Raw genomic sequence first — 57390 nt, 5'->3', positions numbered from 1 at the left:
CCGGCGCCGATCGGCGTGCTCCCCTCCACCGGCGTGTCCACGGAGCCGACCAGTCGCAGGCCGCCGGGAGCGGGCCCCCGGTCGACGGGCGCGGAGAGCGGGAGGGACGTCGTGACGTGGTCGGCGCTGACCGTGCGTGGTCGCCGCGACACGGCGCTACAGGAAGGGAGGACGAGCGCGGCCGCCGTGACGACGGCGATGGCGGCGATGCTGCGCCGACGCGGCATGGCGGCCTCCCGATCCGTGAGGAACGCGCGGGGGTGAGCCTGATGCGTCTGCTTGAGACTAACCGTTTCCTGCCGGACCGGAACGGAAAGCCCCGCCCCGCCCGTCCAACCCCGCGACCCAGCCCCACCCCCCGGAGCGCGCCCATGGTGAACACGGCATCCGCCAAGCGGAAGGGGACGTGGGCGGCCGCGGCCCTGACCGCGGTCCTGGCCCCTCTGCTCTTCCTCGCCCTCCCCGACGAGCGGGCCTGCGGCTGCCAGTTGCCGCCGCCCCTGCCGCCCGGAGTGCCGCCGTGCTCGCTCGTCCCCGCCGACCTGGCCGAACGCCTCGTCCCCGGCGCCCGCCCCCGCGACCGGTCGGCGCACGGCGAGGGCTGCCTCTGGCAGCGCGGCAGGCGCCTCGCGGTCGAGGTCGCCCCGCAGCCCGTCGGGTACCAGCACCGCGTCTACCCCCAGCGGTACGCCGAGGACGGCCGCGCCCACGCCGTCCGCGCCGTTCCCGGCCTCGACGCCCACACCTGGACGGAGAAGGGGACGGCCCACGGGGCGGGCATGGCCCGCGACTACCTCGTCACGGTCGAGCTGACCGGCCGGGCCGCCGAACGCGACGTCGCCCGCGTCCTGCGCGCCGCCCTGACGGGCCTCGGGGAGTGAACGGGAGGACCCGCACGTTCGTTCAAGTATCCGACGGAGGGAGGCGACGGGTGGAGCCTGGCGAAGGGCCGTTGCGGGTGACGGATCCGAGACTGCTGGGGCCGTTCCAGGTCAGGGCGCGGCTGGCCGAACGCGAGGCCGGGGTGGTGTTCCTCGGCGCGGACGGGACCGGCGCGCCGGTCGCGATCGCCGTGCTGGGCGCCGCCGCCGCGAACGACCCGGCCGTCCGCGAACGCTTCGCCGCCGAGTCCGCGAGGCTGGACCTCCTCGACTCCGCCCCGAACGCCCCGCTCGGCTGGGCCGCCGTGCGCCACGACCCCGGCGCGTCCGTCGGACCGCTGCTGGACCTGCTCGCCGCCGCGGCCCTGACCTCGCCGGACGCGCCCGGGGCGGGCCCGGCGTTCGCGCCGCACTGGTCGGGCGGCCCCGACCGGGGGCTCGTGCCGCCGCCGTTCCACCCCCCGCCCGAAGCGCCGCGGGGCATGCCCGTGCCCGCCATCGTCGGCGTGACCGTGGTGGGGGTCGTGGCCCTGTTCCTGCTGGGCGTGTTCGCGGCGCGGAGCATCGTGTCCGGCGGGGGACCGGTCGCGCTGCCGACCGCGCCGTCGTCCCCGCCGTCCCCCTCGCCCACCCCGGCGAAGGACGGCCCGCCCGGCCCCGTCGCCGGCCCCACCTACGGGGAGGGCGAGAAGAAGTACCGCATGAAGCTGGGCGGGTTCCCGTTCGCGTTCGACGCGCCCGGGACCTGGGGGTGCATGCGCAGCGACCGGAAACCGTACGACTCCCGCTGGATCTGCCGCGACGAGGGCGGCACGTTCCCGCCGACCGGCCGGGGCGCCGGGGGCATGGTCGCCGTCCGCAGGTGCCCCGGCCCCTGCGACGAGAAGCAGCGCAGGACCCTGCGCAAGGACATCGCGGTCGACGACGAGGACTGGAAGCGGATCGACGACACCACGATGTACGCCGAGGTCGAGGGCGAACTCGACGGCGAGCAGGCGATCCGCGTCGCGATGAGCCACGTCTTCCCCTCGAAGAGGGGCGGAAAGCCCGACACGGCCGTGGACGTCCAGCTCACGGGCCCGCCCGACGAGAGGAAGACGATGCAGAAACTCGTCAACGAGATCCGCGCCCGCGCCTCCTGAGAGGCGCCTCCCTACAGGTAGTGGCCCGGGGAGCGGGTGGCCTTGTCGAGGGTGCGGGGGAGGTCCTCGGCGGTCAGGGTCATGACCTCGTCCGGGGTCGGGTTCGTGTCGGGGCGGGTCAGGCGCTGGGCCTGGGTCGCGATGGTGGTGTCCAGGAGGTTGCGCATCAGGCGGCCGTTGCCGAACGTCGGGCCGCGGCTCGTGGTGCGCAGCAGGGCGCGCAGGGCCGGGGGCAGGTCGGGGGCGAGGGTGAAGCCCTCGGAGGTCGCCAGATGGCTGAAGATCTCGACGAGTTCGGCGTCGGAGTAGTCGGGGAAGCGCAGGCGCTTGGGGAAGCGGGACTCCAGGCCCGGGTTGGCCGACAGGAACGCCGCCATCTCGCGTTCGTAGCCCGCCGCGATCACCAGCAGGTCGCCCCGGTACTCCTCCATCAGCTTCACCAGGGTCGCGACGGCCTCCTGGCCGTAGGCGTCGCCCATCAGGGAGTAGGCCTCGTCGATGAACAGCACGCCGCCGATCGCCTGCTCGACGACCGCCTGGACCTTGGGGGCCGTCTGGCCGAGGTAGGGGCCCACCAGATCGGCGCGGCCCACCTCGACCAGGTGGCCGGAGGACAGCAGGCCGAGGTCGGCGTAGACGGCGGCGATGAGGCGGGCGACCGTGGTCTTGGCCGTGCCGGGGGCGCCGGTGAACACCATGTGGCGGGTCGGGGAGACGGCGGGCTGGCCCGCCGTGCGGCGCAGTTCGGCGGTGCGGGCCTCGGCGACCAGGCGGTGGACCTCCGCCTTGATCTCGCGCAGGCCGACCAGCGCGTCCAGCGTCGTGATCGGGTCGGTGGGCACCGCCGTGCGGATCGCGCCGGTCAGCGAGTCGGGGATGTCGGGGGCCGCCAGGGTCGTCAGCTCCGCCTCCGACGGCTTCTTGACCGCCGACAGGCGGCGGGCCTGGAGGGCGGTGGCGCGCTCGGCCAGGTTGCGCATCAGGCGGGCGTTGCCGAACGCGCGCCCGCGCGGGGCCCGGCGCAGCAGGTCCGAGAGCTTGGCGCGCGCCGCGTCGTCGGGGGCCAGGCCCGTCTTCGCCGTCATCGACGCGAAGATCTCGATGAGCTCGGCGTCGGTGTAGTCGGGGAAGCGGATCGTGGTCGGGAACCGGGAGGCCAGGCCGGGGTTGGCGGTGATGAAGCGGCGCATCTCCTTGTCGTAGCCGGCGGCGATCACCACGAGGTCGTCGCGGTGGTCCTCCATCAGCTTGACCAGCTCGGCGATGGCCTCGGCGCCGTAGTCCTCGTCCAGGTCGGACTGGGCGAGCGCGTACGCCTCGTCGATGAACAGCACGCCGCCCACGGCGCGGCGGACCACCGCGCGGGTCTTGGCGGCCGTCTCGCCGAGGTACTGGCCGACCAGGTGGCTGCGCGACACCTCCACCAGGTGGCCGGAGGACAGCACGCCGAGGCCCTTGTAGAAGCGCGCGAGCAGGCGCGCGACCTCGGTCTTGCCGGTGCCGGGGTTGCCGGTGAAGATCAGGTGGCGGCTGGGGGAGACCGTGGCCAGCCCGGCGTCGCGGCGCAGCTTCTCGGCGCGGGCGGCGGCGACGACCAGCTCGATCTCCTGCTTGACGGTGTGCAGTCCGGTGAGCGCCGACAGGTCCGCCATCGGGTCGCCGGGCGCGCCGGCCACGTCGAACGTCGCGGGGATGTCGGCGCGCTTGACGACCAGCTCGGAGCCGGGCTCGGTGCGTTCGCGGACCGTCTCCACGACCTGCTCGGCGAGCAGGTGCGCCAGGCGGGCGTTGCGGAGGTTGCGGACGGCGGGCGCGGTGGCCAGCAGCTTCCCGGCGGCCGTGAGGGCGTGCTTGTGGGCGCGCGCGCCGCGGTCGCGCAGCGCGCGGGCGAACAGCTCGGCGTGGCCCTCGGCGGTGAACGGCCGGGTGCGCGCCACCTCCAGCCGCAGCATCAGGGCCGGGTTGACCTCGCGGACCCGCTCGTCGCCGCCCGGCTCGCACAGCGCCACCACGTGCAGGGTGTCCTGGACGTCGAGCGCGCGGTGCAGCTCCTCCAGGACGGCCTCGCCGCCGCGCGGGTCGCGCGCCAGCTCGTCCAGCCCGTCGATGACCAGCAGGCGGCTGCCCGCCGAGTCGCGGGCGTCGTTGTACAGGTGCAGGGTGGCGGCGGCGATGTCCTTGCCCGCGAAGAAGTCGGCCGACAGCCACAGCGGCGGCGAGCTGATCAGGCGCTCCTCCAGCAGCTGGGCGATCTGCTGGGCGGCGTCGCGCTTGCCGGTGCCGTCCGGCCCGACGATCATCAGCCGGACGGGGCGGCCCTGGTCGGCGGCGATCCGCTGGAGCGCGGCGGTCACCTCGGGCTGGCCGACGATGCCCGCGCCCGGCTCGACGGCGCGGGACCTGCGGGTGCGGGGCGCGGCCCTGGCGACGTCGGCGGCGAGCGGGTTGACGATCGCGCGGCGGGGGGTGAACAGCCGCCGCAGGTCCGTCTGGAACGCCGCGACCGGGATCCAGTCCAGCTCGGGCGAGCGGGCGTCGTGCGGCAGCCCCTGCAGCGCCCCGGTGAACCGGGCCGCCATGTCCAGCCAGCCGCGGCAGGCGTCGGCCTCGCCCGCGACCAGGGCGCGCGACAGCCAGCTACGGGTGCGGTTGTACCAGGTGTCGGCGTTGAACGACTGCCGCCCGGCGTCGAACCGCTCCAGCAGGTCGCCGTAGCGGTCCTCGCCGAGCACCACGCCCAGCTCGGCCGGGACGTGCTCCAGCCCCGCCTGCGCGACCAGGTGGACCAGCAGCTCGGGAACGCTCTCGTCGTTGCGGGCGGTCGCGGCCAGGCGCTCGTGGACCGGCAGCAGCCCCCCGACGATCCACTCCAGGTAGCCGATCGGGCCCGCCAGCTCGGGCAGGTCGGCGACGATCCCGTCGGAGGCGTGCGCCAGCCACGTCCGGCGCTGGTCCTCCAGCGGGGCGTCGATGTCCAGGTCCGGCGGCGGGTCGTCGTACAGCCTGATCAGGGCCTGGCGGCGGCGCTCGAACGGCTCCAGTCCCTCCAGCACGTCCAGCGACTCGCGGGCCAGGGCGAGGGCCAGCTCCTTGTCGGGGGCCTCCTCCAGCCACTCCAGCGGCCGGAACGCGCCGGTCGCCACGCCCCAGCTTCCCGCCGGGCGCACCGGGTCCTCCGGTTCGCGCAGGTAGCGGTTGAAGAACTGGTAGTACAGCAGCGAGTGCGACCCCGAGTACAGCGCCGAGCCCCCGTACAGGAAGTCGACGACCAGCGTCAGGTCGCCCAGCACCAGGTTGGCGGGCGAGCTGAGCAGGGGGTGCGCGTCGGTGGTCAGCTCCGAGGCCCGCGGATCGGTGATCAGCTTGTCGATGCGGGCGCGGATCTCGTCGTACAGCCCGTCGGGGATCCGCCAGGGGCCGTGGGCGTAGAGATCGAAGTAGGGCTCGTCGGTGACCAGCAATTCCAGGTGTTCCGGCAGCCGCACCGCGATCCCCTCCAATCCCCCTAGAACCAGGAGCGAACAGCCTATGGCGTCCGGAGAGTCGACAGGCCGTTCACGGCAGACGCCCACGACATCCGGCGCGTCGCCGGAACACGCCTCTCACCCTGGTTTCCATGGCCCCACGCGCCCCTCGGGCGGCGCGACCGCGTTCGCTGAGAGAGATGTCGATCAAGGTCCGGCGGCCGGGGCGCGGACGGCCGGTCCGGCTTTCGCCAGGTGAAATTTTCGGGAGATCCTTCCGTTCTGGTGATCGCGACGGTTTTTCTCCCGTCCGGTGGCCGGGCGCCGCCCGCCCGCCGGGGTAGGTACCGAACGAGGACGACGCCCGCGCGGGAGGTCGGACGCGCTCGACGGCGAGCCCGGGAGGCCGTCCGTGTGCGCGCCCATGACCATCCACCACTCCCGGAGCCGCATCTTGATCACCAAAGTGCTCGTCGCGAACCGCGGGGAGATCGCCGTCCGCGCCTTCCGCGCCGCCTACGAGCTGGGCATCCCCAGCGTCGCCGTCTACGCCCACGAGGACCGCTTCTCGCTGCACCGGCAGAAGGCCGACGAGGCCTACGAGATCGGCGAACACGGCCACCCGGTCCGCGCCTACCTGGACGTGGACGGCATCGTCGCCACCGCGCTGCGGGTCGGCGCGGACGCCGTCTACCCGGGCTACGGGTTCCTGTCGGAGAGCCCGGAGCTGGCCGAGGCGTGCGAACGCGCCGGGCTGACGTTCGTCGGGCCGCCGGCCGCCGTGCTGCGCCTGGCCGGGAACAAGATCGAGGCGGTGGCGGCGGCGCGGCGCGCGGGCCTGCCGGTGCTGGGGTCGGCGACCCTCGACTCCGGGGACGGCGCTCCGGACGACGTCCTGGCCGCCGCCGACGAGGTCGGGTTCCCGCTGTTCGTGAAGGCCGCCGCGGGCGGCGGCGGGCGCGGGCTGCGGCGCGTGGACCGCCGCGAGGACCTGGTCGAGGCGGTCGCGACGGCGCGGCGCGAGGCGGCCAGCGCGTTCGGCGATCCGACGGTGTTCCTGGAGCAGGCGGTGGACCGGCCCCGCCACATCGAGGTGCAGGTCCTGGCCGACGCCGCCGGCCACACCGTCCACCTGCGCGAACGCGACTGCTCGGTGCAGCGCCGCCACCAGAAGGTCGTGGAGGTCGCGCCCGCGCCCCGGCTGGACCCGGCCGTGGTGGAGCGCCTGTGCGCCGACGCCGTCGCGTTCGCCCGCGAGATCGGCTACGTCAACGCCGGGACCGTGGAGTTCCTGGTGGACGACCGGGGACGGCACGTGTTCATCGAGATGAACCCGCGCATCCAGGTCGAGCACACCGTGACCGAGGAGGTCACCGGCGTCGACCTGGTGCAGGCGCAACTGCGGATCGCGGGTGGCGAGACCCTGGCCGACCTGGGCATCGCCCAGGAGAACGTGACCGTCTCGGGGTTCGCGGTGCAGTGCCGGATCACCACCGAGGACCCGGCCAACGACTTCCGGCCCGACACCGGCAAGATCTCCGCCTACCGGTCGCCGGGCGGCGCGGGCGTGCGGCTGGACACCGGGACGGCGCACGCGGGCGCGGTGGTGTCGCCGCACTTCGACTCGCTGCTGGTGAAGCTGTCCTGCCGGGGGCGGACGTTCGAGGAGGCGGTGCGCCGGTCGCGGCGGGCGGTGGCGGAGTTCCGCATCCGGGGCGTGGCGACGAACATCCCGTTCCTCCAGGCCCTGCTGGACGAGCCGGACTTCCGCGCGGGCGGCGTGACCACCTCCTACATCGCCGACCATCCCGAGCTGCTGACGGCGCGCTCCTCGGGGGACCGGGCGACGCGGCTGGTGCGGTACCTGGCCGACGTCACCGTCAACAAACCGCACGGCGAGGCGCCCACCGACCTGGACCCGGCGGTGAAGCTGCCGCCGCCGCCGGACGGGCCGATGCCGCGGGGCTCGCGGGACCTGCTGCTGGAGCTGGGGCCGAGGGCGTTCGCCGAACGGCTGCGCGCGCAGCGGGCCCTGGCGGTCACCGACACCACGTTCCGCGACGCGCACCAGTCGCTGCTGGCCACCCGCGTCCGCACCTACGACCTGGTCAAGGCCGCCCCCCACCTGGCGAGGACGACCCCGGAGCTGCTGTCGCTGGAGGCGTGGGGCGGGGCCACCTACGACGTCGCGCTGCGCTTCCTCGGCGAGTCGCCGTGGGACCGCCTGGCCGCGATCCGCGAGGCCGCGCCCAACATGTGCCTCCAGATGCTGCTGCGCGGCCGCAACACCGTCGGGTACACGCCGTACCCGGACTCGGTGGCGCGCGCGTTCGTCACCGAGGCGGCGCGCACGGGCGTGGACATCTTCCGGGTGTTCGACGCGCTGAACGACGTCGAGCGCATGCGCCCCGCCATCGACGCGGTCCTCCAGACCCACGCGCTGGTGGAGGGCACCCTCTGCTACACCGGCGACCTGTCGGACCCGGCCGAGCGCCTCTACACGCTCGACTACTACCTGCGCCTGGCCGAGGAACTGGTCGAGGCGGGCGTGCACATCCTGTGCGTCAAGGACATGGCGGGCCTGCTGCGCGCCCCGGCCGCCCGCACGCTGGTCACCGCGCTCCGCGAGCGCTTCGACCTGCCCGTCCACCTGCACACCCACGACACCGCGGGCGGCCAGCTCGCCACCTACCTGGCGGCGGTCGAGGCGGGCGTGGACGCGGTGGACGGCGCGGCGGCCCCGCTGTCGGGGACGACCAGCCAGCCCCCGTTGCAGGCGATCGTCGCGCACACCGACCACACCGACCGCGCCACCGGTCTCGACCTGGACGCGCTGACGGCGATGGAGCCGTACTGGGAGGCGGTGCGCAGGCTGTACGCGCCGTTCGAGATGGGCCTGCCGTCGCCGACCGGCCGCGTCCACGAGCACGAGATCCCCGGCGGCCAGCTGTCCAACCTGCGCCAGCAGGCCGTCGCGCTCGGCCTCGGCGACCGGTTCGAGGAGATCGAGCGCCTGTACGCCGCCGCCGACCGGATCCTCGGCCGCCTGGTGAAGGTGACGCCGTCCAGCAAGGTCGTCGGCGACCTGGCGCTGCACCTGGTCGCGGCCGGGGCCGACCCCGAGGCGTTCGCGGCCGAGCCCGAGCGCTACGACATCCCCGACAGCGTGATCGGGTTCCTGGCGGGCGAGCTGGGCGACCCGCCGGGCGGGTGGCCCGAGCCGTTCCGGTCGCGCGCGCTCGGCACCCGGAGCCACACCCCGGCGCGCGCCGAGCTGACCGGCGAGGAGGAGAAGGCGCTGGCGGGCCCGGCCGTCCGCGAGACGCTCGACCGGCTGCTGTTCCCCGGCCCGGCCAAGGAGTACCGCGAGGCCCGCGCCGCCTACGGCGACCTGTCGCTGCTGCCGACCGGCGCGTTCCTGTACGGGCTGCGGAACGGGCGGGAGGTGGCGTTCGACCTGGAGCCGGGCGTGCGCGTGCTGGCCGCCCTGGAGGCGGTCGGCGACGTCGACGAGGCGGGCGTCCGCCAGGTCATCTGCACCGTCAACGGCCAGCTGCGCACCCTGTCGGTCCGTGACCGTTCGGTGGTGTCCGACGCGCCGCCGGTCGAGCGCGCCGACCCCGGCGACCCCGGCCACGTCGCCGCGCCGTTCGACGGCTCGGTCACGCTGCGCGTGGCGAAGGGCGACACGGTGGCGGCCGGGGACGTGGTGGCCACGATCGAGGCGATGAAGATGGAGGCCGCGATCACGGCCCCGGCCGCGGGCACGGTGACCCGGCTGGCGGTCCCGCCCGCGAGCCAGGTCCAGGCGGGCGACCTGCTGCTGGTCCTCGGCTGACGCCCGGCCCGCCTGACGGGGCCGCGCCCCGTCAGGCGGGCAGCACCGCCACGGCCTCCACCTCCACGAGCTGGTCGTCGTAGCCCAGCACGGTCACGCCCAGCAGCGTGCTGGGAACGTCGTGCCCGCCCATGTGCTCGCGGTAGACCTTCCACGCCTCCACCAGGTCCGCCTGACGGGACGAGGCGACGTACACGGTGGTCTTGACGACGTCGGTCAGCGCCGCGCCCGCCCCCTCCAGCGCGACCCGGAGGTTCTCCATCACCCGGCGGGCCTGCGCGGCGTAGTCGCCGGGCGCGACCGTCCGGCCGTCGGCGTCCAGCGGGCACGCGCCCGCCACCCAGACCGAGCGGACCGGGGCGTCGGCGGTCGAGGCGTAGGCGTACTCGACGGACGGGGCCAGGTCGGGGTGGCGGATCAGGCGGACACCGGTGCTCATGCGCGCTCCGTTCGGTTCCCGGTTCGATGATCTTCCGGGACAACGAGGCGGCCGGTCCGAGGGTGCCCTCAGCGGATCGCGTAGCCGCCCAGGGACGGTTCCAGCAGCCCGAACGCCTCCTCGGCCGCCGGCGTCAGCGCCGCGGCGATCTCCTCGTGCGTCTGGCCCGCGATCGTGCGGCGCAGGGTCTCCTCGAACAGCACCTGGTGGACGCCGCCCAGCAGGGCCGCCGCCACCTTCGGCCGCGTGTCCTCGGGGCCCGCGCCGGTCTCCTCGGCCAGGGCCTCCGCCAGGACCGCCTCGCGCTCGTCGTGGAACTCGCGCAGCCGCGCCACCAGCGCCGGGCTCTCGGTGATCATCCGGGCGAACGGCTCCCCGGAGAACCCGATCACCGCGTCGTGCGCCGCCACCGCCGCCAGGAACGCCCGCCGCAGCGCCGCCAGCGCCGACTCGCCGGGCCCCCGTTCCCGCACGGTCCGCGCGAGCATGCCCACGAAGACATCGTGCAGGTCGAGGGCCAGGTCCTCCTTGCGCGGGAAGTAGTTCGTCACGGTCATCTTGGCCACCTGCGCGGCCGCCGCGACGTCGGCGATCGTCACGTTGTCGAACCCGCGCTCCAGGAACAGCCGGGTCGCGTTGTGGGAGATGTTCTCCCTGGTCTGGGCCTTCTTCAGCTCCCGCAGCCCCATCTTCGTCTCGGTCATGGGACCAGTGTGCCACAGATTCGACCTAAATTTGTTGTTGACATACTTCTAGGTCCGTCATAAGTTTAGGTCATCACGCCGAACGAAGGAGCTCCTGTGAACCCCCGCCCCTCCTCCCGCGTCCTCCACTCGTCCCCCTCCGAAGGAGCCCCCCTGAACGCCGACCTCCGCGCGATCCTCGACCGTGCCGCCCGCCCCGCCGCCTTCCCGGGCGCCAGGCCGCGCCACGCCGAGCGGGACACGCGGCGCTCGCGCCGGGACGTTCCGCCGCCGCGCACCGTCCGCCCCCGCCGCGTCCCCGGCCGCGGCTGATCCGCCCCCGCCCCCCGTCCCCCCTCCACGAAAGGACCCCACTTGACCAACGTCCTCGCCTCCGCCGACACGATGAAGGACTACCTGGCCCGCATCGGCCGCACCCCGCTGCTGACCGCCGAGCAGGAGGTGGAGCTCGCCAAGCGCATCGAGGCGGGCCTGCTGGCCCGGGAGCGCCTCGACGGCGGAGCCGAGCTCTCCGACGAGGACCGCGCCGACCTGGAGTGGATCGCCGCCGACGGCCACCGCGCCAAGGCGCACATGGTGGAGGCCAACCTCCGCCTGGTCGTCTCGCTCGCCAAGCGGTACGCCGGGCGCGGGCTGCCGCTGACCGACCTGGTGCAGGAGGGCAACCTCGGCCTGATCCGCGCGGTGGAGAAGTTCGAGTACCGGCGCGGCCTGAAGTTCTCCACCTACGCCGTCTGGTGGATCAAGCAGTCCCTCGGCCGCGCCCTGGCCGACCAGAGCCGCGTCGTCCGGCTGCCGTCGCACGTGGTGGAGGTCGTCAACCGCATGAACCGGACGCGGCGGGAGCTGGTGCTGGAGCTGGACCGCGAGCCCACCACCGCCGAGCTGGCCGCCGCGCTCGAACTGCCCACCGCCAAGGTCGAGCGGCTGCGCCGCCAGTCCGCCGAACCGGTGTCGCTGCACGCCCGGATCGGCGACGACGCCGACGGCGGCGAGCTCGGCGACCTCATCGAGGACACCGACGCCCCCGACCCCTCCGACGTCGTCGCGGCGTCCCTGCTGCGCGCCGAGCTCGACCGGGTGATGGACGCCACCCTCACCGAGCGCGAGGCCGACGTGATCGCGCTGCGGTTCGGGCTGGCCGGCGGCGAGCCGAAGACGCTGGACGAGGTCGGCCGCAGGTTCGGCGTCACCCGCGAGCGCATCCGCCAGATCGAGGCCAAGGGCATGGCCAAGCTGCGCCGGCCCGCCGGCCGCCGCGCCCTGGCCGGGCTGCTCGGCTGACCACCCCCCGACACCCCGGATATACGAGGAGGACACAGTCATGTCGATCGTGTGTCGAACACACCCGGCACCGTGGACAATGCTGATCGAGGACGCGCCGTCGATCGGACGGCCGCACGCGGGCGGCCGGTGGGGCGCGGCAGGGGAGCGGTGGAATGCGGATGAGCCGGTTCGGGACGCCGGGACGACTGGCGTTCGCGGCCACTCTCGTGACGGTCCTCGTGACGGCCCCGCTCGGTGGCCCGGCCGCGCGCGCCCACCTGCCCGGCCCGACCCCGGCCGCCGCCCCGGCCGCCGAACGCCCCGCGACCCTCGACCCCGGCCGGCTGCGCGCCACCCTGGAGGCGACGCGGGCGACCGGGATGTACGGCCTGTACTCCACGGTCCGCGCGGGCGGTGAACGCTGGCAGGGCGCGTCCGGCGTCGCCGACGTGCGCACCCGCCGCCCCGTCGAGCCGGGCCTGACCCACCGGGTCGGCGACGTCACCGCCATGTTCACCGCCGTCGCCGTCCTGCGGCAGGCCGAGCGGGGCCGCCTGCGGCTGGACGACCCGGTCGCCGCCCACCTGCCCGACCTGTTCCCCGACGACCGGGGCCAGCGCGTCACCGTCCGCATGCTGCTCGACCACACCAGCGGCGTCGCCGACCACCGGCACGCCACGTTCCCGTCCCTGACCGAACGCTCCCCGGCGAGCCTGGACGCGGGCCGCCGTCGCCGCGCCGACGTCGACCGGCTGATCGACCGCGGGGTGTCCGCGCCCCCGACCGGCGTCCCCGGCGAGCGCTGGTCCTACTCGACCACCAATACCCTCGTCGCGGGCCGCGTCCTGGAGAAGGTCACCGGCGAACGCGCCGAGGACGTCATCACCCGCGACGTGATCCGCCGCGCCGGGCTGCGGCACACCGCGTTCCCCCGGCAGCCGCGGCTGAGGTCGCCGCACGCCCGCGCCTACGAGGGGCTGTACGGCGGTCTCACCCCGCCCCGCGACTACAGCGACTACGACATGTCCTACGCCTGGACGGCCGGGGCGCTCGCCTCCACCATGGACGACCTGACCCGCTTCCAGCGCGCCCTGTTCCAGGGAAGGCTGCTCGACGCGCGGAGCCTGGCGGAGATGCGGCGGACCGTTCCGGCGACCGACGGCACGACCGCGTTCCGGTACGGGCTCGGGCTGGCGGCGTTCGACCTGTCGTGCGGGACGTTCTGGGGCCACGACGGCGCGGTGTTCGGCGCCGGGACCCGCGTCCTGAGCGGCCCCGACGGCGAACGCCAGCTCGCGGTCGGCTGGAACCTCACCGGCTACCAGCGGCTCGACGGCGCGGGCCGCCCCGTCGTCCACCCGATCGACAACGCCCTGCGCGCCCACGTCGAGCAGGCCCTCTGCGGCGGCCCGGACACCCTTCCGGCCGGTCCCGGCAGCCAGCCGATGCCCCTGGTGCATCTGGACCCGGCGCGCTGATCCGGCGCGCTGATCGGGCGCGGCGGGAAACTGTCGGTCCCCGGAACTACCGTCCCGGGCATGTCGAGCGTGACGTACGCCTACGCGGCCCCCTCGTCCCTCACCGACGGCCTTCTCGCCCTGGAGACCTCCGGCGGCCAGTCCACCGCGGGCCCGCTCGCGCACCCGCGTTTCTTCAGCGGCGTCGTGACCGAGCCCGCCGTCGCCGCCACCGGCCTGCTGGCCCTCGCCGACGTCGCCAAGGCGCGCTACCACCGCCCCCGCGAGGGCGGCGGGATGCGCGACCCGGTGGTGACCTGCAACGGCGACCGGCTGCGGCTGGAGTCGTTCTCCTCCTGCGGCGGCGTGTACGCGCGGCTCGACGTCCTCGCGGGGGGCCTGGACGGCGAGGTGCTCGCGCGCGGCACCACCAACGTCGACGTCAACGGCCCGCTCCGCGAGGCGCTGGCCCGCGTCGGCCGCCACGACCCCCTCCACCTGGGCGTCGGCCCCGACGAGCTGACCGTCACGACGCTGGACGGCGCGGTCGTGGAGAAGAAGGTCCCGCTGCCCGAACGCTGGATCCGCGGCTTCGGCGAGGTCCAGGTGATCGCCTCCCGGCTCGACCCGGTGGCGGAGCTGCCGCGCCTGCACGCCGCCCGCCTGCTGCGCTCCCTGCCCCGCGCCGCGAACGCGCGCGCCGAGATCCCCGAGCACGGCGTCGAGCTCCAGGGACCGGGCCGGCTGGCGACGCTGCACCCGCTGCTGCGCTTCGCCCGCTCCCTGCGGGTCTACGCGGGCCGGGACGGCGGCTCGACCGCCTGGGAGCTGGAGCTTCCCGGCATGCGCTACACCCTGGTCGTCTCCCCGCGCCCGGCGCGCGGCTTCTCCGGCGAGGGCGCGACGCTGTCCCGGCTCGCCGAGGCGGACGGCGCGGCCGACGCCGACCTGGTCGGCGCGCTGCTGGAGTTCGACCCGACGATCGAGGTCGGCGACCTGGCGGACCGCTCGGGCCTGCCCACCTCCCGCGTGCGCACGGCCCTGACCTGGCTCGGCACGGCGGGGCGCGTCGGCTACGACCTGGCCGAGGCCAGCCACTTCCACCGCGAGCTGCCCTACGACCCGGTGCCCAGCCCCCGGCTGGCGGCGGCGCGGGCGCTGGTCCGCTCCGGGTCCGTCCGCGTCCATGGCGACGCGGCCGAGGTGACGTCCAACGGCACCACCAAACGCGTGCACGTCCCCACCGGGGAGTGCACCTGCGACTGGTGGTTCGACCACCGCGGCTCGCGCGGCCCCTGCAAGCACGTCCTCGCCGCCCGGATGGCCGCCACGGCCGCCGGGACCCCCGCCGTCCCTGCCCCGCCGCGCCACCTGAGAGGACGGGCACGGTGACCGCCTGGGACGACGTTCGCAAGCGGATCGAGGCCAAGGCGGCCGACGACGTCGCGGCCATCGTCGCCGGGCTGCCGGAGGAGGACCGCCGCGCGGTCGCCACGGAGCTGCCCGGCCACCTGAAGAGGACGCTCGCCCGGGCCCGCTGGTTCGACGAGTACGTTCCGGCGTTCCGGGCGGCCGGGGCGGGCACGATCGGCGGCGCGGCGGGCGTCGCGACCTGGCTGAACCGCCGCCAGTTCACCATGCGCCGGACCGTCCACCAGGACACCGACCGGCTCCTGCGCGTCCTGCGGGCCCGCCCCGCCGACTGGCTCGCCGACCTCGCCGGACGCCTCACCCTGCGGCTCAGCCTCCCCGGGCTGTCCGGCCTCGACCTGGCGCTGGCGCTGCTGCGCGAGACCGGCGTCACGCCCCCCGACCACGACCCCCTGGTCATCGGGTGGGCGCGGGACGGCGGGCCGCGCGCCGACGACCCCCTCCTGCCGCACCTGCTGCCGCGCCTGTTCGAGGTCGACGGCGTGGGACCCGCGCTGGAGGGCCCCTCCTGGGCGCGTTCCGGGCCGCACCGGGCCCGTCAGCTCAAGCGGTTCGCCGACGAGGGCCGCGTCGACCGCCGCACGCTGCTCGACCGCTGCGTCAGCCGTTTCCTGCGCGGCGGGGACGCCCGCGAGCTGCGCTTCTTCACCACCCTGCACGCCGAGCTGGAGGCGGCCGACCCCGCGGCCCGCCGCGCCGAGACCGTCGCCCGCGCCCGCGACTACCTGCGCCTGCTCCCGGCGGCTCCGGTGCCGGTCGCCGAGCTGGCCCTCCGGCTGCTCCGCGAGCTGGACGACCCCGACGTCCCGGACCCGCTCGACCTCACCGAGGCCCTCGACGCCCTGCTGTTCCGCCCCGAGGCGGGGCTGGTCGGCAAGGGGCTGAGCTGGCTGGCCGAGACCGTCGAACGCCACCCGGCGCTGGCCGACGAGTGCGCCCCGGCCCTGGCCCAGACGTTCGCCCACGACTCGCCCGCGGTCCGCAGGCGCGCCGTCTCGCTCGCCCTCAAACTCCCCGTCACCGACCCGACGCCGCTCCGCGAGGCGACGGGGCTGCTCCCGTTCGACCTGGGACAGAAGATCGCGGCCCGCTTCGGCGGCGAGCCGACCCACCCCGACCCGGCCCCGCCGCCCCTCACCCCGGACGCCGCGCCCCGCCTCACCGCGGCGACCTGGGCGCGGCCGGTCGACGTCGCCCGTCCGCTCGGCGCCGACGAGGCGGTCGATCTCATCGAGGAGACGGCCCGGGGGCAGGCGCGGGTCGACCGGCTCCTGGAGGGCCTCCTCCACCTGGCCCGCACCGACCGGGACGGCCTCCGCGCGGCCCTCGCCCGAGGGACGCGTCCCGACGGCCTCGGGCACCTGATCGGCTGTTCGACGTGGCCGCACCCCTACGCCTGGCTCACGGCGATCGCCAACGTCCTGGCCGGGACCCGCGCCGTCCCCTCCGAACCCCTCGCCCGCCTGCCCCGGCCGGACGGGACGTCCCCGCTGCACCTGCTGGTCCTGCACCGCTGCGCGGAACTGCTGCCGCCCCTGGGCAGGGGCGTGCTCCCACCGGTCCTGCTGGCCACGCCCACCGAGCCGACCGGCCACCTCGACCCGCTGACCCTGGTCGAACGCCTGGAACGGTACGAGGCGGCGGCCCTGGAACCGGGCGCGGCCGACCTCCAGCAGGCCCTGCTCCGGCTCCCCGCCGCCGTGCCCGCCGAGGCCGTCCGGCGCGCGGAGGCGCTGACCTCCGCCGCCGCCCGGACCGTCGCCGGGTGGCTGGCGCGGGAGGGGCCGCCGCGCCCCCGGATCGGTATGCGGCGGCTCGGCGACGAGGCGCACGTCAGGCTCCGCGCGCCCGCCACGGGGCTGCCGCTGATCGACGCGATCTTCAACGGTTCGGCGTCCGCCGGCGACGGCCACGAACACGACCCGGGCCTCGCCGCCTGGGACGTGGAGTCCTGGTCCTCCCTGCTGCCCTCGCACCCCGACACCGTCGCCGCCCACCTGCTCCCGCACCTGCGCTCGTTCCGCGCCACGATCGCCGACCTGGCGACGGCGTCGGTCGGCGGACCGTTCGCCAAGGTCCTCGCGTGGGACCTGGTCGCCCTGCTGAACCGGGGCGACCGTTCCGCCCGGGAGACGCTGACCTACCTGGCGGCGCGCGGCGAGCTGCCCACCGCGCTCCTGGGCCGGGCCCTGGCGCGGCGGGCCCGCAACGGCGACGTCCGGATGAGCCGCCTGCTGCGCGTCCTGGAGGACCTGGCCGAGGCGGGCGGCTACCAGGCCGTCTGGGAGACGGTCGCCGCCGCCCTCCCGGACCTGCTCCCGGCCCCGGACGAACGCGCCGCCGCGTCCCACGCCCCGCTGCTCGGGCTGGCCCTGCGCACGGCCCGCTGGTGCGAGGCCCGCGCGGAGATCCCGGAGCTGGCGGCCCTGGCGTCCCGGAAGGGGAACTCCGACGTCCTCCAGGAGGCCCGCGCCCTGAACGAGTACCTGACCGGCCCCCGGCCGACCCCCGCGGATCACGTTCCGTGACCAGGTGTGGTGAGAGGCCGTGAGCGGCCGGATGCGGTCGGTGAAGGAGGTGGCGGTCAGACGTCGTGGGCCTCGGGGTCCTGGGCCAGGATCGAGCGGCCGCCGTCCACCGGGACCGTCGCGCCGTTGATGAAGCTCGCCTCGTCCGACAGCAGGTGGGCGATCGTCGCGGCGACCTCCGTGGCCAGCGCCACGCGTCCCAGCGGGTGGAGCCGGGCCATCTCGCGCTCGATCCGCTCGGCCCCCGCCGGGCCCAGCCGGTCGAGGAGGTCCTCGTAGCGCTCGGTGCGGACCGAGCCGGGGGCCACGGCGTTCACGCGGACGCCCCGCGGGCCGTACTCGACGGCCAGCGCGCGGGTCAGCCCCTCGATCGCCGCCTTCGCCGTCACGTAGGGGGTGCAGCCGGGGACCGCGCGCCGGGCCTGGTGGGAGGTGACGTTCACGATCGCGCCCGGCGTGCCCGCCGCCAGGAACCGGCGCACCGCCGTGGTGCAGCCGGTGAGCGGCGCGGCGAGGTTGACGTTGATCAGGGACAGCACCTCCGACGGCGGGCTGGTGTGCACCGAGACGTCGCGGAAGACCGCCGCGTTGTTCACCCAGCCGCGCAGCGGCCCGCGCTCCTCGGCCAGGTCGGCGGCGCGTTCGGCGGTGTCCTCCGCCGTCGCGTCACCGATGACCGCGACGACGCCGGGGTGCCCGTCCGCCCAGTCCAGCGCCTCGGGGTCGCGTTCGATCGCGACCACCGCGCCGCCCGCCGCCAGGCGCTCGACGACCGCCCGCCCGATTCCCCTGCCGCCACCCGTCACCACGTACGAAACCGTCATGTCACCCAGGCTAGGGCGGCCGGAAAAGCGATGGCGATCTCGGGCGGGCCGGGGAGAGGCTGCCGGACGACGGGGAGGACCGCCATGGAGATCAGCGAGTACGTCCGCCATGACGCCACCGGGCTGCGGGAGCTGCTGGCCAAGGGGGAGGTCACGGCCGCCGAGGTCGAGGACGCCGCCCGCGCCGCGCTGGACCGGGCCGACGCCGCGCTGAACGCCCTCGCGCTGCCCCCGTTCGAGCCCGCGCTCGCCCACGACGCCGCCGGGCCGTTCGCCGGGGTGCCGTTCCTCATCAAGGACATCGGGCCCATGGCGGAGGGCGTGCCGTTCTTCGCGGGCAGCCGCGCGCTGGACGGGCTCGGGGTCGTCGCGCCCCACGACCGGGACCTGATGCGCCGGTTCCGGGCGGCCGGGCTGGTCACGCTCGGGCTCACCACCGCCCCGGAACTGGGGCTCAGCCTCGTCGGCGAGTCGCCCAAGTACGGCGTCACCCGCAACCCGTGGGACCTCGACCGCGACCCGGGCGGTTCCAGCTCCGGGGCCGCCGCGCTCGTCGCGGCCCGCGCGGTGCCGGTCGCGCACGGCGGGGACGGCGCGGGCTCGTTGCGGGTCCCGGCCGCCGCGTGCGGGCTGGTCGGGCTGAAGCCGAGCCGCGGCCGGATCCCCTGCGGGCCCGACATGGGCGAGCCGATGTTCGGGATGGTCGGGGAGTTCGCGCTGACCAGGACCGTCCGCGACGCCGCGCGGCTGCTGGACGCGGTGCACGGCGCGGGCGTCGGCGACAAGTGCGCCGCGCCGCCCCCGCGCCGCCCCTACGCCGAGGAGATCGTCACCGGGCCGGGGCGGCTCCGGGTCGCGGTCATGACGCGCGCCTGGTCCGGGACGCCCGTCGCCCCCCGAGGTCGCCGCCGCCGCCGAACACGCCGCCCGGGTCCTGGAGGCCGCGGGCCACCACGTCACCGAGGCCGGTCCCGCCCTCTCCTGGGAAGCGGTCCTGCACGGCATGCTCACCCAGTCGGTCGCGACCGGGGCGCCGTTCCTGCTGGCCCCGCGCGAACCGCACCCCGGCACGGTCGCCGCCACCACCCGCTCCCTGCTCGCGCAGATCAAGCGGACCACGGCCCTGGACCTGCTGCGCGGCTTCCGGTCCCAGAACGAGGTGACCCGCGCCGCCGCCCGCTTCTTCCTCGACCACGACGTCCTGGTCACCCCGACCACGGCCCGCCCGCCCCTCCCGCACGGCACGCTCGACTACGACGCCGAGGGCCAGACCATGCGCGACTGGCTGGTGAAGCTCGACGGGTACTCGCCGTTCACGATGGCGTTCAACGTCTCCGGCCATCCCGCGATCAGCCTTCCCCTGGGGCGGACCGCCGACGGCCTTCCGATCGGCGTGCAGCTCGTGGCCGCCCACGACCGCGAGGACCTCCTCCTCGCGCTCGCCGCGCGCCTGGAGGAGGAGATCCCGTGGCGGGACCGGATCCCGCCCCACGCCGTCGGTTAGGCCGGGGCCTTCGCCGGCTCGGATTCGGGGTCGGGGGCGGCGGCCACGGCCGCGGTGTCGCGCAGCGGCACCTCGCGGACGAACCACGCCGCCAGGAACGCCACCAGGCCCGCGCCCGCCGCCAGCAGGAACGCCTGGTGCGTCCCGGCCGCGACCGCGTGCTCGTAGGCGTCCCGCATGGCCTGCGGCAGCCGGCCGAGCCCGTCCTCGTCGAGCTGCGCCGACCCCTCGGTCAGCTTCCCGAACCCGCGCGCGGCCATGACGTCGCGGACCTGCCCGGCGAAGGCCGTTCCGACGATCGCGACGCCGATCGACCCGCCGATGGTCCGCGACAGCGTCGCCGTGGACGCCCCGACGCCCATGTCCTTCTGCTCGACGCTCTGGAACGTCACCAGCATCGTCGTCTGCATCAGGCAGCCCATGCCGACGCCGAGCACCGCCATGTACACGCCGGTCGTCACCGTCGACGTGCCGACGTCCATCGTGGACAGCAGCGCCAGGCCGAGGCCGACCAGCGCGCCGCCGGCCACGATGACCGCCTTGTAGCGCCCGGTCCGCGTCACCAGCGGGCCCACGACCGCGTTCACCAGGATCATGCCCAGCGACATCGGCAGGCCGAGCAGCCCGGCGTTGGTCGCCGACGCGCCCTGCACGCTCTGCTGGAACAGCGGCAGGAACGTCGTCCCGCCGATCATCGCGAAGCCCAGCACGAAGCCGATCAGCGTGACCAGCGAGAAGTTGGCGGTGCGGAACAGGCCGAGGGGCAGCAGCGGCTCGGCGGCGCGGCGTTCGGCGAGCACGAACAGCGCGCCCGCCGCGACCGCCAGCGTCCCCAGGCCGAGGATCGTCGGGGAGGTCCACCCGTACTCGTTGCCGCCCCACGTCGTCACCAGCACCACCGAGGTGATCGCGGTCGCCAGCGTCACGACGCCCGCGATGTCGATCCGCGCCGTGGAGCGGACCTTCGGCAGCCGCAGCACCAGGCCGATCATCACCAGGGCGAGCACGCCGAGCGGCAGGTTGACGTAGAAGCACCAGCGCCAGCCGAGATGGTCGGTGATCGCGCCGCCGGCCAGCGGGCCGCCGATCATCGTCACGCCCATGACCGCCGACATCATCCCCTGGAACCTCCCCTGCTCGCGCGGGGACACCAGGCTGGACACGATCGCCATCGCGCCGACCATCAGCCCGCCGCCGCCGAGCCCCTGGAGGGCCCGGAACGCGATCAGCTGCGTCATGTCCCGCGACGTCCCGGCCAGCGCCGACCCGATGAGGAACACCACGATCGCCGTCATGAACGTGCCCTTGTGGCCGTACATGTCGCCGACCTTGCCCCACACGGGGGTCGAGACGGCGGTGGCCAGCATGTAGGCGGTGACCACCCACGACAGGTGGTCCAGCCCGCCGAGATCGCTGACGATGCTCGGCATCGCGGTGCTGAGGATCAGGTTGTCCAGCATGGCCAGCACCATCGCGATCAGCACCGCGCCGATCACGACGAACAGGTTGCGCGGCCGTGGGGGCGCGGCGGGTTCGCTCATAGGACGTCCTCGGGGGAGGGGCGGCCGCTCACTTACTTGCCGCCCGGCTAGTTGGAGACGTCTCGGACGCTAGATGGCCAACTAGCCGGGCGTCAAGTAAGTTTTCCGGTGGGAACCCCGAGGAGGACCGTTGACCAGACGCCGCAGCGACACCCGCGAACGCATCCGGCAGACCGCCCTGGAGCTGTTCCTGGAACGCGGCTACGACCAGACCTCCCTGCGGGAGATCGCCGAACGGCTCGGCGTCACCAAGGCCGCCCTCTACTACCACTTCAAGACCAAGGAGGAGCTGGTCGCCAGCCTCGGCGAGGACGTCGACCGCAACCTCGCCGAACTGGTCGGGTGGGGGCGCTCCCAGCCCTCCACGCCCGAGGTCCGGCGCGAGCTGCTGCGCCGTCTCAGCGTCATCGTGTCGGAGTTCGCCCCCGTCGCCCGCTTCTTCCAGGAGAACCAGGCGGCGCTGCGCACGGTCCGGGGCGAGCAGCGCAACCGGGAGCACATGATCGCCCTGACGGAGCTGATCACCGCGCCCGACCCGTCCACCGAGGACCGGATCCGCGCCGTGAGCGCGCTGTTCTCCGTCTTCTTCGGGCCCTTCGCCCTGGAGCACCTGGAGGGCGACCCCGAGGCCAACCGCGCCACGCTGCTGAAAGTGGCCGCCGAGATCCTGCGGCTGCCCGACCCCGAGTGACCTCGGGGAACGCCGCCGCCTCGTGAGGCGGCTGCTGGACGGCGCCCGCCACGGTCGGCGCGGCTCCCCGTGCGACCGCCGTCACCCCGGGCCGGTGCCGGCCCCGGCGCTCATGGCCGAGGCTCAGGCACCGGCCGTGCGGAAGTAGGCCCGCGCCGACGAGCGGCAGACCAGGATCAGGATGGCGACGGGGAAGGCCAGGCCCACCACGCCCATGGCGTCACCGTCGCCGATACGACCGAGCTGCCAGAACAGGTAGAGGACCTCCAGGACGAGGAGCCCGAACCACAGCCCGCGGGTGGGCCACCGTCCGGCCGCCAGGCCGGCGGCCAGGCTCGCGGCGGCCGGCAGCATGACGGCGAGCGCGAGGCCGAGCCCCCGGCCGCCGCCCACCTCGATCCAGACGTCGAGCGCGGCCATCGTGGTGAGTCCTGCGGCGACGAAGAGCAGCACCCTCGCGATCCGTACCGACCGCGGCATCATCGGCTGCGCGTGCATCTTCCCCCCAGTTCGTCGGCGTGGACCCTGGCGGGCCCGCGCGGGAAGCCCCAGGGCCTGGGCCCCACGTTGGGTCCGCGGACCCTGTCCCGCGGGAAGGAATGATCATTACCGTCCGGCAGTGTGGCACATGATGCGGGGGGTCCGCGACGCCGGCTGGTCCTGGATCGCGGTGAAGGGGCCTCGTCCTACCTCGCGGTCGTCCTGCTCATCGCGGGCGTGGTGGCCGCTGTCTCCCTCAGCAGCGTGCCCGCCCAGCTCGTCGGCGGGATCAGGGACGCCGTCTGCCAGGTGATCGGGGCAGGGGACTGCCGGGACGGCGGGCGGGACGCGCCGGCCACGGCGGCTCCCACCCCCACGGCCCGCGCCTCCGAACCCGGGAAGAGGGACCGCGAGGACGAGAAGAAGGACGAGAAGAAGGACGACGGCAACTGCTGGGACTGGGCGGACTGGGCGTGCGCCACCGTCGACGGGCTCCGGCTCGGCACCGGGGACGTGCTCACCGACGTCTGGGACGGCGTGACCTTCACCGGCTGCCTGGCCCACATCTGCAGCCACGAGGGGTTCAAGAGCAACTGGGGCAGCCTGAAGGACCTGGTCACCACCAATCCGGTCGACACGGGCAAGCAGATCTGGGACGAGTCCACCAAGAAGATCCGGGACGACTGGAACAACGGCCACAAGGTGCGGGCGGTCGCCCGCGCCGTGCCGACGGTGCTCGGCACGATCTTCGGCGGCAAGGGCCTCACCAAGATCAGGAAGCCCAAGGGCGACAAGAAGCCCGAGGACGAGAAGCCCGAGGACGAGAAACCCGACGAGCCGCCGCCCGGGAAGCTCCAGGAGATCCTGGGCCGGATCGGCGAGCCGAGCCCGGCGTTCGTCTTCGGCCGCGGGTACGAGGTCCCCTACGTCTCGCCGCCCGGTACGCAGGTCGTCCGGCACGGCGCCCCGCTCGACGTCGGCGGCCTCGACCCGTCGAGGACCTACCTGTGGATCGTCGACGCGAAGGGCGACATCAGGCTGGCGCCCGAGACCAGCCCCGACTACAAGGACCTCTACGGCAAGCGGCCCGGCCACGCGATGAAGCACGGCGACCTGGCGGCCGGGTCCGAGCACGAGCCGGTGCCCGAGGGCATGCGGCCGCCGGCGCGGATCGGCGGGGAGCTGAAGGCCGAGATCGGTCCGGACGGCAAGCCGACCGGGCGGTGGCTGATGGACAACAACTCGTCCTACAGTCGCTCCAACACCCGGATGGACGGCAGGCGACTGGGCGAGCCGGAGCTGCGTGCGGCCCATGATCTGCTGGGCTCCACCGGCACCGACACATCGAAGATCGTCGTCACTCCGAGGTAGCGTCCCATGCCGCGATACACGGCCGCCGACTGGCCGGCGCTCCGTGCGCTCGGCCCGGCCGACGCCGCCAGGACCGTCCGGGCCCTCTGCGACCACGTGGAACGGGACGATCCCGCTTACGGGGACGGGCGGCTGGTCGCGGTCGGGATCATGATGTCCGGCGGCTCCGGCGGCCCGGCGGAGGCGGTCCTGGACTGGCTGGAGGCGGCGCCGTCGGCCGTCCGGGCCGAGATCGCCTGCGCGCTGCTGCGCGGGCTCTGGTTCCGGGACGGCGGCGCCCGGGCGGAACGGCTCGCGGCGGCCTGCGCGCGGCTGGAACCGGACGGCCCGGCCGCCTGGTCGCTGGCGTGCGCCCTTTTCCGGGCCGGTGGCGGGACGGCGTTCCATGCCGTGACCGAGTCCCTCGCGCCGTCGCAGCGCGCCCGGCTCCGCGCGTTGCTGCGCGAGGGCGACACGCTGCTGACGTATGCGGAGTGGCGCGCGCTGGACATCCTTCGCCAGCCGGTCGCCGAGCTCACTTGCACCGCCGCCGCCCTGCTGGTCGAGGAGACGTGCGAGCGGTTCGCCCGGGCGCATCCCGAGTACGACGCGGACGAGCTGCTCTCCACCGCCGCCGCCCTCGCCCGCAGGCAGCCCCTCGTCGGGGACGTCACGCTCGACTGGCTTGAGGCCGCCCCCGCGCCGTCCCGGCTGGAGGTCGGCTGCGTGCTGCTCCAGTCGGCGTGGGCGGAGGGCGTCGACGTTCCCGAGCGGCAGGTGGCGCGGCTGCTCGCCGTGTGCCGAAGGCTCGACGGCGAGCTGGACGCCGGCCCCCGCTACCACCTCGCGGTCGCCCTGGAGTTCGCCGCCGTGCACCACCCGGACCGGGCGCTGGAGGAGTTCCTGGCCGTCACCGCCGGGCTTCCGCAGCCGATCGGCGACATGCTGCGGGCCCGGTTCGCCCGAAGGTAGCCGTCGGGGTCCGGCATGCGAGAACGCCCCGCGCGCGGGGCGCGGGGCGTTCGGGGAACGCGGGTTCAGCGCTTCGGCGAGCGCAGCAGCGAGCGCGTCTCCTCCCGGCGGTCGTACGCGATCACCGCGAAGATCACGCCCAGCACGGCGGGGAACGCCGCCCACGCCGGGACCAGCACCAGCAGCTGGGTCAGCACCGCGCCGACCATCAGCCCGACCAGGCCGGCCGCGGCCAGGCCCGCCAGGCGCGGGATCACCAGGCCGATCGCGCCCGCCGCCTCGACGGCCCCGACCGCGTACCGGGTCCACTCGGGCCAGCCCAGCTTGGCGAACGTCTCGATCGCGTCGACCTGCCCGGCGAACTTCGGCATCGCCGACGCGAACAGCAGGAACGCGGCGATCAGGATCTGGAGCGCCCACAGCACCTTGCGGCGGGTGGAGGTGCGGGTGGCGGGGCGGGCGGCGGGGCGGGCGGTGGCGGTCTGCGTGGCGGCCATGTCGATCTCCTTGAGCGTGTCTCTCGGGTGCCTTCACTGACGCGTCGATCGGCCCGCACCCGGATCGACATTCCCGCCGATTTTTCTTGAGGTTTTTTGTTATCCCAGGTCAGCGGCCTTCTTCTCCAGGGCGGCGCGCTCGGCGGCGTTCCTGGTGAGGGACGCCGCGCGCTCCAGCTCGGCCCGCGCCTCCGCCGTCCGCCCCAGCCGCGCCAGCAGGTCCCCGCGCACGCTCGGCAGCAGGTGGTAGTCCGCCATGGACTTCTCGGACGCGAGCGCGTCCACGATCTCCAGTCCCGCTTCGGGGCCGCGCGCGTAGCCCACGGCCACCGCCCGGTTCAGCTCGACGACCGGGGTGGGGAGCCGCCGCGCCAGCAGGTCGTACAGCTTGGAGATCAGTCCCCAGTCGGTCTCCTCGGCGGAGGCGGCCCGCGCGTGGCACGCGGCGATGGCGGCCTGCAGCACATAGGGGCCGGGCGTCCCCCCGAGGTCCCGGGCGCGCAGCAGCGCCGCCAGGCCCCGGTCGATCAGCAGCCGGTCCCACCGGCCCCGGTTCTGCTCCAGCAGCGGCACCGGCGTCCCGTCCGGGGCGGTCCGCGCCCGCGACCGCGACGCCTGGATCTCCATCAGCGCCACCAGGCCGTGCACCTCGGGCTCGCCGGGGGCGAGCCCGGCCAGCAGCCGGCCGAGCCGCAGCGCCTCCAGCGCCAGGTCGGTCCGCACCCACGCGTCACCGGAGGTCGCCGCGTACCCCTCGTTGAAGATCAGGTAGAGGACCTCCAGGACCGACGACAACCGCTCGGCCCGCTCCGGGCCCTCCGGCACCTCGAACGGCACCTCCGCCTCGGCCAGGGTCTTCTTCGCGCGCACGATGCGCTGCGCCACCGTCGGCTCGGGCACCAGGAACGCCCGCGCGATCTCCTCGGTGGTCAGCCCGCCCAGCATCCGCAGCGTCAGCGCCACCCGCGCGGGCGTCGGCAGCACCGGGTGGCAGGCGGTGAAGATCAGCCGGAGGACGTCGTCCTCGATGCGGTCCTCCAGCACGGCGTCGAACGCCGCGTCCTCGACCTCCTCCATCCGGTGGCCGATCTCGGCGAGCTTGCCCGCGTAGTTGCGCTCGCGCCGGATCCGGTCCACCGCGCGCCGCCGCGCGACGGCCATGAGCCAGGCGCCCGGGTTGTCCGGGACGCCTGACTCGGGCCACTGCTCCAACGCGGCGACCAGCGCGTCCTGCGCCAGCTCCTCGGCCAGGCCGACATCGCGCACCAGCCCCGCCACGCCCGCGATGATCCGGGCGGCCTCCAGCCGCCACACCGCGTCGATGGCGCGCCGCGTCTCCACATCCGTCATGCGGCCGATCAGAGCACCCCGGCCCGGTCCGCCGCAATCCCGGGGTCAGGCGCCGGGGGCGTCCTCCGGCCCGAACACCCGCTGCACGACGCCCTCGCCGTCCCCGACGATCCTCCAGAACCGCTTGGACAGCTCGATCGCCTCCTCCTCGGACCGCGCCTCGATCAGCGCGAACCCGACGACGACCTCCTTGGCCTCGCTGAACGGCCCGTCGGTCACCGTGACCTTGCCGCCCTCGGACTTGATGTGCTTGCCGCGCGGGTCGAGCCCGCCGGTGGCCAGCAGCACCCCGGCCCGGCTCATCTCCTCGATGAACGCGCCCATCTCCCGCTCCTGCACGGGGGTGAGGGGAGCGTCGGCGCCACCGGTGGTCATCATCATGAAACGCATCGCGTTCTCCTGTCGTCGACGGCCGGTCAGATCCGGCCTCTCACCCACGCGTCGATCGACCCGAGCCCGGTTCGACACGACGGGAAAGGTTTTTCGGGGCAACATTAGATTGGGTGCAGACGGTGCGCACCGTTCCCCCAAGGAGGCGTTCCCCGTGACCGACGCATCGCCGGGTTCCGTTCCGCCGCGGATCGACGACACGATCCCGCAGTCGGCGAGGATCTGGAACTACTGGCTCGGTGGCAAGGACAACTACCCGGTCGACCAGGCCGCGGGTGACCGGTTCCGCGAGGTGTACCCGGAGATCGTGGACATCGCGCGGTACTCGCGGCTGTTCCTGGCCCGGGCCGTCCGGCACCTGGCGGGGGAGTGCGGCATCCGCCAGTTCCTCGACGTCGGCACCGGGCTGCCCACCGTCGACAACACCCACGAGGTCGCCCAGCGCGCCGCCCCCGAGTCCCGGATCGTGTACGTCGACAACGACCCGCTGGTGCTCACGCACGCCCGCGCGCTGCTGACCAGCACGCCGCAGGGCGCGACCGACTACGTCGACGCCGACCTGCGCGACACCGGCAGGATCCTCGCCGAGGCGGGCCGCACGCTGGACCTGTCGCGGCCGGTCGGCCTGATGCTGCTGAACATCCTCGGGCACGTCCCCGACCACGGCGAGGCGAAGGAGATCGTGCGGCGGCTGCTCGCCGAACTGCCCGCCGGGAGCCACCTGGCGGTCGCCGACGGCACCAACGTCGTCACCGGCGAACGCTTCGAGACCGCCATCAAGCTGTGGAACGAGGCCAGCACCACCCCCTACTTCCTGCGCACGCCCGACCAGATCGCCGCCTACTTCGAGGGGCTGGAGACGCTGGAGCCGGGCGTGGTGCCGGTGTCGCGGTGGCGGCCGGAGCCCAGCCCGTTCGAGGACCCGCCCGAGGTGGACGAGTTCTGCGCCGTGGGACGGAAGAGCGCATGACCGGCGTCCGGACGAGGGCGGTGCCCGGGTCGTCGGGGCCGACGGTGCTGCGCATGCTGGTGGGGGCCCAGCTGCGCCGGCACCGGGAGGCCGCCGGGATCACGCCCGCGCAGGCCGGCTACCACATCCGCGGCTCCCACTCGAAGATCAGCCGGATGGAGCTGGGGCGGGTCTCGTTCAAGGAACGTGACATCGCCGACCTGCTCACGCTGTACGGCGTCACCGAGCCCGAGCGCCGCGAGCCGCTGCTGCAACTGGCCGAGCAGGCCAACCGCCCCGGCTGGTGGCATCCCTACGCCGCCGTCATCCCGTCCTGGTTCGAGCCCTACCTGGGGCTGGAGCAGGGCGCGGCGGTGATCCGCACCCATGACATCCAGCACGTCCCCGGCCTGCTCCAGGCCCCCGGCTACGCCGCCGCGGTGATCCGCGCCCGGCACCACGGGATCGCCCGCGAGGACGTGGAGCGCCGCGTCGAGCTGGTCCTGCGCCGCCAGGAGATCCTGCACCGCCCCGACCCGGTGCGGCTGTGGGCGGTCATCGACGAGGCGGTGCTGCGGCGCATGATCGGCGGGTCGGCCGCGATGCGCGAGCAGCTGGAGCACCTGGCCGCCATCGTCGAGGCCCCGAACGTCACCGTGCAGGTGATGCCGCTGGCGGCCGGCGGCCAGGCGCTGGTGCGGGGGCCGGTCACCCTGCTGCGGTTCGCCGAGCGCGAGCTGCCCGACGTCATCTACCTCGAACACCTGGCGGGCGGCTCCTACCCCGACCGCCAGCTGGAGGTCACCCGCTACCGCGACGTGCTGAACCGCCTCGGCGTCCAGGCCCGCCCGCCCACGGAGACCCCGGACATCCTGCGCGGGATCATCCGCAACCTCTGACGTCAGGGGGAGACGGCGCGGCGGAACAACCGGGCGGCGGCCAGCAGGCACAGCGCCGCCAGCCCGGCGGTCACCGCGGCGCCGGCGGCGACGGTGCCGTTGGCGTAGTGGCCGAGGAACACCTCCCGCACCGCGTCCACGGTGTACCGGAACGGCACCGCGCGCGACGCCCCGTCCAGCCAGCCCGGCGCGAGGCTCATCGGCAGCAGCAGACCCGACGCCAGCATCAGCGGCATGACGGCGGTGTTGGCGATGGCGGCGAACTCCGGGGACGTGCGGACGTTCATCGCCAGCCCGTACGACAGCGCCGACAGCGCCATGGCCAGCACCGCCACGAACGCCAGCCCCGCCAGCACCCCGGCCAGCGGCGCGCGCAGGCCGAAGGCCAGCGCCAGCAGCACCAGCAGCACCGACTGCGCCACGAGCTGGACCACGTCCCGCAGCGTCCGGCCCAGCAGCAGCGCGACCGGGCCGACCGGGGTGACGCGCATCCTGTCGATCACCCCCAGTTTGCGGTCCATCAGGATGCCCAGCCCCACGAACGAGCCGCCGAGCAGGGCCAGTTGCACCAGCACGCCCGGCACGAACGTCTGCCACGACGACCCGGCCGTTCCCAGGTCGAGCCGCGTCAGCAGCGGCCCGAACAGCGCCAGGAACAGCAGCGGTTGCAGCATCCCGAACAGCAGGTTCGTCTTGGATCGCAGCGTGGCGCGCAGGTGGCGGCCGAACACGACTCCGATGTCACCCAGCATGAGGCTCCTCCCTCGTCAGACGGCGACGGGCGCGGCGTCCGGAACGGACCGGCCCGTGATCGCCAGGAACGCGTCCTGGAGGCTGCCGCCGCCGTGCCTGGCCTTCAGGTCGGCGGGCGTGCCCTCCTCGACCACGGCCCCGGCGTCCACGACCACGATCCGGTCGGCCAGCGCGTCGGCCTCGTCCAGGTAGTGCGTGGTCAGCACGACGGTCGTGCCGAGGTCCGTCCGGGTCCGGCGCACCAGGTCCCACAGCTCGGCGCGGCTGCCGGGGTCGAGGCCGGTGGTCGGCTCGTCCAGGAACAGCACGGCGGGCCGGTTGACGAGGCCGAGCGCGATCTCGACGCGCCGCCGCTGGCCGCCCGACAGCGCGGCGGTCGGGCGGTCCAGCAGTCCGGTCAGGTCGAGCGCCTCGGCCAGCTCCGCCGCGCGGGCGCGGGCCTCGTTCCGTGGCAGCCGGTGCAGGCGCCCCTGGGTGACCAGCTCCTCGCGCACGGGGCAGGACGGGTCGAGCCCGCCCGACTGCGCCACGTAGCCGATGCGCCGCCGCACCCCGGCGGGGTCCCGGCGCAGGTCGTGACCCGCGATCTCGGCCCGTCCGCCGGTCGGCGGCAGCAGCGTGGTGAGCATGCGCAGGGTCGTGGTCTTGCCGGCGCCGTTCGGGCCGAGCAGCCCGAGGATCTCGCCTTCGGGCACGGTCAGGTCGAGGCCGCGCACCGCGTGCACCGGCCCGCCGCGCAGACGGAACGTCCGGGTCAGTCCCCGGACGGTGATGACGTCGTCGTTCATGCCGGGGATGAAATCACAACGGACTGAAAACTTGCAATCGACTTAAACTTTGGAATGCGGTTAGACTTCGTCCATGACCGAGGGACTCCGGGAGCGCAAGAAGCGGCAGACGCGGCGCCGCATCGCCGGGACGGCGGCGCGGCTGTTCGCCGAGCGCGGGTTCGACCACGTCACGATCGCCGAGGTCGCGGAGGCCGCCGACGTCTCGGTCAACACCGTCTACAACTACTTCGAGGCCAAGGAGGACCTGGTCCTGCCGCCCGACCAGGCCTCGCCGGACCGGCTGGCCGCGATCGTCCGGGACCGCGAGCCCGGCGAGCCGGCGTTCGCGGCGGTGCTGCGGCGGCTGCGCGACGAGCTGCGCCGCCGGGACCGGAGCCTCGGCCTGATCGAGGGCTTCGGCCGCTTCCTGGAGATGGTGCGCGCCGCGCCCACGCTCGTCGCCCGGCTGGAGGACCTGCACGTCCAGATGGTCGCCGCGCTCACCGCCGAGCTGGCGAAGGAGACCGGCGCCGACCCCGACGACCCGCTGCCCGCCCTGGTCGCGGGGCAGATCGGCTGGCTGCACGCGCACGTGCTGGCCGAGTCGGGGCGCCACGCGCTGGCCGGGCACACCCCCGACGCGACGGCCGAGGCCCTGCTGGCCCTGCTGGACGAGGCCGAGACCCTGATCGGCGAGCGCGCCCTGACCTACGCCGTCCGGAAGGGATGACGATGACCGTTCCCACGCCCGTCCCCGCGTTCCGCGTCACCGTGCGCGGCAGGTTCGGCGAGCTGCCCGAGGAGTCGCGCGCCGCCCTGCGCTCCGCCGCCGACGCCTACGAGACGGCGTTCACCGAGCAGGGCACGTTCAGCCCCGACGCGACGTTGTCGGTGTTCAGCTTCCGCGTCCAGATCCCGGCCGGGCCGGACGACGACGAGGACGACGCGCTGCTGCGGGCGATGGAGATCCTGGAGGGGCACGGCCATCCCCACGAGATCCTGCGGACGGCCGTCACCGACCTGCGCGCCGTCAAGATCCGGCGGAGGCGAGCTCGGCGCGGACCCGCCGCGGGGTGAACGGCTCGGTCAGCAGGCGGCGGTAGCGGTCGTTCCGCTCCGGACCGGACAGCCAGTCCTGGAGCAGCAGCCTGCCGTGGTAGTAGCCGAACACGTAGGGGCGCAGGAACGGCGAGGCCAGCAGCCCCAGCACCGTCGCCACCTCGTGCTCCTCCAGCAGCCCCCACCGCATGAGGTAGGCGGCGACCTCCTCCTCCGGGCGGCCCTCGTCGGACAGGAACACGGCGTTGCCCCACACGCCCCACAGCACGTCCCGCGCGTCGTGGACCGCGGCGAAGTCGCTCCCGTCCGGCGCGACGCCGAACTCCGGCAGCACGTGCGCGTGCAGCCAGCGCTGCCCCTCGTCCCCGGCGAAGACCATGGCGTGCGCGTGCAGGCCCATGCCCTCGCTCAGCACGAACTGCGGTGACAGCAGGAACCGCGTGCGCTGCTCCTCCCACCCGCGCCCCTCCACCAGGTGGATCTCCTTGAGCAGCGCCTCGGCGATGTGACCGGGGTACCCCTCGTGCGCGACCACCGTCAGCAGGTCCGCCAGGTTGAACGGCAGCCCGCCGTTGACGAAGATCGTGCCGCGCCGGTCGCCGAGGTAGGCCCCCGCCGCCAGGAAGTGCGCCCGCGGGACCACCTGGCAGTCCACGGTGTCGTCGGCGGGCAGCCCGACGAACGCGCGGGTGCGGTCCCGCGTCTCCCGCGCCGCCCGTTCCACCAGCCCGGGAAGGCGGTCCCGGCCGTCGTCGGGCAGGCGGTGCGCGCGCCGCCAGGCGTGCAGGCGGTCGGCCACCGGCCCCCCGCCCCTCGGCAGCGCCGCGTCCAGCGCCTCGTGCGCCTCCTCGAACACCTCCTCCGGCAGCCGCCGCACCTCGATCCCGAGGCACGCGCGCACGTACTCGGCCACCGGCAGGTCCTCCCCGCCCGCGCGCCGCGCCACGGCCCGGATCGCCCGAAGCTGGCCGGTCAGGGCGTCGGCGCGCTCGGGGTCCAGCATCCCGTCACCGTTCGTCGGAACGACCGCCAGCAACCGGTCGGCCTCGCCGGCCAGCCGCGCGGCGGGCACCGGCTCCTCGGCGGCGACCCGCTCCTTCCACCCGGCCGGGCCCCGGTAGTCGAGCACGCCCCCGCCCAGCAGGCGATCCACCCGCAACGCCAGGAACATGTAGTCCCGCAGCCACTCGCGCTCCACCGACATGAGCACCTCCGTCCCGTGACGTGCCGCCCGACCCCACCGTAGACGGGACGCACCGGGCGAACCACGGGCATTTGTAGGCCGTCCGCGTCTAATCAACGGCGACGGAAACGGGCGAGGCGCACCCCCGCGGGGGACCGAGGCCCCAGGGACCTTCCGCCGCGCGGGGGCGATGCCAGGACCAGGGTCCGCGGGACCCGACGCGTCTCATCACGAACAAGGAGAAGCCGGTGACGCCGGTGACAGCCATAGCCACCCCGTCGGTGGAGTGTCCGGAGGAGGGAACGGCCGGTCAACGCCCGTCCGGCCGTCGAGACGGAAGGCGCGCGAGGTGACCCCGGCGGGCGGCACGAGGCCCCGGCCCGAGCCGCCGCCGTTCGACGATCTGTACCGCCTGTACCGGGACAAGGTCCTGTGGTTCCTGCGCAGGCTGCCGGCCGGTTCGGGCGTCAGCCCCGAGGACGTGGCGCAGCAGGCGTGGACGCGGGTCTGGGAGCACCGGCGGGAGATCCGCAGCAGCCCGTGGGGCTATGTCCGCAAGGTCGCCCACAACACGGCGCTGGAGGCGCTGAGCGCGGAACCGGACGGGGAGGACGCGCCGCCGCGTTCCCCCGGTGACGAGGAGGAGCACCGGCGCGAGCTGGCGGCTCGCGTGATGGACGCGGTGGAACGGCTGCCCCGGCGACAGCGGGCGGTGATCCTGCTGTGGATCTCCGAGGAGCCCGGACCCACCTGCGGGCAGATCGGGCGACGGCTGGGCACCGGCCGCAAGACCGTGGCCGAGCACCGCCGCCGCGCCCCGCACAGCCTGCGCCGCGCGCTGGGCGACGCCCCGGCCCCCCTCGGCGGCGTGGAGGAAGGAGAGAGACCGTGACCAGGAGGGATTCCAGCACGAACGAACCGCTCAGCGACCTTCGGGTGCGTGGCGAACTGCGATGACGGCCCAGGCGGTGCTGGCGCTGGCCCCACTCGGCCCGACGAGGAGAGGAGCGCGGATGCCACGGCGACGGACCTGACCCTCTGACCGGCGGGCCCCGCGGCGTCCGTCGCGGGGCCCGCCCCGGGCTCGACCCGGACGAAGCACACGGCGGCGGCCCCCCGAGCCCACCACAGACAACCGGGAACGACCGCCACCGCACGAGCCGACCCGCTTCTCGCGAAAGGGATCCACCCGCATGATCAGCGTAGGGGAAGGGCGCGGGGACGCCTCCCCCGTCTGGCGTAAGAGCAGCTACTCCCATGAGAGGGGAGAGTGCGTCGAGGTCGCCCGGGTGGGGCCGGGGTGCGGGCCCGTCCCCTCGGGCGGGCCCGCACCGTTCACTTCTCCGACGGGACGTAGGTCGCGATGATGACGCCCGACTTGAACGGCTTGACGTCGGCCAGCGTGAAGTCCGCCTTGAAGTCCGCCGTCCCGATCATGTCCTCGGCCGGGCCGGTGCCCGCGAACACCGGGTGGATCCACAGCCGCAGCTCGTCCAGCAGCCCGTGCTCGACCAGGGTGCGCGACAGCCGGCCGAAGCCGTACTGGAGGATGTCGCCGCCCTCGCCCTTCTTGATCTCGGCGACGCGCTCGGGGACGTTCGCGGAGATGATCTCGGTCTCGCCCCACTCGGCCTTGTCGACGGTGGTGGACACCAGGTACTTCGGCAGGGCGTTCATCCGCACCCCGAACTCGCCGGTCTGCTCCTCCATCGACGGCCACACCCCGGCGAACGCCTCGTAGGTCGCCCGGCCCGCGATCATCGCGTCGCAGGCGAACAGCGTCTCCTGGGCGTACCCGGCGGCCTCCTCGTCGAAGTACGGCGTGGTCCAGACCTGCGGACGGCCGATCACGCCGTCGAGGGACAGGTACGTCGAGTTGATGATCTTGCGCATGGGATCCTCCGTGAGCGGTTGTCGATGGTCAGCCGGTGTAGGGGCGGGCGGTGCGGGCTTCCCGCAGGGCGTGCGCCCACCAGATCAGCTGGTCCAGTGTGGTCTTCAGGGCCGCCTCGCGGTCGGCGGTCGGCTTGGGCCACGAGCCGTCGGGCGCGAACAGCTCCCAGTACCGGGGCAGCAGCACCGCGTCGGGCACGGTCACCGCGTGCACCTCGGCGAACACCTGCCGCAGGTGCGCCGCCGCGAGGGCCCCGCCCGAGTCGCGCCCGTAGGCCACGACCGCGACCGGCTTGGCCTGCCACTCCCGGTAGAACCAGTCGATCGCGGTCTTCAGCGGGGCCGGGATCGAGCGGTTGTACTCGGGGGTGACCACCACGAACGCGTCGGCGGCGGCGAGCCGGGGCGCCAGAGCCCCGACCGGCCCGGGCGGCGGGGCGCCGGTGTCGGCGTAGGGGTCGGTCAGGGCCTCGGGCAGCCCGGTCTCGGCGAGGTCCACCAGATCGATGTCCAGTTCCGGCCGCCGCCGGGCGTGGGCGGCGAACCACTCGGCCACCCGGGGCCCGAACCGGCCCTCCCGGGTGCTGCCGATGATGACCGCGACCCTGACGCGCTCCGTCACCGTGTCCACCCCCTCCGTCGTCCCTGTTCCTCGCCGCCTTCGTGGCGATGACCCCACTGTGCCGGGGAGCGCTTACCGGTTTCTTACCGTGGCGTCCCGAGCCCTTCCCGGAAGTTGGTGATCTGGGCGTTTGGTGGGGGATAGGCTGCCGCCCATGCGTTTCGGGGTGCTCGGCCCGCTCGCGGTCCGGACCGATGGCGGCGTGCCGGTGACCGTGCCCGGTCTGAAGGTGCGCGCGCTGCTGGCCGACCTGCTGGTCAACGACGGCCGCCCCGTCTCCGCCGACCGGCTGATCGACGACCTGTGGGGGGAGACGGCCCCGGCCAACGCGGCGTCGTCGTTGCAGGTCCGCGTCTCCCAGCTGCGGCGCGTCCTGGAGAACGCCGAGCCCGGCGCGCGCGCCCTGGTCGAGTCCCTGCCCGCCGGGTACCGGCTGAACGTCGACGGGGCCCGGCTCGACGTCCGCGAGTTCGAGGAGACGGTCGCGGCGGCGCGGCGCGCGGCGGCCGTCGCCGAACGCGCCGACGGCCTGCGGCGCGCCCTGGAGCTGTGGCACGGCCCGGCGCTGGCCGACTTCGCCGACGAGGAGTTCGCGCGGCCCGCCGTCGCGCGCCTGACCGAGCTGCGGCTCACCGTCTGGGAGGAGTACGCCGAGGCCCGCCTCGAACTGGGCGGCCACGACGGGCTCCCGGCGGAGCTGGCGGACGTCCTGGCGGACGGCCCGCTGCGCGAGCGCATGCGCGCCGCCCACATGCGCGCCCTGTACCGGTCCGGCCGCCAGGGCGAGGCGCTGGACAGCTACGAGGAGTTCCGCGCCCTGCTGGCCGAGGAGCTGGGTCTCGACCCCAGTCCCGAGCTGGCCGCGCTCCGCCAGTCGATCCTCACCCGCAGCGAGCCCCGGCGGTCCGCGCCGGAACGCGTCGAGACCGGCCCGCGCGGCGCCCTCCCCGTCCCGGCCACCGAGCTGATCGGCCGTGACGACGCCGTCGCCGAGATCCGGGGCCTGCTCGCCGAAGGGGGCCTGGTCACCCTCACCGGGCCCGGCGGCGTCGGCAAGACCCGGCTGTCGCTCGCGGTCGCCGAGGGCCTGGCCGACCGGTTCCCCGACGGGATCTGGCAGGTGGACCTGACGGCGTTCGACCGCGCCGCCGGGCCCGAGCTGATCGACGGGATCATGGCGGCGCTCGACGTGCGCGAGGCCGAGCCCGGCGACCCGCTGGCGCACCTGGCCGCCGCGCTGCGCGACCGCCGCGCGCTGCTGCTGGTCGACAACTGCGAGCACGTCATCGACGCGGTCGCCGACATCGTCGCGCGGATCCGGTCCGGCGCGCGCCGCCTGTGCGTGCTGGCGACCAGCCGCGAACCCCTCAACCTGCCCGGCGAGACCGTCTGGAACGTCCCACCGCTGGAGGTCCCCTCCCGCGACGCCGATCCCGGGGCGCTCGCCGACGCCGCCGCCGTCCGCCTGTTCACCGCCCGCGCCCGGGCCGCCTCCCGCGCGTTCCGGCTGGACGCGACCACTGCGCCCGACGTGGCGACGCTGTGCCGCCGCCTGGACGGCATCCCGCTCGCCCTGGAACTGGCCGCCACCCGCGTCCGCGCGCTCGGCGTGCGCGGCCTGGTGGAGCGGCTGGACGACCGGTTCCGCCTGCTGGCGACCGGCCACCGGGGCGCGCCGCCCCGCCAGCAGACCCTCATGGCGATGATCGACTGGAGCTGGGACCTGCTGGCCGAGCCCGAGCGCGCCGTGCTGCGCCGCCTGTCGGCGCACTCCGACGGCTGCGACCCCGACGCCGCCGAGGCGGTCTGCGCCGACCTGGACGAGGACGTGTTCGACATCCTGGTCCGGCTGGTCGACCGCTCCCTGGTCGTCATGGCCGAACGCCCCGGCGACGAGCCGCGCTACCGGCTCCTGGAGTCGGTCGCCGCCTACTGCGCCGACCGGCTGCACGAGGCGGGCGAGCACGCGACCGTCCGCGCCCGGCACCGCGCCCACTTCCTCGCCCTCGCCGAACGCGCCACGCCCCACCTGCGCGGACACGACCAGGCCCGGTGGCTGGACAAGCTGGACACCGAGGCGGCGAACCTGCGCGCCGCCCTCGACGGCGCCGTCGCCGACCGCGACGCCGACGCCGCGCTGCGCCTGGCCAACGCCCTGACCTGGTACTGGTTCCTGCGGGGACGCTGGTCGGAGGCCCGCCGCTCGCTGACCGCCGCGCTGGACCTGGACGCCGGGCCGCCGTCCGGACGCGCCCTCGCCCTCGTCCACCGCACCGCGCTGACCGTCCTGCAGGGCGACCGCGACGACTGGCCCGCCCGCCGCGCCGCCGCGCTGGCGGCCCTGGACGCCGTCGAGGATCCGGTGGCGCGCGCCCGCGCCCGCTGGTTCCTGCTGGACGCGGGCTCGGAGCTCGACGACGTGGACGACGGCGTCGCCGGTCTCGCCCCGGTGCTGGCGACGCTGGAGGAGGCGGGCGACGAGTGGGGGACCGCCGCCGCCCTCACCCTGCGCGCCAAGCACGGCCACGCCCGTGGCAACGCCGCCGCGCTGGAACGCGACGCCGACCGCGCGCTGCGCCTGTTCACCCGGCTCGGCGACCGCTGGGGCCGCCTCCACGCGTCCGAGTGGCTGGCCGGGCACGCCGAGCTGACCGGCGACTACGACCGCGCCCAGCGCCTCGGCGAGGAGGGGCTGCGGCTGGCCGGGGAGCTGCGGCTGTGGCCGCAGGTCACGATCCGGCTGGCCTGGCTCGGCTGGGTCGCGCTGCTGCGCGCCGACTACGACGGGGCCGCCGAGCTGCTCGAACGCGCCCACCGCACCGCCGCCGACCAGGGCAACCTGGCCGCGATGACGTTCGCCGAACTCGGCCTCGGCCTGGTGGAGCGCCGCCGGGGCGAGCTGGCCCGGGCCGAGGACCGCTTCCGCACGATGCTGAAGCTGCTGCCGCCCCTGGACGGCGACGAGCCGCCGCCGCTGTTCCTGGGGCTGATCCTGGTCGGCCTCGGGCACATCGCCGAGCTGCGCGGCGACGCGGCCACGGCGCTGGCGTACCAGCGCGACGCCCTGGCGGTGGCGATCAAGCTGGCGGCCCCGCGCGACGAGGCGTTCGCGCTGGAGGGCCTGGCGGGCGCGGTGAGCCTGGCCGGGGACCACGCGCACGCCGCCCGCCTGCTCGGCGCGGCCGAACGCGTCCGCACCGAGGCGGGCATCCCGCCCGGCCCCGCCGAACGCGAGGACATCGACCGCGCCGCCGCCCGCGTCCGCGGGGCGCTGGACGAGGCCGCGTTCGCCACCGAGACCGCCCGCGGCGCGGCCCTGTCCACGGCCGAACACCTGGCCGCCCTGGGTTGACCGGAGCGGTAACGAATCCTTAAAGGATCTCGTTCCGCGGATCACGCTCATCCAGGATTTGTCCCCATGTGGCATCCCGGGCTGGTGGCCAGACGGATGACCGGGGCGCCCGCCGTCGTCGTCGCGGCCTCCGCGACCGTGCTGTTCGCGATCACCGTCCTGGCCGCCATGGCGGGTTACACCGGCTCCGTCACCCGCGAGGGCGTCCGGCGCACCCTCGGCGCCGCCCCGTTCGAGGCGGCCGGGACCCGGATCGCCGCCCGCGTCCCCGCCGGGCAGTACGACGCCGCGCGGGAACGGCTGGTCGGAGGGCTCCGCCAGATCTACGGCGACCTCCCCCTGAACCTGGAGTCCAGCGCCTACAGCGACTCCTACACCCTGCCCGGCCAGGAGGAGCGCGAGCGTCCCGAGCTGGCGGTGTTCGCCGCCTACACCTCCCTGGAACGGCATGTCCGGCTCGTCGCGGGCCGCTGGCCCGACGCGGCCCCGGCCGGGGAGGTCCAGGCGGTGCTCCCGGCCCCGGCCGCGCGGGCGATGCGCGTCGAGGTCGGCCGGACGCTGACGATGCGCGGCCGCGTCGACGAGGACGCGGTGGTGCGGGTCCGGATCGTGGGCCTGTTCGCGCCGCTGCGCGCCGACGACCCCCTCTGGCAGGGGGACCCGCTGGTCGCCAAGGGCGTCACCCGCCTCGACTACACCACCTACGGGCCGCTGGTGGTGCGGCCCGAGACGTTCGCGTCCCGGCTGATGGGCGGCGGCGTCGAGGTCCGCTGGACCGTCCTGCCCGGACTGGGGAGGGTGGACACCGCCGGGCTGACCGCGCTGCGCGCCCGGCTGGACGGTTCCGGCCCGGTGTTCCAGCGGCTCGGCCGGGAGACGGGGACGACGTTCACCACCGCGACCGAGCTGCCCGCGCTTCTCCACCAGCTGGAGACGGCGGTCACCACGACCCGCTCCACGATGCTGATGCCGGTCATCCAGCTCGTGCTGCTCGCCGGGTACGCGCTGGCGCTGGTGGCGCGGCTGCTGGCCGACCAGCGCCGCGCCGAGGTGGCGCTGCTGCGCATGCGCGGCGCGTCGCTGGGCCAGCTCGCCGGGCTGACCCTGGCCGAGTGGCTGGTGATCGTGCTGCCGGGCGCGGTGCTCAGCCCGCTGCTGGCCGCGCCGCTGCTGCGGCTGGCGGGACGGGCCCCGGCCGTGCGGGCGGCCGGGCTGACCCTGGACGCCGGGGCGCTCGCGCCGCTGTGGGGCGTGTCGGCCGCCGCGGCGCTCGCGTGCGCGCTGCTGCTGACCGTGCCGACGCTGCGCGGCGCGATGCGCACGTTCGCCGAGACGCAGGCCGGGCTCGGCGGGACGCGGGGCCCGGCGCTGCGGCGGGGCGGCGCGGACCTGGCGCTGCTGCTGGTCGCGGCGCTGGGCGTCTGGCAGCTCACCCGCTACGGCGCCGGAGGGACGGCGGGCGTCGACCCGTTCATCGTGTCCGGCCCGGCGCTGGCGCTGCTGGCCGGCGGGATGCTGCTGCTGCGGCTGCTGCCGCCCGCCACCCGCGCCGCCGAACACCTCACGCGCCGCCGCCGGGGTCTGGCCGCCTCGCTCAGCGTCCGGCAGGTCAGCCGCCGCCCGCTGCGGTACGCGGGCCCGGCGCTGCTGCTGGTCATGGCGACGGCGGTCGGCGTGCTGTCGGTGACGACGATGGCGACCTGGCGGGTCGCGCAGGTCGAGCAGGCCGACTTCCAGAGCGGCACGGACCTGCGGCTGCTGTCGGCCGACGACACGCGGACGGTCGCGCCGATGGGGCAGGGCGGCCGGTACGCGGCGCTGCCCGGCGTCACGGGCGCGGCCGGGGTGCGGCGGCAGGACGCGACCTACGGCCAGGTGCCCACGACGATGGTCGCGGCCGACGCCGCGCGGCTCCAGCCGCTGCTGCGCGCCCGCCCCGACCTGCGCCGCGAGCTGGCGCTGCGGGACCTCGCGGCGCGGCGCCCGGCGCTCCCGGCCGCCACCGTCCCCGGAACGCCCCGCACGCTGACGCTGGACCTGCGGCTGACGGCGACCGGGAGCGGGTCGGCGGGCGGGTCGGCGGGCAGGAGGTACCTGACCTCGGTGTCGCTCACCGACGGCAACGGCGCGGTCTACCGCGTCGACCTGCCCGAGCTCACCGCCGACGGGCGCACCCGCGCCGTCGAGATCGACACCGCCGCGCTCGCCGGACCCCAGGGGCGGATCACCTACCCGCTGGGAGTGCGCGGCATGACGTTCCCCTACGACGGCAACCCCCCGCCCGACGGCCTCGAACTCTCCCTGGAGAGGGCGCGCGGCGACGCCGGCGAGGCGACCGCCCCCTCCTGGGCCCGCGTCGACACGTTCGTCACCACCGAGGACCTGGAGGACAACCGCACGGTCGGCGGCGGCACGGCCGGGACCGGCGCCCGCCCGCTGCTGACGATGCGGATCGGACCCGCGCCGCGCACCGAGGGGCGGGGCCTGCTCCGCACCGCGGTCCATGGGCTGCTGAGCGCCCCGGACCCGCCCGACCACACGGCCGCCCCCGACCGCCGCCCCGCCGTCCCCGCCGTGATCACCGACGATCTGGCGTCCCGCGCGCGGGTCGGCGTCGGCGGCGCCCTGGTGCTGCGCGCCCCCGACGGCGACGTGCGCGCCGAGGTGGTCGGGATCGCGCGGGCGCTGCCGACGCTGCCGCCCGACCGGCCCGCCGTGCTGTTCGACCTGCCGACCCTCGCCGACCGGCACCTGGCGTTCCACGGCACGCCCGCCGAGAGCCTCCAGCCCCGCGAGTGGTGGGCCGCGGCCGACGGCGCCCGCACCGGACCGGCGGTGCGGGCGGTGCGGGCCGCACCGGGCCTCGGGACCGTGGCGGGCGACCGGCCCGCGCTGCGCCGCGCCCTGCTGGACGCCCCGCTCGGCGCGGCGCTCCAGGGCGCGCTGGTGCTCGGGTTCGGCGCGGCGCTGGCGTTCGCGGTGATCGCGTTCGTCGTCAACGGCGTCGTCGCCGCCCACGAGCGGTCCCGCGAGTTCACGGTGCTGCGGGCGCTCGGCGTGCCGCCCGGGAAGGTCGCCGGGATGCTGGCGATCGAGCAGGCGTTCCTGGTCGCGCTGGGCCTGCTGGGCGGGCTCGGCCTCGGCCTGCTGGTGGCGTGGCTGGTGGTCGGCGAGACCGTGCAGTCGGTGCGGGCGGCGCAGGCGGTGCCCGCGTTCCCGGCCGCCGAGCCGGCCGTGCCGTGGCCCCCGGTGCTGGGCATGGCCGCCGGGATCGCGGCGGTCCTCGCGCTGGTGCTGGCGGTGCTGCTGCGGACACTGCGCCGCCGGGGGCTCGGCGGCGACCTGCGCGCGGGAGAGGACCGGTGACCATGGGACCCCTCTCCGGCGGGCAGGGGCTCCGCCTGCTGCGCGCCCAGACGGCCCCGCTGCTGGCGCTGGCGGCGCTGACGCTGGTCACCGCGCTCCTGACGGTGGTCCTTCCGGCCGCGACGGCCGCGAACCTGGACCGGGCGGCGGCTCCGACCTCCGGCTGTCGGCGCGGGTGCCCGCCTCCGAGAGGAGCGCCCTCGCCCTGGACCGGGCCGCGCTCGACCAGCGCACCCGGGTCTGGCGGACCCTCATGCCGCCCGCCGTCCGCGCCGTCGTCGACCGGCCCGAGACCGTCGTCGCCCTCGCCGAGTCGAGGCCCGACCCGAAGGCCCCGCACTCCGCGAGGCTCCTCCCGACCTGGTCCCCGGAGGTCGAGGCGCGCGTCCGCTACGTCGCCGGGACCGCCCCCGCCACCGGGGACGACGGCACGGTCGCCCTCGGCCTGTCCAAGACCGTCGCCGACCGGCTCGGCTACACCGTGGGCAGCCGCTTCGCCCTGGTCGCGGGGGAGGAACCGCGGATCCATGCGCGGATCAGCGGCCTGTACGAGGCGGCGGACCCCGCCGACCCGTTCTGGCGGGCCCACCGGCCGGCGCTGCGGACCGAGCGCCGCGTCGACAACCGGACCGGCATGATCTGGGAGGCCGCGGAGGTCCTGTTCGACGAGGCCGCGCTCGCGCGCCTGGCCGCGGACGGGACGCGCGCCTTCACCTACACGTGGCGCTACCCGGTCGCGGCCGACCGCGTCACCGCCGAGCGCGCCGCCCGCGTCCCGGCCGACCTCCAGGCCCTCGGCGGCCGGCTCCCCGCCGCCGGGGTCGGCGGCGCATGGCGGCTCGACAGCGGCCTCGGCGACCTGCTGGGCGGGTACACCGCACGCGCGCGCACCGCCGAGGTGCTGCTCGGGCTGGCGTTCAGCGGCCTGATCGCGGTCATGGCGGGGGCGCTGCTGCTGACCGCCGGGCTGTTCACCGAGCGGCTGCGGCCCGCGCTGGCGCTGATGCGGGCGCGCGGCGCGAGCCTGCCCCAGCTGGCGCGCACCGCGTGCGGGCCGGTCGTGCTCGCGGCGGCGCCCGCCGCCGCGCTCGGCCATCTGGCCGGGCGGTGGCTGGGCGCCGGGCCGCCGCAGCCGGTGTCGGTGGCGGCCGCCGCCGGGCTGGCGGCGCTGGCGGTGGTGCCCGCCGTCCTGGCCGTGCGCGAGCACGCCGGTCCGCCGCGCCCGCCGGGCCGCCCCGACCTCGCGACCGCCCGCCCGTCGCGGCGGCGGCTGGTGGCCGAGGCCCTGGCCGTCGCGCTCGCCGTGATCGCCGTCGTGCTGGCGCGGCGCCGGGGACCGGCCGGGCAGGCGGCGCCGGGCGGCTGGGACCCGTTCGTGGTGGCGGTCCCGGCGCTGCTGGGGGTGGCCGTGGCGCTGCTGGTGCTGCGGGCCTCCCCGTTCCCGCTGCGCGCGCTGACCCGGCTGGCGCGGCGCGGCCGCGGAACGGTCGCGTTCGTCGGCCTGGCGCGCGTCTCCCGCGGGCACGCGGTCGCGGTGCTGCCGCTGACGGTGCTGCTGCTGGCCGTCACCGTGGCCGGGTTCTCCACCGCCGTCCGGAACACGCTGCACCGCGGCCAGGAACGCGTCGCCCTGCACGAGGTCGGAGCGGACGCGCGGGTGTTCTCCGCGCGGCTGGAGGCGGACGCCGTCGACCGGCTCCGCCGCGTCCCCGGGGTGACCGGGGCGGTCGGGGCGCGCGCCACCGCCGGCTGCACGCTGAGCGGCGGCGGCGCCGACGGCCTGCTGGTCACCGTGGTCGCCGTGGACCTGGACGCCTACCGGCGCGTCGCGGGCCGCACGGCCGCGTCGGTGCCGCCCGCGCCCGGCCGGCCCGACGGGGCGCTGCTGTCCAGGGAGGTCGCGGCGGTCGGCTCCACCGGGCAGATCTTCCTGGAGTGCGGGAACGAACCCCGGATCGGGGCGACCGCCGCGGGCCGGTTCACCGAGTTCCCCGGCCTGCCGCCCGGCACCCCCGCGGTCATCGTCCCGATGCGGCTGCTGGGCGGGGCGCAGGCCGTCCCGTCCCAGGTGTTCCTGAGCGGCGACCGCATCGACGCCGCCGCGCTGCGCGCCGCCGCGGCCGCCGTGACCCCCGAGACCCTGCGCGACGGCGAGTACCTGCGGACCCGCGCCGACACGCTGCGCAAGACGACCGACGGGCCGCTGATGAGGACGGTGTCGGCGGCGTTCCGCCACAGCGTGCTGACCGCCGCCGCCTACGGCATGCTGACCGTCGTGCTGCTGCTCGCCGTCGGGGCGCGCGCCCGCTCCCGCGCCGTCGCGCACCTCCAGGCCCTCGGGCTCGGCCGGCGGCAGCGGCGGGCGCTGGCCGTGCTGGAGATCGCACCGGTGCTGCTGTGCTCGGCGGCGGGCGGCTGGGCCCTCGGCCTGGCGCTGCCCGCGATCGTCGGCCCGCTGGCGGACCTGCGGCCCTACACCGGAGGGCTCGCCGTCCCCGCCTCCGCCCCGGACCCGCTCGCGACGGCCGTGCTCGGCGGGGCGCTGCTGGCGGCCGCCGCGCTGGCCGCCGCCGTCGACGCCGCCTTCGACGCCCGCCACCGGCTGGGCACCGTGCTGAGAACGGGGGAGTGACCGTGACCGACATCCGTGACGACGGCCCCGACCTGGCCGAACTGGAACGCCGCGCCACCCGCGCCGGGCCCGTCTACGGCGAGGGCGCGCACATCGTCTGCGACAACCTGATGCGGATCTACCGGACCGAGGGCGTCGAGGTCGTCGCGTTGCAGGGCCTGGACCTGCTGGTGGACGAGGGCGAGCTCATCGCGATCGTGGGGGCGTCGGGGTCGGGCAAGTCCACCCTGCTGAACATCCTGTCCGGGCTGGACGTGCCCACCGCCGGGGTCGCCCGCGTCGCCGGCGCCGACCTGCTGGGGATGAAGGCCGGGCAGCGGCTGCGGTTCCGGCGCGAGCAGGTCGGGTTCGTGTGGCAGCAGACCACCCGCAACCTGCTGCCCTACCTGGACGCCGCGCAGAACGTCGAGCTGCCGATGCGCTTCACCCGCCGCCGGGACCGCCGCGAACGCGCCCGCGAGCTGCTGGACCTGCTGGGCGTCGCCGACCTCGCCGGCCGCCGCCCCACCGAGCTGTCGGGCGGCCAGCAGCAGCGCGTCGCCATCGCCGTCGCGGTCGCCAACGAACCCCAGGTCATGCTGGCCGACGAACCCACCGGCGAGCTCGACACCGCCACCGCCGCCGAGGTGTTCGAGGCGCTGCGCGGCGTCAACCGCGAGCTCGGCACCACCACCGTGATCGTCACCCACGACCCCAACGTCGCCGCGCAGGTGGACCGCACCGTCGCCATCCGCGACGGCCGCACCTCCTCGGAGATCCGTCGCGAGGACCGCGACGGCGTCCGCGTCGCCACCCAGTACGCCCTCCTGGACCGGGCGGGCCGCGTCCAGCTGCCGCGCGACTTCACCGAGGCGCTCGACCTGCGCGACCGCGTCCGCCTCACCCTGGACGAGGACCACGTGGGCGTCTGGCCCGACGCCAGGGAGGACCAGTGAGCGAGCCGATCGTCCGCGTCGCGGACCTGACCAAGACCTACCGCAGCGGCGACATCGAGGTGCGGGCGCTGCGCGGGGTGACGTTCGACGTCCCCGCCGGGGAGCTGGTGACGCTCAAGGGCCGCTCCGGCTCCGGCAAGACCACGCTGCTGAACGTCCTCGGCGGCCTGGAGCCCCCCGACTCCGGCAGCGTCCACGTCGCCGGGCACGAGATCACCGCGCTGGACGAGGACGGCCTGCTGAGGGTGCGCCGCGAGATCATCTCCTACGTGTTCCAGTCCCACGGCCTGATCCCGGTCCTGTCGGCCGCCGAGAACGTCGAGGTCCCCCTCCGCCTGGCCCGCATGGCGCCCGCCGAGCGCGACGAACGCGTCCGCACCCTGCTGGCCCTGGTCGGCCTGGCCGACCACGCCGCCCAGCGCCCCTACGAGATGTCCGGCGGCCAGCGCCAGCGCGTCGCCATCGCCCGCGCCCTGGCCAACCGCCCCCGCCTGATCCTCGCCGACGAGCCCACCGGCCAGCTCGACTCCGAGACCGCCGCCCAGATCATGCCGCTGCTGCGCGCCGTGGTCCGCGGCGAGGGCGTCACGGTCCTGACCGCCACCCACGACCCGGTGCTGCTGGGCCTGTCCGACCGCGTCCTCGCCCTGTCCGACGGCGAGATCGCCGAGGAGCCCGTCCCGGCGGCCTGACCGGATCGGGCGCGATCGCCCCCGCGCGCGGGTCCGATCGGCACAATGCACCGCATGGACCCGGACGAGCGTCCGGCGGCGCGGCACCGCGGCCCGCGCCGCCAGCGACGGCACCTCAACCGGCTGGCCCGCGCCCTGCGCCGCCGCGGATGGCGGGTCGAACGTCGCTTCGGCACGCACCCGCCGCTGCTGCACGTCTACGCCTCCGAGGCGCCGAGCGTGGGGGAGAGCGTCCTGGTGGCGGACGGGCCGACCGCGCCGTGGTTCCGCTCCAGCACCGGCGCGTACCTGGCCCCCTGCTCCGACCCGGCCCGCGCCATCGAGGCCGTCACCGACCAGCTCACCCCCTGGGTCGCCGCCGCCCTCACCCCCGCCCGGTGACCCGGCGCCGTCAGGGGCCCGGAGCCCCGACGGCGCCCCCGACCTCGGCGACCAGCCTCCGCAGCGTCGCCCCCAGCGGGGCCGCGATCCGCACCAGGGCGAGGTCGTCGCCGCGCGTGGCCCCCTGGTTGACGATGGCGACGGGGATCCCGCGCTCGGCCGCCCGCCGCACGAACCGATACCCCGACCAGACGGTCAGCGACGAGCCGAGCACGAGCATCATGCCCGCGTCGTCGACCGCGGCGTAGCTGGCCCGCACCCGCTCGGGCGGCACGTTCTCCCCGAAGAACACGACGTCGGGCTTGAGGACCCCGCCGCAGACGGCGCAGTCCACCATCCGGAACGAGGCGACGTCCGCGTCGTCCAGCTCGACGTCCCCGTCGGGGTTGACCGCCTGGATCCGCGCGTCCCAGCCGGGGTTGGCCGCGCGCAGCCGCCGTTCCAGCTCGGCCCGCGCCGACCGCCGCCCGCACCCCAGGCACACGACCCGGTCGAGCGCGCCGTGCAGCTCGACGACCCCGGTCGCCCCGGCGGCCTGGTGGAGCCCGTCCACGTTCTGCGTGATGATCCCGGACACCAGCCCGGCCCGCTGGAGCCCGGCGACCGCGACGTGCCCGGTGTTGGGCGCGGCGTGCCCGACGTTCCGCCACCCGACGTGGCTGCGCGCCCAGTACCGCCGCCGCGCCGCCGCGCTCCCCACGAACGTCTGGTACGTCATCGGCGCCGCGCGCCGCCGCCGGCCGGTCTCCCCCCGGTAGTCGGGGATCCCCGACTCGGTCGACAACCCGGCCCCGCTCAGCACGACGACCCCGCCGTCCCCCACCAGGTCGGCCAGTGTCTCGAACGCGTCCACGATCACACCCTCCATCGTGCCCCCTCCGGGCGGCCACCTCCCACCGGCGGGTCCTCCCCGGCGCGGCGCCGCCCGCGGGAACGTGAACCGGCCGGACGCGAACGACGTACCAGTTCCGTGACAGCGGATGCGGAACTCGGTTCGTTGGGGTCACGTGCGCGAGAACGGCAGGGACGAGTGGTCGGGCCTCCTGGAGGCGCTGGAGGACGTCTGCGCGGTCTGCGGCGGCCGGGGAACGGTGGACAGCCCCGACTGGCGGGCCTGGTACGAGCGCGCCGAGGAGCTCGCCCGCGTCGCCGAGGCCGCCCGCCGCGCCACCGGGTTCACCGAGGGCGACGCCCCGGCGATCGTGACGGCGGTCGAACGCGCCATCGGCGACCACACCGCCGCCCGCCCCGCCGGTGACCGCCGGATCCCCTGCCCGACCTGCGGCGGAACGGGCCGCGTCCTGACCCCGCTGGGCACGCGCCTGGCCGAACTGCTGACCCGGCACGGCTTCCACCGCGAATGCCCCTAATTCGGTCACCGGTGTGCGTGGTTAGGGCAGTTCCTTATTAGAGTGCGGAGCGGAACGGCCACGACACGGCGAGGACCGAGGGCGACCCCCGACGCCTCCCGGGCCGTCCGCGACCGCCCACCGGCGGGGGCCCGATCCCACCCCCGAGAGGCCCGCCTCTCCCGTCCGCAGAAGAAGCCCCCCGCACATGAGCGCTCCCACGGCCTCCGCCGACCCCTCGTCCCCCCGGCACATGCGACGGGTCGCCGTCTCGTCGTTCATCGGCACGGCGATCGAGTTCTACGACTACTACATCTACGGAACGGCCGCCGCCCTCGTCCTCAACGCGGCGTTCTTCCCCGACCTGTCACCGCTCGCCGGAACCCTGGCCTCCCTGTCGACGTTCGCGGTCGGCTTCCTGGCCCGCCCCCTCGGCGCCGCGATCTTCGGCCACTTCGGCGACCGCATCGGCCGCAAGGCCACCCTGGTGGTCTCCCTGCTGCTGATGGGGCTGTCCACCGCGTTCATCGGCCTGCTGCCCGGCTACGGCACCATCGGCGTCGCGGCCCCGATCCTGCTGGTCCTGCTGCGCGTCCTGCAGGGCATCGGCCTCGGCGGCGAGTGGGGCGGCGCGGCGCTGATGGCCACCGAGCACGCCCCCCGCGACCGCCGCGGCCTGTACTCGGCGGCCCCGCAACTCGGCTCCCCGGTCGGCTACTTCGCCGCCACCGTCATCTTCTGGGCGCTGTCCTCCTGGCTGCCCGCCGACGCGTTCGACTCGTGGGGCTGGCGGATCCCGTTCCTGCTGTCGTTCGCCCTGGTCCTGGTCGGCCTGCGCATCCGCCTGAAGGTGGCCGAGACCCCGGCGTTCGCCGCCCACCAGGAGAGGCTGAAGGACGCCCGCATGCCCCTGGCCACCGTCGTCCGCCGCAACCCCAGGGAGATCCTCCTCGGCGCGGGCAGCATCGTCGTGGTCTACGTGATGTTCTACACGGCCGCCACGTACTGCCTGACCTACACGACCAGGACCCTGGGCATCCCCCGCGACACCATGCTGGCCCTCACCCTGGTCGCGGTCGCCGTCCTCGGCGTGAGCACGTTCCTGGTCGCCCGGCTCTCCGACCGCCAGGGCCGCCGCCGCATCCTCCTGGCGGGCTCGGTCTTCGGCGTCGTCTGGAGCATGGCCCTGTTCCCGCTGCTGGACACCCGGAACCTGCTGCTGGTGACCGTCGCCCTGAGCGGCGCGCTGCTGTGCATGGGGGTGGTGTACGGGCCGATGGCGGCGTTCCTCCCCGAACTGTTCGCCACCGACGTCCGCTACTCCGGCGCGGGCCTGGCCTACAACCTGGGCGGCGTCCTCGGCGGCGGCGCGGCGCCCCTGATCGTCGCCCAGCTGGGGGAGCGGTACGGCTCGTCCTCGATCGGCTGGTTCATGGCCTCGATGGCGATCCTGTCCCTGCTGTGCATCCTGGCCCTGCCCGAGACCCGGAACCGGGACCTGACCGCCTGAGCAGGCCGTGCCCCCGGGGGCCAGGGAGGAGACGCCCCCGGGGGCACGGCACCGGCTGACGGGTCTGTGCGCCGCCCTCGAAACGACGCACAGGCGACGGTGGCGCTGAGGAAACCCCACCGGTCACCCAGGCTCCTCCGCCCCCGTCACCCTCTGCAAGACACCCTTTTCACATGGCGAACACCGGTGCTCAGGGCACCCCGACGAAGCGCCCACCCTGCGTTCTAGGGGCGCTTGCCGCCGTCCTTCGCCGCACGGCTGAAACGCGTCCGCTCACGCCGGGAAAAGCCGGAGAGGGACCTCCTCCGCGCCGGGACACCGCTGGAGCGGTGCCGACGCGCGGTGGCGGCCGCTGTCCGGGGACGGCGCGAAAGGCGGACGGTTCGCATCAACGCGACTCCGGCGGCCACCAGCAGGACGGTCAGCCACATGCTCTGGGCGGCGACCGCCGCGGGATCACCGGATCGCGTGTCGGCCGAACGGAGCACGAGCCGCGCTGCGGGGGCCGGGCCCCCGGCGATCGGCGTGGGGGCTGAGGCGATCTGCGGAAGCGGGGCGGCGGACGGAGGCGCGGACGGCGGAGACACGGAGGGCGGCGGGGTCTGCCGGCCGTTGATGCTCGGCGCGGGCGGCGCCTGGGGGTTCGGGGCGGGCTGTGACCGGGAGGGCTTGCCGGACGGACGGCCCGACGGGGCCGGAACCTTGATCGACACGGTGAACCGCTCACGCACGGCAGCGGTCCCGCGCGCCGCCACCGTGACGGTGAAGACGGCCCTTTTCGCGGCGGGCTTGCGCGCCGCGCGCAGCGTCATCGCCACGGTGACCGGGGAGGCACCGCCGATCCCGACGGCGATCGCCAGGCCCGCCGCCGCGAGGAGGCGCACATTGATCATTTTTCTGTCTCCCGGCTCAGGCGCGGGTCTTGAGCCAGTTCAGGAGCAGGTCGGCGGTGCCGGGGGTGTTCAGCACGCTCAGCCCGTGGGAGTTGCCCTCGACGGTGCGGGTGGTGCAGGGCACGTGGTGCGGGGTCAACCTGCCGCACAGCCCGGCGCTGTGCGAGGCGGGCACGAAGTCACCCGCCGAGTGGATCATCAGCATGGGGGCGTCCCCCGCGCTGGCGTGGTTGAAGGCGACCGCGTCCACCCACCGGTTCCAGCAGGACTTGTCGCTCTTGATAGGGGTGCAGCGGGTCAGCAGCACCGCGGTGTCACGCAGCTTGTGGCGATTGTCACCGGCACCGGGAGCCTGGCCGTCCAGATAAGCCTGATAGGGATTGGCGACCGGCGAGACCGCCGCCACCGCCTTGACCGCACCGGTACCGGTCCCGTGCACACCAACGCTGCTGACCAGATGACCACCCGCCGAAGAACCCAGCAGCACCACCCGGCGCGGGTCGACGTTGTACAGGGCGGCACGGGACTTCACCCAGGCAACAGCGGCCTGCACATCTGAGCGCTGGGCGCTCCAGGGGGCCTGGGTGTTGAGCCGGTAGTTGATGGCGAACACCGCATACCCGTGGTCGGCCAGCCACCGCGCCCGGTCGGCCATGCCGTACTTGTCACCCTCGTACCACCAGCCGCCATGCACCGCGATCACCGCCGGACGCGGCGCGGCCGAAGGACGCCAGAAGGCATCCAGCTTCTGCCGCGCATGCGTGCCATAGGCCAGGTCCGACCGCTGCTGGACCTCCTTGGCCGACCGAGCCCGCACTCGCGAGCCCGCCGCACCGGCACCGTTGTCGAGCGAGGTGGCACGCGGCTTCACCGACCGCAGCGCCGACGGAGCCTCCACCCCCGTGGTGGAGCTGCCACCGGCCTGGGGCTTGGTGTGAGCGCGCAGCCAGTTGAGGATGTTGATGCGCGCGGCACTGGTCAAGATCCCGCCACCACTGGCGTTGCCGCTGACGGTGGTCAGCTTGACGTCCCTCTGCCCGGCCTTGACCAGCGCAGCGCGCAGTGGGGCGCTGTGCGTCGAGGGGATCACATCTCCCCTGGAGTGCACCAGCCACATCGGCGCATCCCCGGCTCCGGCATGGGCGGTGGGATCGGCATCGGTATACCGGTTGCCACAGGTGGCGTCCCGGTAAGTGGGCGTGCAGTTGGCCAGCAACACCGTCTGGTCGCGCACCTTGCGCCGCGTCCAGGACGCCGCGGTGGTCTGGGCGCCGTCATAGGCCAGCCTGGGCGAGTTGATCGGCGACAACGCCACCACCCCCCGCACCCGCGAACCCCCGGTGCCGTAGGTGCCCAACTGGGCGGCGATCTGCCCACCGGCCTGCGACCCCAGCACCGCGACCCGCCCGGCGTCCAGCTTGAACGCCCGCGCGTGCTTGCGGATCCAGTTCATCGCCGCCACCGCGTCATTGCGCTGCGCGGGCCAGGGCGCATCGGTGACCAGCCGATGGTCGATGGAGAACACCGCGAACCCCTGCCCGGCATACCACTTGGCCGTAGAACGCCAATCAACGCGGCTACCGCCGTCCCAATACCCCCCGTGCACGATGACCAGCCCCGGCTGGGTCCCCTTCCGAGGGGTCTTCCAGAACACGTCCAGCTTCTGCCGGGCATGCGAGCCGTAGGCGTACACCTTGCCGTTCACCCCGGCCGCCTCCGACACCGCCGCGAACGACACCGCCCCCACCCCACAAACCACCACACCGGCGGCAGCGACGAGAGTGATGCGCTTGCTGGACATAAACGGCCTCCTCGACCGGCGGTATAAGCCCATATGGCTTTATGCACTTGTCACAAGGCGTGACGGCAGCGCGCGGGGTGCTACATCAACGGTGGTGGTCGGTAAGGGGAGACGTGCGGGTTGCCGCGAAGGAGTACAAGGGATTCGAGTGACTTAGATCACAGAACCCATTGTCAACTGACCTGTTGTGTAGCGAGTCCAGCTATGAGTAAATTGCGCCATCTTTGTGCTCTTTTGTTCTTGAGTTGCCCACTGTTTAAAGGATTGCTTGGGCATATTTGCACATATCTCTCCCATTTTTGGTTCCTGTTGGCCGGCGAGGCCACTCAATGGCACCTGGAAGTCGCAGCAAAACACGCATACAACGCGACATGCAGTGACATCTGGAGCGCTGTAGGAGCGTGCGCGAGGGCGAGCAACCTCCATGGATCGTGTCCGACAGCCCGTGGGGGGCGGCCGAGCCCCTACTGCCAGGGCGCACGCATCATTCCGGCCGCAACCGCAACGGCGTCACCCGGTTGATCCCGCTGCTGGACAAGCTTCCGCCCGTCCGGAGACGAGTGGGACGTCCCCGCCGCGGACCGGCGCGCCTGCTGGCCGATCGTGGCTATGACCATGACGAACACCGCTGCTCGGCGCGGGCCAAGGGCATCAACCTCCCCACCACCCCGGCGCGGCTCCGATCTGAGCGCGCGCGCCGCCACACTGTCGATCGGACGAGCGGCTTGTCGCACTGGTTCTAACGCCTGCGCATCCGCTGGGAGATCCGCGACGACATCCACAAGGCGTTCCTGACGTCGGATCGACCGGGCGCGGGGGAGGGCCGACCACGTCCCTGAGAGGACGGCCGGTCGCACAGGCCGAGTCCAGGAGCCTCCGGCTGTACACACCAGAAAGCCCCCGACCCGCGTTCGCGCTGGTCAGGGGCTTTCGGTGTGGTCAATCTGGTGCCCCCGGCAGGATTCGAACCTGCGACACCCGCTTTAGGAGAGCGGTGCTCTATCCCCTGAGCTACGGAGGCTGGGACTCGACCGTAGAGCCTAGCGGACTCTGGGACCAGGGTAGGGGAACGGGGGGTGTGAGCGCTCCTTCTTATCCGAAGTGTCTGGTTTGGGTGGGGGGTTCGGGCTGGAGTCGGTACGCTTCGGGGCTGTGAGTGGGCGGCATCGTGAGGGACAGGGACGCGGTCCTCGGCGGCGTGTTCTTCTGGTGGCCGGGGGTGTCGCCGTGTCGTTCGTCGTCGGCGGCCTCGTCGTCGGGGGTTCGGATGAGCCCTCCCGGGGGCGGAGTGCTCCGGCGGCGGTGCCGCAGAAGCCTGAGGGCGGTCCCACCACGTTCGGGGAGTACGTGCCGCCGAAGGACGGGCCTGAGCCTGCGGAGATGGTGCCTTCGCCGACACCGACGCCGAGGCCGACGGTGAAGGTCACGCCGACGGAGCGGCGGCGGGCTCCCGAGAGGGAGCGGTCGCAGCGGCGGCGGGAGTGCCCGCCGACGTGGAAGGACGTTCCGTTCCTGCGGATGTGGTGTGAACGGCATGGTTACCGCGTGCGGTGACGTGGGTCACGCCTGAGGCATCGGTGAACGTGTAGTAGCGTTCCTGCCGCTGTCGGTATTGCTGGGCATCAGGAGGAAAACCACCGTGCCAACCCCCCGGTCGGCCGTGCTGACCGCGGTCTTCCTGGTGATGGCGACCATTGGAGTGGCCCCAGGGGCGGCGGCGGACGACCCGCTGGACGCGCTGCGCCGTCAGGCGTCCAAGGCGCGGGCCGACCTGGAGAAGGCGACCCGTCAGATGCAGGGGCGTCAGAAGGAGCTCAAGCGGTCGCAGGACAAGCTGCGGACCACGTTGAAGGATCTCGCGGTCGCCGAGGCCGAGCTGAACCGGATGCGGGAGCCGCTGGCGCGGCTGGCCAACACGACCTACCAGGCGCCGGGGGCGGCGGGGGTCATGGCGATCTTCGGGGGCGGGGAGTCCACGGACGCGCTGCGGGCCACGGCGGATGTGACGCATATCGCGGCGGCACAGGAGTCGCTGGTCAAGCGGGCCGATGACCTTCAGCGGCGGCGGCAGGGGCTGGTGTCGACCGCGCAGGAGCTCCAGTCGCGCAACGCCGTCGACCAGACGCGGGTGCAGGAGCAGATCGACGCCCTGAAGGCCAAGTCCGAGGGCCTCACCAAGCAGCTGACGCAGATGCTCGACAAGATGGAGGCCAGCCGGGAGAAGCGGCTGGAGATGGCCTGCGACAAGGACCTGGTGGGGAACGCCAAGCGGTTCCCCAACGGGCTGATCCCGGCCAAGTACCTGTGTCCGCTGCCGCAGAAGGGGCATCAGCTCCGGGCCGACGCGGCGTTGGGGTTCTACAAGCTGAACGCCGCTTACAAGCGCCGGTTCGGCAGGGACATCTGTGTGACCGACTCTTACCGGAGCCTGGCCGACCAGCATCGGGTGTACGCGCAGCGGCCTGGGTTCGCGGCGGTCCCGGGGACCAGCAACCACGGCAAGGGGCAGGCCGTGGACCTGTGCGGTGGGGTGCAGAACGCGGGATCGATGCAGTTCCGGTGGATGGAGGGCAACGCCAAGAAGTACGGCTGGCTGCATCCGGCGTGGGCTTACAGCAACCCGTTCGAGCCCTGGCACTGGGAGTTCGGGACCGAGAGCGACTGACCGGGCCGAGGGGCCGGACTTCTCGGCCGGGGTGTTCCGGGCCGTGTTCCAAGGTCCCGGCCTACGGCGCTCGCCTGGTGGCCCACGGCGCTCGCCTGGTGGCCCACGGCGCTCGCCTGGTGGCCCACGGCGCTCGCCTGGTGGCTCGCGCCGTGACCATGCCTCGGCGAGCGCGGCGTGGCTTTGCGGTCCGACCTGCGGGCCCGGAGCCGGAGGCGCGGGCCCGCAGGTCAGGCGGCGCGCCCGCATGTGTGGCTGGGGCCCGCATCGGAACAGCTCCTAGGCGACCGGTTCCACTTCGGCGGTGCAGTAGCGGCAGCGGGTGGCCAGCTTCGGGATGTCGCTCAGGCAGTGGGGGCAGGGGTGCTCGACGGCCTCCTCCGCGCGGCTCATCCGCTCGACGAGCTTGGTGGCGGGCAGCACCACCAGCCAGTAGACGACGGCCGCGGTGATCAGGAACGAGATCGCGGCGGTGAGGAAGACCCCGTAGGGGAATTCGGTCCCGGCGATCGTGAACTTGAGGTTGTCGTAGTTGGGTTCACCGCCGACCAGCGCGATCAGCGGGCCGATGAACCCCCGCACCAGGGCGTTGACCACGTTGGTGAACGCCGCGCCGATGACGACCGCGACCGCCAGCTCGATCAGGTTCCCCCGGAACAGGAACTTCTTGAATCCGGTCATGACTCCTCCTGTTACTTTAAGTGATCAATCTGTGACAGGAGAGATTATCAACGTCCGGCCAGGGCTATCGAGAGGGCGCCGCTCGCTCCCGCCAGCGCCGCGGCCTGGGTCCGGTCCACGGCCAGGACCACCAGCGCGCCCTGGCCGGAGGCGTGGTCGGCGGCCCGCGGAACCATGATCACTGGTGCCGAGGACGCCACGAGCCTGGTGGGCACGGGCGGGCGCGCCTCGGATACGGCGTCCGGTTTCGGGGCGTCCAGGACGTGGACGCGGTCACCGGGGCGGAGCAGCCGGGCGGCCTCGGCGTCGGCGATCCGGACGGGGGCGGCGACCGTTCCGGGGCCGTAGCCGTCCAGCAGGTCGGGGCCGAGGAGGCGGACGTCGGTGAACGCCTCCCCGCGTCGCATCGGCCCGGCGAGCGTACGGGTGACCGGGGCGGCGACCGTGCCTGCCGGGACGCTGCCGGAGGGCACCCGGACCGTGCGGACGTCGGAGGCGGCCACGGTCGCCCCGCCGGGCAGGTCGCGGGCGGCGACGGTCAACGGCACGCCGGCCGCGGCGACCGGCCGCAACGCCACCAGCGCGAGGCACGTCCCGAGCGCCGCCAGGAGGACCGCCGCCCACCGCCGCCCACGCCGCCGGATCATGGCAGCGTGAGCGGCGGCTCAAGCCCGTCCAGGACGGTCGGGCACGGGCAGGAACGGTCGGCGGGCAGCGTCCGGATCACCTCGGCGACCACGCCGCGCAGCCGGTCGACGTTGCCGGCGAACACCGCCAGGACCTCCTGCATGGTGACGCCCTCGCCCTCCTCGATCCCCGCGTCCAGATCGGTGACCAGGCACAACGGCGTGTAGCAGAGCGCCAGCTCGCGCGCCAGGACGGCTTCGGGGTGCCCGGTCATGCCGACCAGCGTCCATCCCTGGTCGGCGAACCACCGCGACTCGGCGCGCGTGGAGAACCGGGGGCCCTCGATCACGACGAGCGTTCCGCCGTCGACCGGCTCCCAGTCCTGGGCCTGGGCGGCCGTGAGCGCCGTTCGCCGCCCGACGGGGCAGTACGGGTCGGAGAACGGCACGTGGATCGCCGCGCCCTCCTCGTAGAACGTCTGCGGCCGTCCCGACGTCCGGTCCACGAGCTGGTCCGGGACGGTCAGCGTCCCCGGGCCGTGCTCGGCCACTAGCGACCCGACGGCGCTGGGCGCCAGCACCTGCCGCACGCCGAGGGACCGCAACGCCCACAGGTTGGCCCGGTAGGGGATGCGGTGCGGCGGGAAGCGGTGGTCGCGGCCGTGCCGGGGCACGAACGCCACGCGGCGTCCGTGCAGCTCGCCGACCGCTATCGGATCGCTGGGCGGCCCGAACGGAGTGTCGACGCGGACCTCCTTCACGTCGTCGAGGAACGAGTAGAAGCCGGAGCCGCCGATCACACCGAGATCGGCTGAGGGGAGTGCGCTGTTCATGCCGCCGACCCTAGCCAGGTGAGGAGCGCGGCCGGGAGACGCGTTGGGGAACTGTGGATAACCGAGTTATCCACAGATTCGAGAAGCGTCTTTCGGTGGGCGGCCCGGGGCGCTGACACTCGGACCAGGTCGCGGAACGAGGCCGTGGCCACAGTGGTGATCAAGGAGGGATCCGACGATGTCGTCGTACTACGTGCCGCCTGTGCTACTGCCGTTCGGCCTGCTGGCGGGCCGGATCGGCCATGACCTTCCCGCTGACGGCATTGCCGTGGGTGGACACGGCTGGGGAGGCGGGGGCAGGCCGCGCCGTCATGGATCCGGTCGGAACGAGCTGGGAGGCCGTCTGCCGAGTCTCCGCTCGGCCGGTTCGTCCCGCCGAAGTCGCTGGCGTTGTTGGAGCCGCTGGGCTTCGTCTGGCGGTAGGCCGGTCACTGCGGCGGGGTTGCTCTGGCTGGGGTTAGCGCATTGGTGCTGGGTGACCTCAAGTCGTCCATGCAGCGGCGGTACGGGCGCCGGCGCAAGCCGTTCCGCGCGCCGTTCGGCGATCGTCGCGGTGGGGTGCCGCATGCGGCCACCGGCGGGACGTGATCATCGCCGGGCGTGCGTCGAGAGGGTCGTTCGGCTCATCCCGTGGCTCTCCCTGCCCGGAGACCGCCGGGCAGCCGACGGCCGCGGGGGGGGCCCCGGGGCCCCCCCCCCCCCCCCGGGGCCCCCCCCCCCCCACCCCCCCCCCGGTGGGGGGGGTGGACGAGGGGGCGGTGGGGGAGGCGGAAGAGGCCGGGGGGGCCTGGGACGCG

47 protein-coding genes, 1 tRNA gene and 1 pseudogene (1 of these 49 only partly in view) are annotated in these 57390 nt (G+C 74.6%); 28 read left to right on the top strand and 21 right to left on the bottom strand.

Annotation, left to right across the window (positions count from 1 at the left end; translation table 11 throughout):
* Positions 1 to 227 carry the 5' end (the start) of a PQQ-like beta-propeller repeat protein gene (locus HNR61_RS41070; RefSeq protein ID WP_182848553.1) on the bottom strand. The gene continues 1429 nt to the left of window position 1, outside the view, so only the first 227 of its 1656 coding nucleotides appear in the window; it begins with the start codon at positions 225 to 227; its stop codon lies off the left edge, out of view.
* A 144-nt stretch (positions 228 to 371) separates the two neighbouring features.
* Here HNR61_RS41070 and HNR61_RS41065 point away from each other — a divergent pair, with 144 nt between their 5' ends.
* Together HNR61_RS41065 and HNR61_RS41060 are read left to right on the top strand one after the other, a co-directional pair.
* Positions 372 to 881 carry a hypothetical protein gene (locus HNR61_RS41065; protein WP_182848552.1) on the top strand — a complete coding sequence of 170 codons (510 nt, stop codon included), beginning with the start codon at positions 372 to 374 and terminating at the stop codon, positions 879 to 881.
* 77 nt (positions 882 to 958) lie between these two features.
* Positions 959 to 2023, top strand: coding sequence for a hypothetical protein (locus tag HNR61_RS41060; RefSeq protein ID WP_182848551.1), 1065 nt, complete (start codon positions 959 to 961; stop codon positions 2021 to 2023).
* Between the two features lie 11 nt (positions 2024 to 2034).
* Here the strand turns inward: HNR61_RS41060 and HNR61_RS41055 are convergent, their stop codons facing one another.
* Positions 2035 to 5508, bottom strand: coding sequence for an AAA family ATPase (locus HNR61_RS41055; RefSeq protein WP_182848550.1), 3474 nt, complete (start codon positions 5506 to 5508; stop codon positions 2035 to 2037).
* Between the two features lie 433 nt (positions 5509 to 5941).
* On the opposite strand from HNR61_RS41055, the gene HNR61_RS41050 reads away from it, so the two are divergent.
* Positions 5942 to 9325: a pyruvate carboxylase gene (locus HNR61_RS41050; RefSeq protein WP_182848549.1), complete on the top strand. Its 3384-nt coding sequence runs from the start codon at positions 5942 to 5944 to the stop codon at positions 9323 to 9325.
* A 31-nt stretch (positions 9326 to 9356) separates the two neighbouring features.
* On the opposite strand, the gene HNR61_RS41045 is transcribed toward HNR61_RS41050, so the two are convergent.
* Together HNR61_RS41045 and HNR61_RS41040 are read right to left on the bottom strand one after the other, a co-directional pair.
* The gene (locus HNR61_RS41045) at positions 9357 to 9764 is read right to left on the bottom strand and encodes a RidA family protein (RefSeq protein ID WP_182848548.1); all 408 of its coding nucleotides are present in this window, start codon (positions 9762 to 9764) and stop codon (positions 9357 to 9359) included.
* 68 nt (positions 9765 to 9832) lie between these two features.
* Positions 9833 to 10468: a TetR/AcrR family transcriptional regulator gene (locus HNR61_RS41040; protein ID WP_182848547.1), complete on the bottom strand. Its 636-nt coding sequence runs from the start codon at positions 10466 to 10468 to the stop codon at positions 9833 to 9835.
* 96 nt (positions 10469 to 10564) lie between these two features.
* On the opposite strand from HNR61_RS41040, the gene HNR61_RS41035 reads away from it, so the two are divergent.
* The 5 genes from HNR61_RS41035 (at position 10565) to HNR61_RS41015 (ending at position 17150) form a co-directional block, all read left to right on the top strand.
* Complete coding sequence (locus HNR61_RS41035; protein WP_182848546.1) at positions 10565 to 10780, top strand: hypothetical protein; 216 nt, start codon at positions 10565 to 10567, stop codon at positions 10778 to 10780.
* A 42-nt stretch (positions 10781 to 10822) separates the two neighbouring features.
* Positions 10823 to 11752 carry a sigma-70 family RNA polymerase sigma factor gene (locus HNR61_RS41030; RefSeq protein ID WP_312898339.1) on the top strand — a complete coding sequence of 310 codons (930 nt, stop codon included), beginning with the start codon at positions 10823 to 10825 and terminating at the stop codon, positions 11750 to 11752.
* A gap of 161 nt (positions 11753 to 11913) precedes the next feature.
* A complete protein-coding gene (locus HNR61_RS41025) occupies positions 11914 to 13212 on the top strand; it encodes a serine hydrolase domain-containing protein (protein ID WP_220510413.1) in 1299 nt (432 codons plus the stop codon).
* A 60-nt stretch (positions 13213 to 13272) separates the two neighbouring features.
* A complete protein-coding gene (locus HNR61_RS41020) occupies positions 13273 to 14583 on the top strand; it encodes an SWIM zinc finger family protein (RefSeq protein ID WP_220510412.1) in 1311 nt (436 codons plus the stop codon).
* Complete coding sequence (locus tag HNR61_RS41015) at positions 14580 to 17150, top strand: DUF7824 domain-containing protein (RefSeq protein WP_182848544.1); 2571 nt, start codon at positions 14580 to 14582, stop codon at positions 17148 to 17150. Before HNR61_RS41020 ends, HNR61_RS41015 begins: the two co-directional genes overlap by 4 nt.
* Before the next feature lie 56 nt (positions 17151 to 17206).
* Here the strand turns inward: HNR61_RS41015 and HNR61_RS41010 are convergent, their stop codons facing one another.
* Positions 17207 to 17974 (bottom strand): SDR family NAD(P)-dependent oxidoreductase, encoded by a 768-nt coding sequence (locus HNR61_RS41010; RefSeq protein WP_182848543.1) that lies wholly within the window; start codon positions 17972 to 17974, stop codon positions 17207 to 17209.
* 30 nt (positions 17975 to 18004) lie between these two features.
* On the opposite strand from HNR61_RS41010, the pseudogene HNR61_RS50290 reads away from it, so the two are divergent.
* Positions 18005 to 18784 (top strand): annotated as a pseudogene (locus HNR61_RS50290) (amidase family protein); the annotation flags it as partial.
* Positions 18785 to 18908: 124 nt separating this feature from the next.
* Positions 18909 to 19478 carry an amidase family protein gene (locus tag HNR61_RS49660; RefSeq protein ID WP_281400715.1) on the top strand — a complete coding sequence of 190 codons (570 nt, stop codon included), beginning with the start codon at positions 18909 to 18911 and terminating at the stop codon, positions 19476 to 19478.
* Here the strand turns inward: HNR61_RS49660 and HNR61_RS41000 are convergent.
* Positions 19475 to 21019 (bottom strand): MDR family MFS transporter, encoded by a 1545-nt coding sequence (locus HNR61_RS41000; protein ID WP_182848542.1) that lies wholly within the window; start codon positions 21017 to 21019, stop codon positions 19475 to 19477. The two genes, HNR61_RS49660 and HNR61_RS41000, sit on opposite strands and share 4 nt — an antisense overlap.
* 130 nt (positions 21020 to 21149) lie before the next feature.
* Here HNR61_RS41000 and HNR61_RS40995 point away from each other — a divergent pair, with 130 nt between their 5' ends.
* Entirely contained in the window at positions 21150 to 21710 is a 561-nt protein-coding gene (locus HNR61_RS40995) for a TetR/AcrR family transcriptional regulator (protein ID WP_182848541.1), read from the top strand.
* Positions 21711 to 21833: 123 nt separating this feature from the next.
* Here HNR61_RS40995 and HNR61_RS40990 read toward each other — a convergent pair whose 3' ends face one another.
* Positions 21834 to 22163: a hypothetical protein gene (locus HNR61_RS40990; protein ID WP_220510411.1), complete on the bottom strand. Its 330-nt coding sequence runs from the start codon at positions 22161 to 22163 to the stop codon at positions 21834 to 21836.
* A 168-nt stretch (positions 22164 to 22331) separates the two neighbouring features.
* Between HNR61_RS40990 and HNR61_RS40985 the strand changes: the two genes are divergently transcribed.
* A complete protein-coding gene (locus HNR61_RS40985) occupies positions 22332 to 23561 on the top strand; it encodes a hypothetical protein (RefSeq protein ID WP_182848539.1) in 1230 nt (409 codons plus the stop codon).
* A 6-nt stretch (positions 23562 to 23567) separates the two neighbouring features.
* Positions 23568 to 24512: a hypothetical protein gene (locus HNR61_RS40980; RefSeq protein WP_182848538.1), complete on the top strand. Its 945-nt coding sequence runs from the start codon at positions 23568 to 23570 to the stop codon at positions 24510 to 24512.
* A 65-nt stretch (positions 24513 to 24577) separates the two neighbouring features.
* Here the strand turns inward: HNR61_RS40980 and HNR61_RS40975 are convergent, their stop codons facing one another.
* From HNR61_RS40975 to HNR61_RS40965, 3 genes are all read right to left on the bottom strand, one after another.
* Positions 24578 to 25009, bottom strand: a complete 432-nt coding sequence (locus tag HNR61_RS40975) for a DoxX family protein (RefSeq protein WP_182848537.1) — start codon at positions 25007 to 25009, stop codon at positions 24578 to 24580.
* A 99-nt stretch (positions 25010 to 25108) separates the two neighbouring features.
* Positions 25109 to 26359 (bottom strand): RNA polymerase sigma factor, encoded by a 1251-nt coding sequence (locus HNR61_RS40970; protein ID WP_182848536.1) that lies wholly within the window; start codon positions 26357 to 26359, stop codon positions 25109 to 25111.
* A gap of 45 nt (positions 26360 to 26404) precedes the next feature.
* Positions 26405 to 26749: a YciI family protein gene (locus tag HNR61_RS40965; protein ID WP_067820964.1), complete on the bottom strand. Its 345-nt coding sequence runs from the start codon at positions 26747 to 26749 to the stop codon at positions 26405 to 26407.
* 154 nt (positions 26750 to 26903) lie between these two features.
* On the opposite strand from HNR61_RS40965, the gene HNR61_RS40960 reads away from it, so the two are divergent.
* Both HNR61_RS40960 and HNR61_RS40955 read left to right on the top strand, forming a co-directional pair.
* Positions 26904 to 27719, top strand: coding sequence for an SAM-dependent methyltransferase (locus HNR61_RS40960; protein WP_312898338.1), 816 nt, complete (start codon positions 26904 to 26906; stop codon positions 27717 to 27719).
* Entirely contained in the window at positions 27716 to 28597 is an 882-nt protein-coding gene (locus tag HNR61_RS40955; protein ID WP_182848534.1) for a Sco1979 family transcriptional regulator, read from the top strand. Before HNR61_RS40960 ends, HNR61_RS40955 begins: the two co-directional genes overlap by 4 nt.
* A 2-nt stretch (positions 28598 to 28599) precedes the next feature.
* On the opposite strand, the gene HNR61_RS40950 is transcribed toward HNR61_RS40955, so the two are convergent.
* A complete protein-coding gene (locus tag HNR61_RS40950; protein WP_182848533.1) occupies positions 28600 to 29349 on the bottom strand; it encodes an ABC transporter permease in 750 nt (249 codons plus the stop codon).
* A 15-nt stretch (positions 29350 to 29364) separates the two neighbouring features.
* Complete coding sequence (locus HNR61_RS40945) at positions 29365 to 30138, bottom strand: ABC transporter ATP-binding protein (RefSeq protein ID WP_182848532.1); 774 nt, start codon at positions 30136 to 30138, stop codon at positions 29365 to 29367.
* A gap of 73 nt (positions 30139 to 30211) precedes the next feature.
* Here HNR61_RS40945 and HNR61_RS40940 point away from each other — a divergent pair, with 73 nt between their 5' ends.
* Complete coding sequence (locus tag HNR61_RS40940; RefSeq protein WP_182848531.1) at positions 30212 to 30850, top strand: TetR/AcrR family transcriptional regulator; 639 nt, start codon at positions 30212 to 30214, stop codon at positions 30848 to 30850.
* Between the two features lie 2 nt (positions 30851 to 30852).
* On the top strand, positions 30853 to 31197 hold the full coding sequence (locus HNR61_RS40935; protein ID WP_182848530.1) for a DUF6204 family protein: 345 nt from the start codon (positions 30853 to 30855) through the stop codon (positions 31195 to 31197).
* Here HNR61_RS40935 and HNR61_RS40930 read toward each other — a convergent pair.
* Positions 31151 to 32383, bottom strand: coding sequence for a DUF885 domain-containing protein (locus HNR61_RS40930; RefSeq protein ID WP_182848529.1), 1233 nt, complete (start codon positions 32381 to 32383; stop codon positions 31151 to 31153). The two genes, HNR61_RS40935 and HNR61_RS40930, sit on opposite strands and share 47 nt — an antisense overlap.
* Before the next feature lie 328 nt (positions 32384 to 32711).
* Here HNR61_RS40930 and HNR61_RS40925 point away from each other — a divergent pair, with 328 nt between their 5' ends.
* A complete protein-coding gene (locus HNR61_RS40925; RefSeq protein ID WP_182848528.1) occupies positions 32712 to 33254 on the top strand; it encodes an RNA polymerase sigma factor in 543 nt (180 codons plus the stop codon).
* 301 nt (positions 33255 to 33555) lie between these two features.
* Positions 33556 to 33729: a DUF397 domain-containing protein gene (locus HNR61_RS50600; protein ID WP_182848527.1), complete on the top strand. Its 174-nt coding sequence runs from the start codon at positions 33556 to 33558 to the stop codon at positions 33727 to 33729.
* Here the strand turns inward: HNR61_RS50600 and HNR61_RS40915 are convergent.
* The gene (locus tag HNR61_RS40915; RefSeq protein ID WP_182848526.1) at positions 33698 to 34255 is read right to left on the bottom strand and encodes a dihydrofolate reductase family protein; all 558 of its coding nucleotides are present in this window, start codon (positions 34253 to 34255) and stop codon (positions 33698 to 33700) included. The genes HNR61_RS50600 and HNR61_RS40915 overlap by 32 nt on opposite strands.
* Before the next feature lie 28 nt (positions 34256 to 34283).
* Positions 34284 to 34877: an NADPH-dependent FMN reductase gene (locus tag HNR61_RS40910; protein ID WP_182848630.1), complete on the bottom strand. Its 594-nt coding sequence runs from the start codon at positions 34875 to 34877 to the stop codon at positions 34284 to 34286.
* 154 nt (positions 34878 to 35031) lie between these two features.
* Between HNR61_RS40910 and HNR61_RS40905 the strand changes: the two genes are divergently transcribed.
* The 6 genes from HNR61_RS40905 to HNR61_RS40880 all read left to right on the top strand — a co-directional run bounded on the left by HNR61_RS40905 (position 35032) and on the right by HNR61_RS40880 (position 46235).
* Entirely contained in the window at positions 35032 to 38229 is a 3198-nt protein-coding gene (locus HNR61_RS40905) for an AfsR/SARP family transcriptional regulator (protein ID WP_182848525.1), read from the top strand.
* Positions 38230 to 38295: 66 nt separating this feature from the next.
* Positions 38296 to 41595 carry an FtsX-like permease family protein gene (locus HNR61_RS40900; RefSeq protein WP_182848524.1) on the top strand — a complete coding sequence of 1100 codons (3300 nt, stop codon included), beginning with the start codon at positions 38296 to 38298 and terminating at the stop codon, positions 41593 to 41595.
* Positions 41596 to 41770: 175 nt separating this feature from the next.
* Positions 41771 to 44227 carry an FtsX-like permease family protein gene (locus HNR61_RS40895; protein WP_182848523.1) on the top strand — a complete coding sequence of 819 codons (2457 nt, stop codon included), beginning with the start codon at positions 41771 to 41773 and terminating at the stop codon, positions 44225 to 44227.
* A gap of 2 nt (positions 44228 to 44229) precedes the next feature.
* Positions 44230 to 45162 (top strand): ABC transporter ATP-binding protein, encoded by a 933-nt coding sequence (locus tag HNR61_RS40890; RefSeq protein WP_312898337.1) that lies wholly within the window; start codon positions 44230 to 44232, stop codon positions 45160 to 45162.
* Positions 45159 to 45854, top strand: a complete 696-nt coding sequence (locus tag HNR61_RS40885; RefSeq protein ID WP_312898336.1) for an ABC transporter ATP-binding protein — start codon at positions 45159 to 45161, stop codon at positions 45852 to 45854. Before HNR61_RS40890 ends, HNR61_RS40885 begins: the two co-directional genes overlap by 4 nt.
* 54 nt (positions 45855 to 45908) lie before the next feature.
* Positions 45909 to 46235 carry a hypothetical protein gene (locus HNR61_RS40880; RefSeq protein ID WP_182848522.1) on the top strand — a complete coding sequence of 109 codons (327 nt, stop codon included), beginning with the start codon at positions 45909 to 45911 and terminating at the stop codon, positions 46233 to 46235.
* A 10-nt stretch (positions 46236 to 46245) separates the two neighbouring features.
* Here HNR61_RS40880 and HNR61_RS40875 read toward each other — a convergent pair whose 3' ends face one another.
* Complete coding sequence (locus tag HNR61_RS40875; RefSeq protein WP_182848521.1) at positions 46246 to 47103, bottom strand: NAD-dependent protein deacetylase; 858 nt, start codon at positions 47101 to 47103, stop codon at positions 46246 to 46248.
* A gap of 139 nt (positions 47104 to 47242) precedes the next feature.
* Between HNR61_RS40875 and HNR61_RS40870 the strand changes: the two genes are divergently transcribed.
* Positions 47243 to 47605: a hypothetical protein gene (locus HNR61_RS40870; protein WP_067818810.1), complete on the top strand. Its 363-nt coding sequence runs from the start codon at positions 47243 to 47245 to the stop codon at positions 47603 to 47605.
* Positions 47606 to 47792: 187 nt separating this feature from the next.
* Positions 47793 to 49094: an MFS transporter gene (locus HNR61_RS40865; RefSeq protein WP_182848520.1), complete on the top strand. Its 1302-nt coding sequence runs from the start codon at positions 47793 to 47795 to the stop codon at positions 49092 to 49094.
* Positions 49095 to 50003: 909 nt separating this feature from the next.
* Here HNR61_RS40865 and HNR61_RS40860 read toward each other — a convergent pair.
* Both HNR61_RS40860 and HNR61_RS40855 read right to left on the bottom strand, forming a co-directional pair.
* On the bottom strand, positions 50004 to 51788 hold the full coding sequence (locus HNR61_RS40860; RefSeq protein WP_182848519.1) for an alpha/beta hydrolase: 1785 nt from the start codon (positions 51786 to 51788) through the stop codon (positions 50004 to 50006).
* 945 nt (positions 51789 to 52733) lie between these two features.
* A tRNA-Arg gene (locus HNR61_RS40855) sits at positions 52734 to 52809 on the bottom strand.
* A 618-nt stretch (positions 52810 to 53427) separates the two neighbouring features.
* On the opposite strand from HNR61_RS40855, the gene HNR61_RS40850 reads away from it, so the two are divergent.
* A complete protein-coding gene (locus HNR61_RS40850) occupies positions 53428 to 54453 on the top strand; it encodes a D-alanyl-D-alanine carboxypeptidase family protein (RefSeq protein WP_182848518.1) in 1026 nt (341 codons plus the stop codon).
* A gap of 279 nt (positions 54454 to 54732) precedes the next feature.
* Here HNR61_RS40850 and mscL read toward each other — a convergent pair whose 3' ends face one another.
* Genes mscL through HNR61_RS40835 form a run of 3 tightly spaced genes read right to left on the bottom strand, consistent with a single transcriptional unit; the run spans position 54733 to position 56593 of the window.
* Entirely contained in the window at positions 54733 to 55134 is a 402-nt protein-coding gene (gene mscL, locus HNR61_RS40845) for a large conductance mechanosensitive channel protein MscL (RefSeq protein WP_182848517.1), read from the bottom strand.
* Between the two features lie 47 nt (positions 55135 to 55181).
* Positions 55182 to 55781, bottom strand: coding sequence for an SAF domain-containing protein (locus tag HNR61_RS40840; RefSeq protein WP_182848516.1), 600 nt, complete (start codon positions 55779 to 55781; stop codon positions 55182 to 55184).
* Positions 55778 to 56593, bottom strand: a complete 816-nt coding sequence (locus HNR61_RS40835; RefSeq protein ID WP_182848515.1) for an S-methyl-5'-thioadenosine phosphorylase — start codon at positions 56591 to 56593, stop codon at positions 55778 to 55780. Before HNR61_RS40835 ends, HNR61_RS40840 begins: the two co-directional genes overlap by 4 nt.
* Between the last annotated feature and the right edge of the window lie 797 nt (positions 56594 to 57390).

The organism is Actinomadura kijaniata (assembly GCF_014138665.1).
GTDB classification, from domain to species: domain Bacteria; phylum Actinomycetota; class Actinomycetes; order Streptosporangiales; family Streptosporangiaceae; genus Spirillospora; species Spirillospora kijaniata.
This window is presented reverse-complemented; position numbering and strand designations above follow the sequence as displayed.

Excerpts from the sequence above, each read along its gene's own strand:
- mscL (WP_182848517.1), bottom strand. The coding sequence starts at position 55,134 with ATGACCGGATTCAAGAAGTTCCTGTTCCGGGGGAACCTGATCGAGCTG.
- HNR61_RS40970 (WP_182848536.1), bottom strand. The coding sequence starts at position 26,359 with ATGACGGATGTGGAGACGCGGCGCGCCATCGACGCGGTGTGGCGGCTG.
- HNR61_RS40900 (WP_182848524.1), top strand. The coding sequence starts at position 38,296 with ATGTGGCATCCCGGGCTGGTGGCCAGACGGATGACCGGGGCGCCCGCC.
- HNR61_RS41045 (WP_182848548.1), bottom strand. The coding sequence starts at position 9,764 with ATGAGCACCGGTGTCCGCCTGATCCGCCACCCCGACCTGGCCCCGTCC.
- HNR61_RS40840 (WP_182848516.1), bottom strand. The coding sequence starts at position 55,781 with ATGATCCGGCGGCGTGGGCGGCGGTGGGCGGCGGTCCTCCTGGCGGCG.
- HNR61_RS40935 (WP_182848530.1), top strand. The coding sequence starts at position 30,853 with ATGACCGTTCCCACGCCCGTCCCCGCGTTCCGCGTCACCGTGCGCGGC.
- HNR61_RS40955 (WP_182848534.1), top strand. The coding sequence starts at position 27,716 with ATGACCGGCGTCCGGACGAGGGCGGTGCCCGGGTCGTCGGGGCCGACG.
- HNR61_RS40880 (WP_182848522.1), top strand. The coding sequence starts at position 45,909 with ATGGACCCGGACGAGCGTCCGGCGGCGCGGCACCGCGGCCCGCGCCGC.
- HNR61_RS41065 (WP_182848552.1), top strand. The coding sequence starts at position 372 with ATGGTGAACACGGCATCCGCCAAGCGGAAGGGGACGTGGGCGGCCGCG.
- HNR61_RS50600 (WP_182848527.1), top strand. The coding sequence starts at position 33,556 with ATGATCAGCGTAGGGGAAGGGCGCGGGGACGCCTCCCCCGTCTGGCGT.
- HNR61_RS40965 (WP_067820964.1), bottom strand. The coding sequence starts at position 26,749 with ATGCGTTTCATGATGATGACCACCGGTGGCGCCGACGCTCCCCTCACC.
- HNR61_RS41040 (WP_182848547.1), bottom strand. The coding sequence starts at position 10,468 with ATGACCGAGACGAAGATGGGGCTGCGGGAGCTGAAGAAGGCCCAGACC.
- HNR61_RS41000 (WP_182848542.1), bottom strand. The coding sequence starts at position 21,019 with ATGAGCGAACCCGCCGCGCCCCCACGGCCGCGCAACCTGTTCGTCGTG.
- HNR61_RS40905 (WP_182848525.1), top strand. The coding sequence starts at position 35,032 with ATGCGTTTCGGGGTGCTCGGCCCGCTCGCGGTCCGGACCGATGGCGGC.
- HNR61_RS40975 (WP_182848537.1), bottom strand. The coding sequence starts at position 25,009 with ATGGCCGCCACGCAGACCGCCACCGCCCGCCCCGCCGCCCGCCCCGCC.
- HNR61_RS41020 (WP_220510412.1), top strand. The coding sequence starts at position 13,273 with ATGTCGAGCGTGACGTACGCCTACGCGGCCCCCTCGTCCCTCACCGAC.
- HNR61_RS40875 (WP_182848521.1), bottom strand. The coding sequence starts at position 47,103 with ATGGAGGGTGTGATCGTGGACGCGTTCGAGACACTGGCCGACCTGGTG.
- HNR61_RS40930 (WP_182848529.1), bottom strand. The coding sequence starts at position 32,383 with ATGTCGGTGGAGCGCGAGTGGCTGCGGGACTACATGTTCCTGGCGTTG.
- HNR61_RS40860 (WP_182848519.1), bottom strand. The coding sequence starts at position 51,788 with ATGTCCAGCAAGCGCATCACTCTCGTCGCTGCCGCCGGTGTGGTGGTT.
- HNR61_RS41010 (WP_182848543.1), bottom strand. The coding sequence starts at position 17,974 with ATGACGGTTTCGTACGTGGTGACGGGTGGCGGCAGGGGAATCGGGCGG.
- HNR61_RS40915 (WP_182848526.1), bottom strand. The coding sequence starts at position 34,255 with ATGCGCAAGATCATCAACTCGACGTACCTGTCCCTCGACGGCGTGATC.
- HNR61_RS40980 (WP_182848538.1), top strand. The coding sequence starts at position 23,568 with ATGCCGCGATACACGGCCGCCGACTGGCCGGCGCTCCGTGCGCTCGGC.
- HNR61_RS40835 (WP_182848515.1), bottom strand. The coding sequence starts at position 56,593 with ATGAACAGCGCACTCCCCTCAGCCGATCTCGGTGTGATCGGCGGCTCC.
- HNR61_RS40950 (WP_182848533.1), bottom strand. The coding sequence starts at position 29,349 with ATGCTGGGTGACATCGGAGTCGTGTTCGGCCGCCACCTGCGCGCCACG.
- HNR61_RS40865 (WP_182848520.1), top strand. The coding sequence starts at position 47,793 with ATGAGCGCTCCCACGGCCTCCGCCGACCCCTCGTCCCCCCGGCACATG.
- HNR61_RS40945 (WP_182848532.1), bottom strand. The coding sequence starts at position 30,138 with ATGAACGACGACGTCATCACCGTCCGGGGACTGACCCGGACGTTCCGT.
- HNR61_RS41025 (WP_220510413.1), top strand. The coding sequence starts at position 11,914 with ATGAGCCGGTTCGGGACGCCGGGACGACTGGCGTTCGCGGCCACTCTC.
- HNR61_RS40940 (WP_182848531.1), top strand. The coding sequence starts at position 30,212 with ATGACCGAGGGACTCCGGGAGCGCAAGAAGCGGCAGACGCGGCGCCGC.